This is a genomic window from Streptomyces sp. NPDC088762 (assembly GCF_044750905.1).
Taxonomy (GTDB): domain Bacteria; phylum Actinomycetota; class Actinomycetes; order Streptomycetales; family Streptomycetaceae; genus Streptomyces.
In genome coordinates this window covers 1-56,475 of sequence record NZ_JBIVKT010000020.1, presented here as the reverse complement: position 1 = coordinate 56,475, position 56,475 = coordinate 1, and the positions used below count along the sequence as shown (strand labels likewise).

Sequence of the window (56,475 nt, the reverse complement as noted above, 5' to 3'; positions counted from 1 at the left end):
TCGATCTCCTCGCGGTGGTCCTCTGCCGCCTTGCGACCGACGGCCGGGTTGGCTCCGGCGCCGAGGCCCCGGGTGAGTTCACGGCCGACGTCGAGCTTGACGTCGGCGTCGCTCATCAACAGCGCCTGGGCGTCCGTGTTGATGGCGATGAACTCGACGCCCTTGAGACCGACCTCGATCATTCGGTTGATGGCATTGACACCACCGCCGCCGACACCGATGACCTTGATGACTGCGAGGTAGTTCTGCGGTGCTGCCACGTCGAAGGCCTCTCGCCTCGATTACGTGTCGTCGCCTCGCGGCCTGCGTTGCGACGACTGATGCCGAAATGGGGACGGTCCGAACGCGCCGACCCGAACCCTCACCCTGAAGTTTAGGGTTAGGGGTGTGTCATGTTGCTGGGATCCCATGGACTTCCGAACAGGACACTAAGTCGACAAGTAGCGCGTGTTCAACGAACACGCCGAACCTCCCGTTTTTCTTTTCACCCTATGTGATCACCCGTATCGCTGGCCAACCAGGGTGCGCCGCTGTTCGACCCGACGTCAACTCCCGGACACCGCAGGGGCGGTGGGGACGCTCACGTCGAAGCGCCCGGCCCTGGGCGCGGCTTTCAGCAGAGCGGTCAACGCACGCCCCTTCGCGTCGCTCTGTTCGCCGCTCCCCCACACCACGGTCCGGTCCCGCGTGAGCTCCAGGACCACCGAATCGTACGAACCCACCTTGACCTGCACGGTCTCCTTGGCGATCGGCGCCGGGAGGGAGCTTGCGACGAGGACGGCCTCGTGCAGCAGCCGTTCCTCGTCGAAGCGGCGGGCGCTCGGCGAGCGTCCCGCGTCCAGTTCGAGGACCGGAACGCCGGCGGGTGCTTTCGCGACAGTGTCGAATCGCACACCCGATGCGTCCACTTCGACGAAGTTGGCGTCTTTCCTGATGAGCAGGACGGGTTTGCGTTCCGTCACTTTCAGCCCGATTCCGTGCGGCCAGGCGCGCACCACATCGACCGAATCGATGCGCGGCAGCCGGCCGCGGACCCGCTCCTCGATCTCGTCGGTGTCGACGCTCACCAGGGGTGCGCCGACGGGAACGGCCGCCGCGGCCAGCACCTGCTCCGGGGTGAGCACCTCGGTGCCGGTCGTGGCGACCTTCTCGACGCGGAACCAGGAGGAGCCGTAGAGCGCCCAGGTGCCTCCCCCGGCGAGGAGCACCGCGGCGGCCACGGAGGCCAGCACGGGGGCCCGGCGCAGCCGCGCGCCGGGCTCCTTCGGGCCTGATCTCCTCCACGGCTTCGACGACTTCGGAGGCTTGGGCGGCTTGGGCGAACCGGAGCCCTTGCGGGCAGACCGGTCGGAACCCGGGCTGCCACGCTGTGCGGTCGTCGCTCCGGCCACTCCTGCCTCCTGCGTCTGTGCTCTCCCGCGTCAGCGGGACCGGTGTGCCGCAATCGCCTCGTACACCATGCCGACCAGCAGGTCGTCGGCGTCGCGGCGGCCGAACTCACCGGCCGCGCGGGACATCTCGTACAGGCGGTGCGGGTCGGACAGCACCGGGAGGATCTGGTTCAGCACCCAGTCGGGCGTCAGTTCCGCGTCGTCCACGAGCAGGCCACCGCCGGCCTTGACCACCGGCTGGGCGTTGAGCCGCTGTTCGCCGTTGCCGATCGGCAGCGGGACGTAGGCGGCGGGGAGCCCGACGGCGGACAGTTCGGCGACGGTCATCGCGCCCGCGCGGCACAGCATCATGTCGGCGGCGGCGTACGCGAGATCCATCCGGTCCACGTACGGTACCGGCACATAGGGCGGCATCCCGGGCATGTTGTCGACACGCGGCAGTTCGTTCTTCGGCCCGACGGCGTGCAGGATCTGGATCCCGGAGCGCTGGAGGGTCGGAGCGACCGCCTGGATCGTCTCGTTGAGGCGGCGGGCACCCTGCGAGCCGCCGGAGACCAGCAGCGTCGGCAGGTTGGGGTCCAGGCCGAAGGCGGCGCGCGCCTCCGGGCGGACGGCGGCCCGGTCGAGCGTGGAGATGGAGCGGCGCAGCGGGATGCCGACGTACCGGGCGCCGCGCAGCTTGCTGTCGGGGGTGGAGACCGCGACGGCGTGCGCGTACCGGGAGCCGATCTTGTTGGCCAGTCCCGGCCGGGCGTTGGCCTCGTGGACGATGATCGGCACCCCGAGCCGCTTGGCCGCGAGGTATCCGGGCAGGGCCACGTAGCCGCCGAAGCCGACGACGCAGTCGGCCTTGGTGCGGGTGAGGATCTCCTCCGCGGCCTTGATGGTGCCGCGCAGCCGCCCGGGGACGGTGATCAGCTCCGGGGTGGGTTTGCGGGGCAGTGGAACGGCGGGGATCAGCCCCAGTTCATAGCCGCGTTCCGGCACGAGGCGGGTTTCGAGTCCGCGCTCGGTGCCGAGGGCGGTGATGCCCACTGAAGGGTCCTGCCTGCGCAGGGCGTCCGCGAGGGCGAGCGCCGGCTCGATGTGGCCGGCGGTCCCCCCACCGGCGAGTACGACATGCACCGAAATTCACCGCTCTCCGGACGGACGCTTCTTGACGCGCCGTCTCATCGACTTCCATCTCACCCCGGTCCGCCTCCAGCCGGTCTTCGGCTGTCGCATCGCGAGGGCCGCGCGCGCGGCCGGCTCCTCCCGCGCGAAGGCGATGAGCAGTCCGACCGCGAACATGGTCGGCAGCAGGGCCGACCCTCCGTAGGAGAACAGCGGGAGCGGGACTCCGGCGATCGGCAGCAGGCCGAGCACCGCACCGATGTTGATCACGGCCTGGGCCGTGATCCAGGTGGTCACGCCTCCCGCGGCAAACCGTACGAAGGAGTCCTCCGTGCGTCCGGCCACGCGGATACCCGCATAGCCTAGAGCCGCGAACAGGGCGAGTACCGACAGCGTCCCCGCCAGGCCCAGTTCCTCCCCGGTGATGGCGAAGATGAAGTCGGTGTGGGCTTCGGGCAGTTGTCCCCATTTTTCCACACTGGCGCCCAATCCGGAACCGAACCATCCGCCCGAGGCGAGGGCGTAGATTCCGTGGACCGCCTGCCAGCAGAGGTCGTTCTTGCCCGGATCCGTCGCGCCGATGCACTCCAGCCGGTCCATCCGGTGCGGACTGGTCTTGATCAGCAGTGCGACGATCACACCGGCGAACGCCATCACGCCGACGAACAGCCGCGTGGGGGCGCCCGCGAGCCAGAGCAGGCCGAACAGGACGGCACCGAGGATCATCGCGGTGCCCATGTCCCCGCCCAGCATGATCAGGCCGAGCAGCAGGAAGGCCACCGGGACCAGCGGCACCAGCAGGTGCTTCCACTGGCTCAGCAGCCCCTTGTCGCCCTTGCGCGCCAACAGGTCGGCGCCCCACAGGATCAGCGCCAGCTTGCCGAACTCACTGGGCTGCAGCATGAACGGACCGCCGAGGGAGATCCAGTTCTGGTTGCCGTTGATCGAGACCCCTATCCCGGGGACCTGGACCAGGACCATCAGGAACAGGGTGCCGGCGAGCACCGGATAGGACAGCGCCCGGTGCAGTTTCACCGGCATCCGGGAGGCGGCGAGCATCAGCAGGGTGCCGATCAGGGCGGCGAGGAACTGCTTCTTGAAGAAGTAGGCGTCGCCGAGGCCGAGCTGGAGGGCCTTGATCATGGAGGCCGAGTAGACCATCACCAGACCGAGCACGGTGATCAGCAGCGAGCTGCCGAAAATCAGGTAGTACGCCGTGAGCGGGCGGTCCCAGGCCCTGCGCAACTGCTGCTGCGTACGGCGCAGTCCGGCCAGCGGACCGCGCCCCGCGGGCCGCCCGGCACCCACCGCAGGGCGTTTGCGGCCCTGCGCCTTCACGGCGGACGGCCGCCGCCCCGGCAGCATCTGCTTGGCCGGCATCTGTGACCTTCCCCTCCACTCGTACGAGGCGAGCAGCCGGCCGGAGAGACCTGTTCCAGGAGCCCTGCCTAGGCGCTCTCGGCGGCCAGTTCGCGCACCGCGTCGGCGAACGCGTCCCCACGCTTGTTGTAGTTCGCGAACATGTCCATCGAGGCACAGGCAGGCGCCAGCAGGACGGTGTCGCCGGGCTCGGCCAGGCGGGCCGCTTCCCGGACCGCTGCGAGCATCGCCCCAGTGTCGGTCCGGTCGAGGTCGACGACCGGGACCTCGGGGGCGTGTCGCGCCAGCGCATCGGCGATCAGCGCCCGGTCGGCGCCGATCAGCACCACACCGCGCAGCCGCTTCGCGGACTTCTGTACGAGCTCGTCGAAGGTGGCGCCCTTGGCGAGGCCGCCGGCGATCCAGACGACCGGCTCGAAGGCGGCGAGGGAGGCCTCGGCCGCGTGCGTGTTGGTGGCCTTGGAGTCGTCGATGTACGTGACCCCGGCGACCTCGTCCACGTGCGCGACCCGGTGGGCGTCCGGGCGGAAGTCGCGCAGCCCGTCGCGGACCGCGCGCGGCTCGACGCCGAAGGCGCGGGCCAGGGCCGCCGCGGCGAGCGCGTTGGCGATGTTGTGCGGGGCGGGCGGGTTGACGTCCTCGACCTGCGCGAGCTCCTGGGCGTTCTTCTGCCGGTTCTCCACGAAGGCCCGGTCGACGAGGATGCCGTCGACGACGCCGAGCATGGAGGGGCCGGGGGCGCCGAGGGTGAAGCCGATCGCCCGGCAGCCCTCTTCGACGTCGGCGTTCTCGACCAGCTTCTCGGTGGCCGGGTCGGCGACGTTGTAGACGCACGCCACCCGGTTGCCCTCGTAGATCCGGCCCTTGTCGGCTGCGTACGCCTCCATGGAGCCGTGCCAGTCCAGGTGGTCGGGCGCCAGGTTGAGGACGGCCGCCGAGTGGGCGCGCAGCGAGGGCGCCCAGTGCAGCTGGTAGCTGGAGAGCTCGACGGCGAGTACGTCGTACTGCTGCTCGCCGAGGACCACGTCGATGATGGGCGTGCCGATGTTGCCGACGGCCGCGGTGCGCAGGCCGGCCGCCTTGAGGATCGACGCCAGCATCTGGGTGGTGGTGGTCTTGCCGTTCGTACCGGTGATGGCGAGCCATTCGGCCGCGCCGCTCACGGGTGCCTCCGCGGCCGCCCGGGCCGCGCGGAGCGCCACGCCCGCCTCGCGCAGCCGCCAGGCGACCTCGACGTCACCGACGACGTCGACGCCGGCCTCGGCGGCGGCCAGGAAGAGCGGGCTCTGCGGCTGCCAGCCCGGCGAGGTGACGACCAGTTCGGTGCCCTCGGGCAGGGTCTCCCCGGCCCGGGTGCCGTCGGGCAGGTGACCGAGCCGGACCTCGACGCCGAGCTCCGCGAGTTCGGCGGCCTTCGCCCGGTGCGCGTCGCCGTCGCCGTTGTCGACGACGGTCACCGTCGCGCCGAGTGCGGCCAGCGCACGGGCGGCACTGACGCCGCTGACGCCGAGACCGGCGACCGTGATCCGGCCGGGCAGGCCGAACCGGCCCAGGGCGTCTGGGCCGAGTACTCCGGCCAGGTCGGTGGTGCTCACTTGTCGGCTGCCCATCCCGCGTAGAAGAGACCGAGGCCCACGATCACGCACATGCCCTGGATGATCCAGAAACGGACCACGACCAGGACCTCGGACCAGCCCTTGAGTTCGAAGTGGTGCTGGAGCGGAGCCATCCGGAAGACTCGCTTGCCGGTCAGCTTGAAGGAGCCGACCTGGATGACCACCGACATGGTGATGAGGACGAACAGGCCGCCCAGCAGCGCCATCAGGAACTCCGTGCGGGAGCAGATGGCGAGGCCCGCGAGCGCGCCGCCGAGGGCGAGAGAGCCGGTGTCACCCATGAAGATCTTGGCGGGCGAGGTGTTCCACCACAGGAAGCCGAAGCAGGCGCCCATCAGGGCGGAGGCGACGACCGCGAGGTCGAGTGGGTCGCGCACCTCGAAGCAGGCGTTCGGATTCGTCAGGGTCTGCGCGTTGATGCAGGACTCCTGGAACTGCCACACGCCGATGAAGGTGTAGGCGCCGAAGACCATGACGGCGGCGCCGGTGGCCAGGCCGTCGAGGCCGTCGGTGAGGTTCACGCCGTTGGACATGGCCAGGATCATGAACAGCGCCCAGACCACGAACAGCACCGGGCCGATCGCCCAGCCGAAGTCGGTGACGAACGACAGCTTGGTGGAGGCCGGGGTGAGCCCGCGCGAGTCCTTGAACTGCAGCGCGAGCACCGCGAAGGCGATGCCGACGATCAGCTGGCCGGCCATCTTGGCCTTGGCCCGCAGACCGAGCGAGCGCCGCTTGACGATCTTGATGTAGTCGTCGAGGTAGCCGACCAGGCCCATGCCCGCCATCAGGAAGAGCACGAGCAGGCCCGAGAAGGTCGGCTCGCTGCCGGTGATGACCTTCGTCAGGGCGTACGCGATGAGCGTGGCCAGGATGAAGGAGATGCCGCCCATGGTGGGCGTGCCCTTCTTCCCGGCGTGGCCGCGCGGGCCGTCGTCGCGGATGAACTGGCCGTAGCCCTTGCGGGCCAGCAGCTTGATCAGCAGCGGGGTGCCGACGATGGTGAGGAACATGCCGATGACACCGGCGAACAGGATCTGCCTCATCGGTCGGCGACCTCGCCCTCGCGCTCCAGCAACGCCAGCGCGACCCGCTCCAGTCCGATCGACCTGGAAGCCTTCACCAGCACGACGTCACCCGGGCGCAGTTCACTGCGCAACAGGTCGACCGCCGCCTGCGCGTCGGACACGAGCACCGACTCCTCACCCCACGAACCCTCGTTATATGCGCCCAGTTGCAGCCAGGACGCTTCCCTGCCCCCGACTGCGACGAGCCTGCTCACGTTGAGCCGGACGGCGAGCCGTCCCACCGCGTCGTGCTCGGCCAGCGATGCGTCTCCGAGTTCGGCCATGGGACCGAGCACTGCCCACGTGCGTCCCCCGTTCGCCCTGGCGGCGTCGCCCATCGCGGCAAGCGCGCGCAGGGCGGCCCGCATGGACTCGGGGTTCGCGTTGTAGGCGTCGTTGACGATCGTGACGCCGTCCGCCCGTTCGGTGACCTCCATCCGCCACCGGGACAGGGTGCCCGCCCCGGAGAGCGCGGTGGCGATCTCCTCGACGGACATGCCCAGTACATGGGCGACGGCGGCCGCGGCGAGCGCGTTCGACACGTGGTGCTCACCGTACAGCCGCAAGGTCACATCACTGCACCCGGTCGGTGTGTGGAGTGTGAAGGCGGGCTGTCCCGCGGGCGTCATCCGCACCTCGGTGGCGCGGACGTCGGCGTCCTCGGCCTCGCCGAAGAGGACCGTACGGGCCTTCGTGCGGGCGGACATGGCCCGCACCAGCAGATCGTCGGCGTTGAGGACGGCGATGCCGCCCTCGGCCTCGGAGGGCAGGGCCTCGACCAGTTCCCCCTTGGCCTGGGCGATCTGCTCGCGGCCGCCGAACTCCCCGATGTGGGCGGTGCCGACGTTCAGGACGAGCCCGATGCGCGGCGGGGTCAGGCTGGTGAGGTAGGCGATGTGGCCGATCCCGCGGGCCCCCATCTCCAGTACCAGGTGCCGGGTTTCGGCGGTGGCCTTGAGCGCGGTGAGCGGCAGGCCGATCTCGTTGTTGAGGGAGCCCGGCGTCCACACGGTGGGCGCGTGGGCCTGGAGCACCTGCGCGATGAGGTCCTTGGTGGAGGTCTTGCCGGCCGAGCCGGTCAGGGCCACGACGTCGGTGCCGAGCCGTTCGACGACGGCCCGCGCGAGGGCGCCGAGCGCCTTCTCGACATCGGGGACCACGATGGCGGGTACGCCGACCGGCCGGGCCGCGAGGACGGCGGCGGCTCCGGCCTCGATCGCGCGCCCGGCGTAGTCGTGGCCGTCGACGTGTTCGCCGTCGAAGGCGGCGAACAGGCTGCCGGCCTCCACCTGGCGGGAGTCGATGACGACGGGCCCGCTGATCCGCAGGGACGGATCCGGTATGTCGTGGGGCCGCCCGCCGGTGATGTCGGCGATCTCGGCGAGGGAAAGGGCGATCACTGGTTCACCTCGGCCTGCTCGAGCGCGTCGTTCTTCGGTGCTTCGTTCGTGCGTGCGTCGTCCCGCAGCGCGTGCCGGATGGCGGCGCGCAGTACTTCGCGGTCGTCGAAGGGCCGTACGACACCCGCGGTGTCCTGGCCCTGCTCGTGGCCCTTGCCCGCCACCAGCACGGTGTCGCCGGGCTCGGCGCGCGCGACGGCTGCGGCGATGGCCGCGGCCCGGTCGGCGTCGACGAGGACGGTGCCCCGCTCGGCGGGCGGTACCGACACGGCGCCTTCGAACATCGCGGCGAGGATCGCGAGGGGGTCCTCGGAACGCGGGTTGTCGGAGGTCAGGACGGCCACGTCGGCGTAGCGGGCGGCGGCGGCGCCCATGGGGCCTCGCTTGGTGGTGTCGCGGTCGCCGCCGCAGCCGAGGACGATGTGCAGCCTGCCGGTGGTGACCTCGCGCAGGGCGCGCAGGACCGATTCGACGGCGTCCGTCTTGTGCGCGTAGTCGACGACGGCCAGGTACGGCTGTCCCGCGTCCACCCGCTCCAGCCGGCCGGGGACCCCCGGGACCGCGGCGACGCCGTCGGCGGCGGTCTGCGGGTCGAGGCCGGCGGCGGCGAGGGTGACGATCGCGGCGACGGTGTTGGCCACGTTGAACGGGCCGGGCAGCGGAGCGGTGGCCCGTACGCGCTGTCCGCCCGGACCCACCAGGGTCAGCGTGGAGCTCGCCGGTCCGAAGACCACGTCCTCGGCGCGCCAGTCGGCGGCCGGGTCGCCGGCGGCGGAGAAGGTGGTGACGGGGATCGTCGCCTCCTTGGCGAGCCGACGGCCGTACTCGTCGTCGAGGTTGACCACGCCCAGGCGGGCCCGGCGGGGGGTGAACAGTCCCGCCTTCGCCTGGAAGTAGTCCTCCATGCCGGAGTGGAACTCCATGTGTTCCGGGCTCAGGTTGTTGAAGACCGCGACGTCGAAGACGCAGCCGTCGACGCGGCCGAGCACCAGGGCATGGCTGGAGACCTCCATGGCGACGGCCTCGACCCCGCGTTCGCGCATGACCGCGAAGAGGGCCTGGAGGTCGGTGGCCTCGGGGGTGGTCCGCTCGGACTTGATGCGCTCGTCGCCGATGCGCATCTCCACGGTGCCGACCAGTCCGGTGCTGCGGCCCGCCGCGCGCAGGCCGCCCTCGACGAGGTACGCCGTGGTGGTCTTGCCGGAGGTGCCGGTGATGCCGATCTGGAGCAGGTCCTCGCCCGGGTGGCCGTAGATCTCGGCGGCGAGCTCGCCGATCCGGCCGCGCGGGTCGGCCACGGCCAGGACCGGCAGCCCGGTCGCGGCGGCGCGCTCGCGGCCCGCGGGGTCGGTCAGCACGGCGGCGGCGCCGAGGGCGGCCGCCTGAGCGGCGAAGTCCGCGCCGTGCAGCCTGGCTCCGGGCAGGGCCGCGTACAGGTCGCCGGGGCGGACCGCACGGGAGTCGTGCGTGATGCCGGTGATCTGCGCCGCGCCTGGCGCTTGGACGCCCAGCAGGGTGGCCAGCTCGCCCAGAGGGGTCGGGCGGGCGGACACGGGCCGGGGCGCTCCCGGCGGCACTGCCGGGGCGTCTTTCTGGGTGGTTCTGGGCTGATCAGCGTGGGGCACGGCGGTGAGCGTACCGGGCGCGGCGGGCCGGTCGCGAAGTGAGGGCCCGGCCTCGCCGCCGGCGGCCGACTGGTTCCCGGGTTTCGGGGTGATCGTTGTCACTGGTGGTGCCTCACGCTTTTCTGGCCGGGCGGTGGGTCACCGGCCGGGCTGCGGACTGGGCTGCGGGGCGGGCTGCGGACCGGGGTCGAAGGCGACCGGGAGCCCTGCGGGGGCCGTACCGGTGGGGGCGACCTGGAGGGTCTTCAGGGCGAACTCCATGACCTTCTTGTAGATCGGGCCGCAGATCTGACCGCCGAAGTAGCTGCCCTTCGTGGGGTTCTGGATCGCGCAGTACACGGTGATGCGCGGGTTGTCGGCGGGTGCGAACCCGGCGAAGGAGGCGGTGTAGCCCTTGTAGCGGCCGGTGGCCGGATCCACCCGGTTGGAGGTGCCGGTCTTGCCGCCGACCCGGTAGCCGGGGATCTTCGCCTTCGTGCCGGTGCCCTCCTGGTCGTCCACGACGGACTCGAGCATCTCGGCCAGGGTCTTGGCGGTTTCCGGGCTGATCACGGGGGTCCGCTCGGGCGCCGGGGCCGGGGTGAAGCGGCCGTCGGGGCCCTTGGTGCCGCGCACCAGGGTCGGGGTGATCCGCACTCCGCCGTTGGCGATGGTGGAGTACACGGAGGCCGCCTGCATGGCGTTGAGGGACAGGCCCTGGCCGAAAGGAATCGTGTACTGCTGGGAGGTGGACCACTCCTCCGGCTTGGCGAGGATGCCGCGGGACTCCCCCGGGTAGTTCAGACCGGTGGGCCGTCCGATGCCGAATTTGTCCAGGTACGAGTACAGGACCTTGTTGGCCTCGGACTGGGTGGCTCCGAGCTGGCCGGTGGCCAGGATGGTGCCGATGTTGGAGGACTTGGCGAGGACCCCGTTCAGGGTCAGGTACCAGGTCGGGTGGTCGACGTCGTCCTTGAAGAGCCGGTCGCCGCGGTGCAGCCGGTTCGGCACCTCGACGTGCGTCTCCGGGGTGGCCTTCTTCTCCTCCAGTACGGCGGCCATCGACATCACCTTGGCGGTGGAGCCGGGCTCGTACACGTCTTGGAGCGCGGCGTTGCCCATGGCGGTGGAACGGGCGCGGGTCAGGTCGTTGGGATCGAAGCCGGGGGCGTTGGCCATGGCCAGGACCTCGCCGGTGCGGGTGTCCTGGACGATGACGTAGCCGCGGTCGGCCTCGGACTTCTGGACCTGCTCGGTGATGGCGCTCTGCGCCGCCCACTGGATGTCGCGGTCGATGGTCAGCTCGATGTCCTCGCCGGGCACGGCGGGCTTCTCGCTGGAACCGGCGGTCGGGACGCGGCGGCCGCCCGACTGGGCGTAGGTGACCTCGCCGTCCTTGCCGGACAGCTTCTTGTCGAGGGAGGACTCCAGGCCGCCGGCGCCCTTGCCCTCGGCGTTGACGTAACCCAGTATCCCGGCGGCGAGGTCGCCGCCCGGGTACACGCGCATGCTGCTGTCCTCCTTGAACACCCCGGCCAGGACGTTGGCGCCGGGGCCGTTGTTCCGCTTGTCGGCCTCGGCCTTGTCCGCGAAGACCTTCTTGAGGTCCTTGATCTGGTTCCAGACCTGGGGGGTCTGGCGGTGGGCGAGGACCACGTACCGGGTGTTCTTCGTCTTCAGCCGGGCGGTGAGCTCCTTGGCGTCCTTGCCGAGGATGGGCGCGAGGAGGGCGGCCGCCTGCTCGGGGGCGTCGGGGGCCTTGCTGTCCTGCGGGGTGAACATCTTGGGGTCGGCGGTGATGTCGTACGCGTCGACGCTGGTGGCGAGGGCCACGCCCTTGCGGTCGGTGATCTCCCCGCGCTCGGCGGCCAGCTTGACGCTGGTGTAGCGGTTCTTGGAGGCCTCGGCGGAGAAGGCGGAGGCGTCGACGGCCTGCACCTGGAGGAGGCGGACCACGAAGGCGACCATGACCAGGGTCAGCCCGACGCTGACGAGGCGCAGCCGGGGCCTCGGGCTGCCGAGCCGGATGGTGTGCGGCTTGCGCTGCGCGGCGGGCCGCCGGGTCGCGGGCCGCGAGGCCGGCCGCGCCGTGGCCCGCGCCCGCGACGCCGGCCCGGGCACCCGCCGCCGCGGCGGCTCCTGCGGCCTCACCGTGCCACCGCCCCGACCGTGGCGGCCGGACACTGCCCTGCGGGCCGCTTCCCGGGGCTCCGCCCCAGACCCCGCGCCTCAAACGCCGGCGAGGCTGGATGTGGCCGATGCCGTCCGCCAGGGGCGGCTGGGTTGCCGCACAGCGGCAATTGCAGCCTCGCCGGCGTTTGAGGCGCGGGGGTCCGGGGGCAGAGCCCCCGGCAGCGGCGCTGCGCCCACCCGGCCTGTCGGGTCCGGGCGGAGCCCGGGGAACGGTGGAAGGGCGGGGTGGGGAAAGGCCCCGCAGGGATCCGCGTCACGACGTCACCTTCCAGGAGGCTGGTTGGGCTGCGGGGTCGGACCGGGCGCCGCGGTCGACTGCGACGGCACGGACGGGGACGGGGACGGCTGGGACGTAGCCGCAGAGGGCTGCGCGGACGGCTCCGCGGACGGCTGGGCGGACGGCGTCGCGGCCGCGGACGGCGGCGGGGACGGCGGAGCCGGCGGCTCGGCCGGAGCCGCGGCGCCGGTGATCTTGCCGTCCGGCCCGATGAAGACCGGGCTGCCGCCCGGGACCAGACCCAGCTCCTGGGCCCGCCGCTGGAGGGCGTCCGGCGCCGAGTAGCCGTCCACGTCCCGCTGGAGCGCCTGCTCCTCGTCGGTGAGCGCGGTGGTCTCCTTCTTCAGCTTCGACAGCCGGAAGGACCCCTCGTTCAGCGCCGAGTTCAGCAGCAGCAGGCTGATCAGTCCTCCGGCGAGCAGCGCCACGACCAGCAGGACGAACGGCATCCGCGCCGCCTGGGCGCGCCCCTGCCGCACCGGTCGCCCCGGCCCGCCGAGCGCCCGCCCGACGCGGGCCGCCCGCCCCCGCGTCAGCGTGGCGAACCTCCCGCCGCGGCCGCTCCCGCCCCCGGCGGCCGTCACAGCCGCGCCTCCCGGATGCGTTCGACTCCGCGGAACCTCGCCGGGGCGGCCCGCCGGTTCTCGGCGATCTCCTCCTCGGTCGGCAGTTCCGCGCCGCGCGTGAGCAGCTTCAGCTTCGGCTGGTACTTCTCCGGCACCACCGGCAGCCCGGGCGGAGCCGTGGAGGCCGCGCCCGCCGCGAAGACCTGCTTCACGAGCCGGTCCTCCAGCGAGTGGTACGAGAGCACCGCGATCCGGCCGCCGACCGCGATCCGGTCCACCGCCGCGGGGATGGCCTTCTCCAGCCCCGACAGCTCGCCGTTGACCTCGATCCGCAGCGCCTGGAAGGTCCGCTTGGCCGGGTTGCCACCGGTCCGCTTCGCGGCCTGCGGCAGTGCGTCGCGGATCAGGTCGACCAGCCGGGCGCTGTTGGTGAAGGGCTCCTTCTCCCGCTCCCGGACGATCGCCGACACGATCCGCTTGGCCTGCTTCTCCTCGCCGTACTGGCGCAGGATCCGTACGAGCTCGCCCGGCGCGTAGGTGTTGAGCACCTCGGCGGCGCTGATGCCCGTCGTCTGGTCCATCCGCATGTCCAGCGGCGCGTCCTGGGCGTACGCGAACCCGCGGTCGGCCTCGTCCAGCTGCATGGAGGAGACGCCCAGGTCGAAGAGGATGCCCTGGACGGTCGGGATGCGCAGGCCGTCCAGGACCTCCGCCAGGTCGGCGTAGATCGCGTGGACGAGGGTGGCCCGGTCGCCGAAGGGGGCGAGCCGCTCTCCGGAGAGCCGCAGGGCCTCCTTGTCGCGGTCGAGGCCGATCAGGTGAACCTCGGGGAACCGGGTCAGCAGGGCCTCGCTGTGGCCGCCGAGGCCGAGGGTGCAGTCGACGACGACGGCCCCGGGCCTCTCCAGCGCCGGGGCCAACAGGTCCAGGCACCGCTGGAGCATCACCGGGACATGTCGGGACTCGCTAGTCAAAGCGCCCTCTCAGATAACGGCGCGACAGGCGTACGTACGCGCCGCGCACGCGGAGTCTTCGGGGCCGGGCGGCCGGTCAGGGCCGGGCTCCGGCCGGTTCGCGTCACTTTAGTGCAACGGTCGCCGGGGTCAACGAACCGCCTCGCGCGCCGTGCGCGTCGCCCTGCGCGCCCCCGGCACCGAACCCGCAAATGCCGCGAATCACCCGGTCGGCCGCCTCCCCCTCACCCCTGTGGGTTAGCTCACAACAAGGCTTGTTGACCTTCTTTGTCCACACTCACTCCGTGCCCGCACGCGCTGTGACCATTACCGTCGTATCCATGACGACTTCCGCATCCCTGCCTGCCGAGTCCGCGCCCGAGGCATCGGGCGGCCGCTCCGTCACCGACCGGCTGGTCGCGGCGAACCGCGCCTACGCGGCGAAATTCACCGATCCGGGCATGGACGCCCGGCCCGTCCTGCACGTGGCCGTCGTGGCCTGTATGGACGCCCGCCTCGACCTGCACAAGGCCCTCGGCCTCGAACTCGGCGACTGCCACACGATCCGCAACGCGGGCGGCGTGGTCACCGACGACACCATCCGCTCCCTCACCATCAGCCAGCGGGCCCTCGGCACGCGCACGGTGATACTGATCCACCACACCGGCTGCGGTCTCGAAAGCCTGACCGAGGACTTCCGCCACGAGCTGGAGGACGAGGTCGGCCAGCGCCCCGCGTGGGCCGTCGAGGCCTTCCGCGACGTCGACCAGGACGTTCGCCAGTCCATGCAGCGGGTCCGCACCAACCCCTTCCTGCTGCACACGGACGATGTGCGAGGCTTCGTCTTCGACGTGCACACCGGGCTCCTCCGGGAGATCGATCCCAGCTCCTGAGTGACACAAGGCCGTAACGCCGTCAAGAATGCGGGGAGACACCCCCCGGGACCCTCCCGGGGCCGGTGTCCGTGTTTGGGGTGGGCCGGTTCATGCGCCGAGGGCGTCGGCCCTGGGAATGGGCCGAGGAGAACCAGGTGACCACGTATGACGACCGAGCGAGCCTCGCTGATCTGACGAGCACGGCGGAGCGGGTGCGCCAGTCGGTCGAGAGCGTGATCGAGGGCAAGCCCGAGGTCGTCCGCCTCGCGCTCACCGTGCTGCTCGCCGAGGGGCACCTGCTGATCGAGGACGTGCCGGGCGTCGGCAAGACCATGCTGGCCAAGACGCTCGCCAAGTCCATCGACTGCTCGGTGCAGCGCATCCAGTTCACCCCGGACCTGCTGCCCTCCGACATCACCGGCGTCAGCATCTACGACCAGCAGCGCCGCGAGTTCGAGTTCAAGCCGGGCGCGATCTTCGCGCAGATCGTCATCGGCGACGAGATCAACCGCGCCTCGCCGAAGACCCAGTCGGCGCTGCTGGAGTCGATGGAGGAGCGCCAGGTCACCATCGACGGCACCACCTACGCGCTGCCGAGCCCGTTCATGGTCGTCGCCACCCAGAACCCGGTGGAGATGGAGGGCACCTACCCGCTGCCCGAGGCCCAGCGCGACCGCTTCATGGCCCGCGTCTCCGTCGGCTACCCGAGCCCCGAGGCCGAGCTCCAGATGCTCGACGTGCACGGCGGGCTGTCCCCGCTCGACGACCTGACGGCCGTCGCGCACGCCCATGAGATCGTCAAGCTCATCGAGGCCGTCCGCGAGGTCTACGTGGCCGAGCCGGTCCGCCGCTACGTCGTCGACCTGGTCTCCGCCACCCGCCACCACCCGGACCTGCGCCTGGGCGCCTCGCCGCGCGCCACGCTGCACCTGCTGCGCGCCGTGAAGGCCTCCGCCGCGCTCGCCGGCCGGGACTACGTACTGCCCGACGACGTCCAGGCACTGGCCGCCCCCGTCCTCGCGCACCGGCTGCTGCCCACCGCCCAGGCCCAGCTGAACCGGCGCACCGCCGAGCAGGTCGTCGGCGAGATCCTCCAGCGCACCCCCGTCCCGGCGGCGCACGCCCGCGGCGAGATGCCGCCCGGCGCCGGCATCCGGGGCTTCTGATGAGCGCCGGTGCCCCGCGCGGCGCCGGCCGCCCGGAAGGCGGGCTGCGCACGTCGCTGTCCGGCCTGACCACCCGGGGCCGCTCCTTCCTGGCCGCCGGGGCCGCCGCCGCCGCGTGCGCGTACGTGCTCGGCCAGGGCGAACTGCTCCGGGTCGGCCTGCTGCTCGCCGCCCTGCCGCTGATCTGCGTCTACGCCCTGCACCGCACCCGCTACCGGGTCTCCGGCAGCCGCCGGCTGACCCCGGGGCGGGTGCCCGCGGGCGCCGAAGCCCGGGTGCAGCTGCGCCTGGACAACGTCTCCCGGCTGCCCACGGGCCTGCTGATGCTCCAGGACCGGGTGCCGTACGTGCTCGGGCCCCGGCCGCGGTTCGTCCTGGACCGGGTCGAGGCCGGCGGGCGCCGCGAGGTGTCCTACCGGGTCCGCTCCGACCTGCGCGGCCGCTACCCGCTCGGCCCGCTCCAGCTGCGGCTGACCGACCCCTTCGGGCTGGTCGAGCTCACCCGCTCCTTCAGCACCTACGACACCCTGACCGTCATCCCGCGCACCGAGCAGCTGCCGCCCGTGCGGCTGGCCGGCGAGGCCTCCGGCTACGGCGACGGGAGCCGCCGCTCGCTGGCCCTCGCGGGCGACGACGACGTGATCCCCCGCACCTACCGGCGCGGCGACGACCTGCGCCGGGTGCACTGGCGCTCCACCGCCCGCTACGGCGAGCTGATGGTGCGCCGCGAGGAGCAGCCCCAGCGCAGCCGGGCCACCGTCCTGCTGGACACCCGGCGCATCGCCTTCGACGGCGCGGGCCCCGACTCCGCCTTCGAGTGGGCCGTCTCCGGGGCCGCCTCGGCCCTCGTACACCTGCTGGAACAGGGCTTCTCGGTACGGCTGCTCACGGACACCGGCGACTCGGTGCCCGGCGAGAGCGGCGGTGGCTTCACCTCCGGCGGGCACGATTCCGCGGAGGCCGCCGGACTGATGATGGACACCCTCGCGGTGGTCGGGCACTCGGACGGCGCGGGCCTCTCCCGGGCCTACGACGCGGTGCGCGGCGGCGGTGGCGGTGGCGGTTTCGGCGCAGCGGGCGCCGAGGGGCTCCTCATCGCCTTCTTCGGAGACCTGGACGACGTACAGACCGAAATGGCGGCCAAGATGCGCCAGCGTGCCGGGGGTGCGGTGGCTTTCGTACTCGACTCCGCGACCTGGGCCGGGCAGCCCGCGCAGGACCACGCCCTGCCCCCGCTCGAGCAGCGGCTGGGCAGGCTGCGCGACGCGGGCTGGACGGCGCTGGCCGCCCCTCCCGGGGTGGCCTTCGGCGAACTGTGGCGCCACGCCGGTACCGGGCACCTGAACGCGGGAACCTCCGGAGGGCGGGCATGAGCGGGCGGGCGAGAGTGACGGTCTTCGCGGCGCTGGCGGCCCTGCTCACCTCGTGGTCGCTGGTCCCGCTGGTCGACTCGGCGGGGTGGCTGCTCCAGGCGGCCCTGCTGCTGGCCGTGCAGAGCGCGGTGGGGGCCGGGGCCCGGCGGGTGCCGCTGGCGCGGTCCCTGACGGTGGCCGCGCAGCTGCTGGTGTCGCTGGTGCTGCTCGCGTTCCTCTTCGGCGGCAAGGCCGGGACCGGCGGCACCGGGCCGGTGGCCTACCTGGTGACGGACTTCGGAGCGCTGTTCCGGCGCGGTGTGCAGGACGTGGGCGAGTTCGCGATCCCCGCCCCGTTGACGGACGGCATCCGGCTGCTGCTGGTGTGCGGGGTGCTGCTGATCGGGCTGCTGGTGGACCTGCTGGCGGTGACCCTGCGGACGGCCGCCGCGGCCGGGCTGCCGCTGCTCGCGCTGTACTCGGTGGCCGCGGGCCTGTCGGGCGGCGGGGAGGCCTCCTGGTTCGCCTTCCTGCTGGCGGGCTCCGGGTACCTGATGATGCTGCTGGCCGAGGGCCGGGACCGGCTCGCCCAGTGGGGCCGGGTCTTCGGCGGGGCACCGCGCGACCGGGTGTCGGCCGCCTCCGGCCTCGGCGGCGGCCCGGGCGGGCGGGCGACGGCCCCCGTGCGGACCGGCCGGCGGATCGGCGCGGTGGCCCTCGGGCTGGCGCTGGCGGTGCCGGCGGCGCTGCCCGCGCTCGGCGGTGGGCTGCTGGGCGGGCAGGGCGAGGCGGAGGGCGACGGCAGCGGGGCGGGCGGGACGATCTCGGCGGTCAACCCGCTGGTCTCCCTCCAGAGCAACCTGAACGCGCAGGACAACCGGGTGGTGCTCAAGTACCGGACGGACAACCCGCAGCAGGGTGAGCAGTACCTGCGGATCCTGGCCCTCGACGAGTTCAACGGGGTCAAGTGGGAGGCCTCCGGGCGGGCCCTGACCGATGTGCCGGAGCGGCTGCCGGATCCGCCCGGGGTGGCCGAGAAGGTCCGGGCGGGCGCCCTCGAGGTGCGCACCAGCATCTCGGCGGCGGACAGCTACACGCAGCGCTACCTGCCGATGCCGTACCCGGCGACGCAGGTGGATATCGGCGGGAAGTGGCGGTTCGAGCCGGTCGGCCGGACCCTGGTCGGCGACCAGCTGGGCAAGGACAGGTTCCAGAACGTCCAGGGCGCGATGTACACGGTGCGCAGCCTGCAGCTGCGGCCGACGGCGCAGCAGCTGCAGAAGGCCCCCGCGCCGGACAAGGCGGTCCGGGACGAGTACACGAAGCTGCCGGACAACCTGCCGCCGGTGGTCGCCGACACGGCCCGCCAGGTGACGCAGGGCGCGAAGGACGACTACACGCGGGCGGTGAAGCTGCAGGACTTCTTCGCCGTGAGCGGTGGCTTCCGCTACAACACGAAGACGGCCTCCGGCAACGGCCCCCAGGCGGTCGCCCGCTTCCTCGCCGACAAGGAGGGGTTCTGCGTCCACTTCGCCTTCTCCATGGCGGCGATGTCCCGCTCGCTGGGCATTCCGGCGCGGGTCGCGGTGGGCTTCACCCCGGGCGAGAAGCAGTCGGACGGCAGTGTGAACGTGTCCATGCGGGACGCGCACGCGTGGCCGGAGCTGTACTTCGAGGGGGTGGGGTGGACGCGGTTCGAGCCGACGCCCCGGTCGGGCATCAACGTGCCGGACTACTCCCGCCCAGTGGCCCCGGCCGCCCAGCCGTCGGCCCCGGCGGCGCTGCCCTCGCAGGTCGCGCCGGAGCCGTCGGCCGCGCCGTCGAAGGCGGACGACTGCCCGCCGGAGCTGAAGAAGCTCGGCGAGTGCGGGGCGGCCGCCCAGGCACAGGGTCCCACCGGTGACGACGGACCGTCGGCGACGGCGATCCTCGGCTGGGCGGCGCTCGTGGCGGCGGTCCTGTCCCTCCCCCTCCTCCCGGTGCTGTGGCGCGGCCGGCTGCGCGCGCGCCGGCTGGGCGGCGGGGAGGTGGCGGCTGCCTGGCGGGAGCTGGGCGACGCCGCGTGGGACGTGGGCGTACCGCCGGACGGGGCGCTGTCGCCCCGGCGGGCGGCGGGCCGGATCGTGGAGCTGGGCCGCCTGGAGCCGGAGGCCGCCGGGGCGGTCCACCGGGTCGCGGGCGCCGTGGAACGGGCCCTGTACGCACCGCCGGGCGCGGCCGCGGGCTACCCGGACCTGGCGGAGGACGTCCTGCGCGCCCGCACGGGCCTGCTGGCCTCGGCGAGCCGCACCTCCCGCCTCCGCGCGCTCCTCTTCCCCCGCTCGGCGGCCCGGGTCGGCTGGGCGCTCTCCGCCCGCTGGACGGCCCTGGCCACGACGCTGTCCGCCCGCCTGACGGCGCTGCGCCTGCGCCTCCCGCTGCGGGGGCGGGGCTGATTTCAGCCCGCCCGGCGTTTGAGGGCACGGGCGCGGAGCGCACGTACGGGGTCCGGGGCGGAGCCCCGGCAACGGCGCCGCACCGGCGGGCCCGGGGCACCGTCACGGCCACCCGCACACCCGCGGACGCGCAAACGCGGCGAGGCTCGATCCCCCCGAGCCCCGCCGCGCCGGCGGTACCGCACCGCGGACCCGGAGGAGGCACCCGGTCCGCTCCGCGGCCCCGTGTCCGCGGTGCGGACCGGGTCTCCTGTCCGCTGCCCCCAGTCTGGCGTTCGCGCAGGTGGGAGCCCATCCGCGCGCGTACTCATCTCCGTGCCTAGGTACGGATACTCAGTCGCCGCGCCGGGCCCCACCAGTTGTACGGCCTGCCGCCCCCCGCACGGCACCGCCGACTGGGGGGCGCCCACACGTCAGCGGTTCCCGCTGACGCGCCCCCGCAGCAGCAGCGACAGCGCCGAGTGCACGTCGTCCAGGGACCGCTCGCTCTGGAAGGACTGCCAGTCCAGCGCCGCCACCAGCACCATCCCCACCATGGCCGCGGCGGTCAGCGGCACGTCGATCTCCGCGCTCAGCTCCCCCCGCTCGACGCCCTCCCGCAGCACCGTCTCCACGACGGCCACCGCCTCCTGCCGTACGACCATGAGCGTCGACTGCCAGGCCCGGTTGGTCCGCCACAGCTCGGCCACGTAGAGCTGGGTGAAGGCCGGGTACCGGTCGATGAAGACGAGCCCGGCCCGGATCATGGCGTCGAGCGCCTCGACCCGGCTGCCGCCGCGCGCCTCCGTCTCCTCCGCCGCCGTCTGCAGCGAGGCGGTCAGCAGGCCGACCCCGTGGCGCAGCAGCTCCTCGAAGAGGTCGTTCTTGCTCGCGAAGTTGTAGTAGACGGTGCCCTTCGCGACGCCCGCCCGCTCGGCGATCTCCTCGACCGTGGTCGCGGAGAACCCCTGCTCGGCGATGAGCGTGACCGCCGCCTCGTAGAGCTTCTGGCGGGTGGCCTGGCGTCGACCGCCCCCGCCGGTGCCCGTGCCCGTACCGGTGCTGCTGCTTTCCATGGCGCTGATTCTCACAGGTCAAGCGCTCCCTACAGGCTCAGTTCCGGATGCAGCCGGTCCATGGTCCACACCTGCTTGCCGCGGGCGGCGAGCGCGGACAGGGCGAGGGCGCCGACGGTGAAGGCCGTCAGGACCGCGCAGCCCTGCCAGACGGGGGCGAGGTCGCCGCCCGTGATGAGGCGCCGCAGTCCTTCGACGACGTACGACATCGGCAGGTAGGGGTGGATCCAGTTGAAGAAGCCGGGGCTGGTCTGGACGGGGTACGTGCCGCCCGCCGAGGTCAGCTGGAGCATCAGCACGGCGAGGACGAGGATCCGCCCGGCCGCTCCGAACTTGGCGTTCAACCACTGGACGATGGCCGCGAAGCAGCCGGTGACCAGCATGAGGAAGCCGATGGTGAGGGCGGGCCGGGCCATCTCCAGGCCCAGGCCCCAGTGGAGTACGGACATCAGGGCACCCACCTGCGCGATGCCGATGCCCGCCACGGGCAGCCAGCCGGCGAAGGCGATCCGCCAGGGCGAGGCGCCCGCGGCCAGGGCCCGCCGGTTCAGCGGGGCGATGAGCATGTAGGCGACCATCGCGCCGACCCAGAGGGAGAGCGGGATGAAGTAGGGGGCGAAGCCGGTGCCGTAGTTGGGCGCCTTGTGGAGGGACTGGTTGGCGAGCCGGACCGGGTCGGCCATGACCTGCGTGCGGGTGTCGCGCTGCTGCTGGTCGTAGTCCGGGATCTTGCCGGCGCCCTCGTGCAGGCCGCCGGCGAGCTCGCCGGTGCCGTCGACGAGCTTGTACATGCCGCCGTCGAGGGTGTGCGCGCCGTCGCCGAGCTTGCCGACGCCCGCGTTGATGGCGCCGGAGCCGCCGGTGGCGGTGCCGATGCCCGCGTGCAGCCGGACCATGCCGTCGGCCACCTTGTGGGCGCCGTTGTTGAGGGCGTTGACCTTGGCCACGGCCGCGTCGAGGTCACCGGCGAGGCCGGGGGCCTTGTCGACGAGCTCGCGGGCCTTGTTCTCCAGGTCGGTCAGCTGGGTGCGCATCTTGCCGATGTCGCCGTTGGTGTTGGCGACGAGGGTGTTGACGTCGCCGGAGAGGAGGGCGGCCTCCGCGGCGTCGTCCCGGACCTTCTTCAGCTCGGGGCAGGAGGCCAGGTGCGGCTCCGCGCCCGGGGTGACGCAGTGCTTCGTGTAGTAGGCGTCAGCCCCGCTGGAGGCCTTCCTGGCGGCGGATGCGGCGGCCGGGGCCTTCTCGGCGAACTTGTCGAGGTGCTTGTTGACCACCTGGGCGGTGTCGGCGACCAGCTTGGCGGTGTCCGCCAGGTTCTTGGGGTCCTTGACGAAGGGGCGGGCCTTGGCGGCGGCGCCGTTGACCTTGTCCGCGAGCTCCTGGGTGCCGTCCGCGACCTGCCTGGAGCCGGTTTCGAGCTGTCCGGCGGCGGTGCCCAGCTTCTTCAGTCCGCCGGTGAGCTCGCCCGTCTTCTCCTTGGCCGTGTCGAGGCCGTCGGCGAGGTCCTTCGCGCCCTGTTGGGCCTTGCCCGCGCCGTCCTTGAGCTGGTCGGCGCCGTCGGCGGCCTCGGCGGTCTTGTCGTGCAGGTCGGAGAAGCTGACGAAGATCTTGTCGAGGAAGCCGCGGGAGGCGTTGGTGGACGCGGCCGCGCGGACCTCGGAGAAGACGGTGCGCGAGATCGAGCCGACGATGTAGTTGTTCGCGTCGTTCGTACGGACCTGCAGGGCCCCGGTGGCGGGGTCCTCGCCGGAGCTGGAGGCGATCTTCGCGCTGAAGTCGGCGGGCATGGTGAGGGACAGGTAGTACGTCCCCTTCTCCAGCCCCTTCGCCGCCTCCTCGGCGCTCACCTCGCGCCAGTCGAAGGTCTTGCTGTCGTGGAGCTTCTTGGTGATCTCGCCGCCGGCGTCGATGCGCTTGCCGTCGACGGTCGTGCCCTTGTCGGCGTTGACGAGGGCGACGGGCACCCTGTCGAGGTTCTTGTACGGGTCCCAGAAGGAGCACAGGTACAGGGCCCCGTAGAGCAGCGGGATCAGGAGCAGCGCGACGAGAGCGGCCGCGGGCAGCTTCCCCCGCCCGAACCGCTTCAGCTCAAGCGCGGCCAGCTTCGGCGAGCGCATCGTCCGTCCCCTTCGTGTCGTCGTTCACGTCTTCGGTGTCCGCGGGTCCGGCGGCCGCGTCTTCGGTGTCCGCGGGTTCCGTGTCCGCGGCCCCGGTGTCCGCGGCCTTGGTCCCGGTGTCCGCGGCCTTGGTCCCGGTGTCCGCGCCGTCCGCCGGGTCCGACGGGTCCGCGGGGGCGGTCCTCAGCACCACGGCGTCGGCCGGCGCCTCGCTGCACACGGCGAGCACGGTGGTGCCGGCGGCGGCGAGGGAGCGCAGCAGGTCCCAGGCCTCGGCGCGTTCGGCTTCCGAGAGCTTGAGGTCGAGGTCGTCGAGGGCGAGCAGCCGCGGGGACCCCAGCAGGGCGATGGCCACGGACAGCCGTACGGTCTCCAGGCGTTCCAGATCGCGTACGGAGGTGCGCGGGCCCTTGGGCAGGGTCTCGAGGTCGAGTCCCGCGGCGGCGAGGGCGGCGCCGATCCGGGCCTCCGTGTCGGTGCGGCGCTCGGCGCGGGGGCGCAGCAGGGCGCGGACGGGACCCTCGTAGCGGCGCTGGAGCAGGGCGCCCTCGCGCAGCTGTTCGGCGACGGTGAGGGCCTGGTCGAGGTCATTGACCCCGGGGACCGGGCCGAGGGCGGCGATCCGGCGGACCGCGGCCATCTTCTTCGGCAGGCGGTGGTGGCCGACTTCGGCATGGCCCTCGGTGGGTTTCATCCGGCCGGTGAGGGCCAGGAGAAGACAGGTGCGGCCGCTGCCGGAGGGGCCTTCGACCGCGATGAGCGATCCGGGCGCCGCGTCGATACCGACCCCCCGGAAGGTCCAGCCGCGCGGGCCCTTGAGTCCGAAGCCCTCGGCTTTGACGGCCGCGCCGTGCGGGCTGTCCACACCGTCCCCCTTCTTTTGAACTGACCGGTCAGTTCAAAAACTACCACCTTTTGGCGCACCGAACGGACAGAAAGGGGCAGTTGTCCTGCCTCGCACCGCAAAAGCGCAGGTCAGCGCGATTGTCAGTGGGGGCCGTCACGATGGGGGAAGCGCGCACCGAAACGCGCCGCACGCACGAACGCATCGACAGGAGGTTCGTCATGGCCACACCGTCCCCGTCCCCTGTCCACCCCGTCCTGCGGAGGTCGGCTGCTCCGCCGGCCGCACTCGACCTGCTCGACAAGGCCCGCAGCGGCCTGGCCGAAGCCGCGCGGCTGACCCGGCCCAACGAGCGGTACGCCACCGCCCACCTCGCCGCACTGCGCACCGCCGCGGCCGTGCTCGCCGCGCGCGGGCGGCCCGAACCGGTGCACCCGCGGCGGCGGCCGCGCATCCGCAGCGCGTGGGAGGTGCTGCCGGAGATAGCGCCGGAACTGGCGGAGTGGAGTGCGCTCTTCGCCTCCGGCGCCGCCCGGCGGGCCCGCTGCGAGGCGGGGATACCGGACGCGGCCACCGGCCGGGACGCGGACGACCTGGTGCGCGCGGTCTCGATGTTCCTGCGCCTGGTGGAGCGGATACTCGCCATCCGTCCGGCCCAGCCGCCCCTCGCCGCGAACGGGGTCCAGACGGCGGGGCCGGCCGTGCCCCAGCCCCGGCCGGAGCGTCCCGAGGCGGGATGAGCTGACCGGCGGCGGAAGGCAATAGGGTAGGGCGGAGTGGGGCCAGCAAGGCTCACCCCTTCCCTACCGCGCCGAGGAGCCATCAGCCGTGTCGGACACTTCCCGCCCCCGTGCCTCCCTCCGCACCGCCGTGGTGTGGGAGGTCCTCAAGGAGGCGCTCGACCGCCGGGTGAAGGCGACCGGGCGGGACGTGCTGGACGTGCTCGACACCGGTGGCGGCACCGGCAAGTTCGCCGTTCCGGTGGCCCGCCTGGGCCACCGGGTCACGGTGGTCGACCCCAGCCCGAACGCACTGTTCGGCCTGGAGCGCCGGGTGGCCGAGGCCGGCGTCGCCGACCTGGTCCGCGGGGTCCAGGGCGACGCCCAGGGCCTCCTGGAGGTCGTCGAGCGCGACGCGTACGACGTGGTGCTGTGCCACGGGGTGCTGGAGTACGTGGACGACCCGGCCGAGGGCGTGGCCAACGCCGTCGCCGCCCTGCGCCCCGGCGGCACGCTCAGTCTGCTCGCCGCCGGCCTGGGCGGGGCCGTGCTCGCCCGCGCGCTGGCCGGGCACTTCACCGAGGCCCGTACGGCCCTGACCGACCCGGCCGGCCGCTGGGGCTCGGGCGACCCGGTGCCGCGCCGCTTCACCGCCGAGCAGCTCTCCGAGCTGGTCGGCTCGGCCGGTCTGGCGGTCGGCGCGGTCCACGGCGTGCGGATCTTCGCCGACCTCGTTCCGGGGGTCCTGGTGGACACCGAGCCGGGCGCGGTGGAGGCGTTGCTGCGCCTGGAGGAGGCCGCCGCGGAGCTGCCCGCCTTCCACGCGGTCGCCACGCAATTGCACGTGCTCGGCGAGAAGCAGGCCTGATCTGCGATCTTCCTGGCACGGAGTCGGCCACACACCCTCCGATACGCCGCTTCGGCCCGTATGATCGGGGCAGTGACCGGCATGGTGGACGGGCCAGTGGGGAATAAGCGCCTCAGTGACCGCCCCCGCGGCGGTACGGATTTCGGCGGGTGCTTGATTCGGGCTGATGCTGTGTTCAGCCTGTGTTTCATTCACAAGCCGGCGTAGAGGGCGGGTATCACGGGGGCGATTCCCCGCCTATCCTGAAGGGGACCCCTGGTCGCCACCCCCGCGACCGACGGATGAGGAGGACTCCCGTGCCGCTCTCGGAGCACGAGCAGCGCATGCTCGAGCAGATGGAGCGAGCGCTGTACGCCGAAGATCCCAAGTTCGCGACAGCGCTTGAGGGAAGCGGACTGCGCACGTACACCCGTCGACGGGTCTACCAGGCAGTCGCAGGCATTGTGGTCGGTATCGCGCTCCTCATGACCGGTGTGATCGTGCCGAACGTACTCTGGGTCAGCGTGGTGGGGTTCCTCGTCATGCTCGGCTGTACGGTCCTCGTGGTCACCGGTTGGCGCAAGGCACCCAAGCCTGGTGAGCAGCCCGCCTCCGGAAGTGCAGGTGGTGCGGCCCGCGGCCGCAGCCGGCAGCGTCGGTCGATGATGACCCGCATCGAGGAACGGTGGCAGCGCCGCCGGGACGAACAGGGGCAGTAGCCCCCGCAGCAACGCACCACCACGTGAAGACGCGCGAGGGGACGGCAGCCGTGAGGCGGCCGTCCCCTCGCTGTTGTCCCCGGTGTCCCGGTTGTACCGGTTACCCCCTCGCTGTTGGGCGTTTGGTCCGTCGCCGCGCTCCTTCTGCGGCATGATGATCAGGTGAGTGTGCTCCCCCTGGTCTTCACCAGCGGCTGGGCCAGTGGGATCAACGCGTACGCCGTGGTCCTCCTGCTCGGCATCTTCGGCGCGACCGGCCTGACCGACGAGGTCCCCGCGTCGCTGCAACGCACCGACGTGCTGATCGTCGCCGCGGTGCTGTTCCTCTGCGAGGCCGTCGCCGACAAGGTCCCGTACGTCGACTCGATATGGGACACCGCCCACACGGTGATCCGCCCGGTGTCGGGCGCGGTGATCGGTGCGCTGCTGGCCGGGCAGAGCGGTTCGCTCTCCGACATCACCGCCGGTGCGGTCGGCGGCTCCACGGCGCTGGCCAGCCATTTCGTCAAGGCCGGCACCCGGATGGCGGTCAACACCTCGCCCGAACCCTTCACCAACGTGGCGATGAGCATCGCCGAGGACCTGGGCGTCGCCGGCATCATCACCTTCGCGATGTTCAACCCTGAGGCAGCCGCGATCATCGCGGCCGTGCTGCTGGCCATCGGACTCGCCCTGCTGATCTTCCTCTGGACCCGGATCCGCCGCTTCCTGCGCCGCCGGGCCCAGCGCCGCGAGGAGAAGCGGCTCGCCTCCGAGGCCCGCGCGCACACCGCCGCGCCACCCCCCTGACCTCCCTCGATAGGCTCAGCGGCATGGCACGAATTGCGGTGATCGGCGCCGGCATGGGCGCGATGGCTACGGCGGCCCGGCTGGCCGTCGCCGGACATCAGGTGACGGTGTACGAGCGCGGGGCGACCTACGGCGGCGCCGTCGGCCGGTACGAGCGCGAGGGCTTCGGCTTCGACACCGGGCCGGGGCTGCTGCACCTGCCCGCCGTCTACCGCGACCTGTTCGTGAAGACCGGCAAGCGGTCCCTGGAGGACTGCGTCGACATGGTCCAGGCCGACCCCGCGGTCCGGCACGTCCTGCCCGAGCACCGCATCGACGTCACCCTGCAGGGCGCCTCGCGCGGCGGTGTCGCCGCAGCCCTCGACGAAGCCTTCGGCCAGGGGGCGGGCGAGCGCTGGAACGCCGTGCTGGGCCGGGCCCGGGACGCCTGGGACGCCACCCGCCGCCCGCTGCTGGAAGAGCCGCTGCGCCCCGACTGGCAGGTGCTCGGCAACGACCCGTACCCGGCACTGCGCAAGAGCGGCCTGCTGCGCCGCCGTACCCCCACCCTCCAGGAGATCGCCGACCGGGAGCTCGGCGGGGCCCTCGGGGACCTGCTGACCGGCCTGGTCGCGGAGTACGGGATCGACCCCCGGTCCGCTCCCGGGGCCGCCACGATCCTCCCGTACATGGAGCAGACCTTCGGCAGCTGGTACGTGCGCGGCGGCATGCGGGCGCTGGCCACCGCCGTGTACGAGCGCTGCCTGGAGCGGAAGGTCTCCTTCGTCTTCGGCGCCGAGGTCCGGGAGGTCCTGGTGCGCGGCGGCCGGGCGGCCGGGCTGCTGCTGGCCGACGGCAGCGAGGCCGCCGCCGACTCCGTGGTGTGCGGGATCGACCCGGCAGGGCTGCCGGCCGGCTCCCTGCCGTGGCCGCCGGACGCGGTCCCCGCCCGCGGCGGCCTGCAGGGCACCAGCCGGTTCACGCTGTTCCTCGCGCTGCGCGGAGCGCGCCCCGAGGGCACGGCGCACCGCACCCGGCTCTCCTCCGGCGGGACCAGCACCCCCGACCTCACGGTGCTGCGCCCCGACGACCCCGCCACCCGGCCCGACGACGGCCACGAGGCGATCACCGTCCAGGCCCGGTGCGCCCCGCAGGGCGTCGTGGACTGGACGGCGCCCTCCATGGCCGAGCCGTACGCCGAGCGGCTGCTGGAGGCGGCCGCCCAGGTCGTTCCGCAGCTGCGGGAGCGGCTGCTGTGGCACGAGGTGCGCACCCCCGTCGACGTCGAGGCGGCGACGGGCGCGGTGGGCGGCTCGGTGCCCCTGCCCGCGCTCGCCGGGGCGGGAGGCCGGCTGCTGTACCCCGCCAACACCACGGCCGTGCCGGGGCTGTACCTGGCGGGCGGCTGGGCGCATCCCGGCGGCGGGCTGCCGCACGCCGGGATGACCGGGGCCCTGGTGGCCGGACTGATCGTGGAGGGCGCGGAGTTCCGCGGCTCGCAGTGACCTGACGGCCCGGCGCCGAAGACGCCTAGTAGAAGACGCCTAGTAGCGGTACTGCTCGTACTCGCCCTGCTGGGGGTACGGGTACTGCGGCGGCGTGTCCGGCTGCTCCTGCACCGGGTAGGGCCGCCCGTACTCGTCGGTGGTCCGCTGCTGCGGGACCCACACCCCGCCGGGCGGGGTGTCCGTGGAGTACGGCTCCTGCGCCGCCTGCCCGGTCCCGTAGCCGGTGTACGCGCCGTAGTCGTACGGCTGGGGCGGGATCGAGCCGCCGCCGATGTACGGGTCGGAGTAGGCGGCGTAGACCTGCTGCTGCCCGCCCGTCGGATAGCCGGCGGAGTAGTCGTACCCGCCCGTGCCCGCCTGGGAGGCCGGGTCGTAGTAGGCGGCGTACTGGTGGGCGTCCTGCTCCGCCGTGGTGAACGGCGAGGCGAAGGCCGCCGTCTGGCCGGCGTCGGGGACCTGCGGGGGCGCGAAGCTCTGGATCCCGTAGGAGCCGGTCTCCTCGGGCACCGGCTGCGGGCTGTAGACCTCCTCGGCCGCCCCCTGGTACGAGGACTCGTACCCGCCGTCGGCGTCGGACTCCGAGTCGTACGCGAGCGCGGTGACCTCCAGCGCCGGTTCCGGGCGCGGACCGCCCGACCGGCGGCGCCGGGACTGGCGTACGGGCTCGCCGCCGCGACGCAGCGCCCAGCCGGCCACGAAGCCCTTGCGGAAGGAGAGCGTCACCAGGGTCTGGCCCAGGGCGAACGCGGCCGCGCCGGCGCCGATGACCGGCACCGACGGCAGGACCACTCCGGCGACGACGCCGAGGAAGCCGGTGAAGGCGAGCAGGCGCCAGCGGAGCCGGGCCTTGTACTGCATCAGGACCTCGGCAAGCAACCACAGCGCGACGAAGCCGAACGCGATGTAGAGGACCGTCATACCCATGCATGGCCCCTCTCGGTACGGCCGGCCGCCCAGGGAACGGGGGCCCGCCGGTCAGGCCCGCTGGTGCAGGCCCAGATTCTCGTAGATCTCGAGAGTCGCCGTGGAATTGTTCAGCGTGATGAAGTGCAGCCCCGGGACACCCTCGGACAGCAGCCGCGCGCAGAACTCCGTGGCGAACTCGATGCCAATGGAGCGTACAGCGGCCGGGTCGTCCTTGACCGCGAGCATGCGCTCTTTCACGTCCGCGGGGAAGACCGCGTTGCTGAGCTGGGGAAGCCGGTCGAGCTGCTTGATGCCCACAACAGGCATGACCTCGGGGATGATCGGGGTCTCGCAGCCCGCCTTTTCGACGCTGTCGCGCAGCCGCAGATAATTCTCGGGATCGAAGAACATCTGCGTGATCGCGTAGTCGGCGCCCGCGCGGCACTTGTCCACGAAGTGCCGGATGTCCGTGTCCCAGTCCGTCGACCGCGGGTGCATCTCGGGGAAGGCCGCGACGCCGACGCAGAAGTCGCCCGACTCCTTGACGAGGCGGACCAGGTCGGCGGCGTAGTGCACGCCCTCGGGGTGCGCCACCCACTCGCCCATGGGGTCGCCCGGCGGGTCTCCGCGTACGACGAGCATGTTCCGGATGCCCGCGTCGGCGAACTGGCCGATGACGTTGCGCAGCTCGGCGACCGAGTGGTCCACGGCGGTGAGGTGCGCGACGGGGGTCAGCGTGGTGTCCGCGGCGATCTGCTGGGTGGCGCGCACGGTGCCGCCCCGGGTGGAGCCGCCCGCTCCGTACGTGACGGAGACGAAGCTCGGGGACACCGCCTCGATCCGGCGGAGCGCGTTCCAGAGGTTGCGCTCGCCCTTCTCCGTCTTCGGGGCCCAGAACTCGAAGGAGTACGAGCGCCCGGACGCGAGGAGGTCGCGGACCGTGTGTGCGCGGTCCGTCCAGGTGGAAGAGGTGCCATGGGCCATACGGGCAGGTTAGACGGGGCTCGGCGGGGGTCGAAGCTGTGTCCATGTTTTGGACACGGTTTTGGACACCCGGCGGGCCGCCCGGGGTTCCTCGCGACGGTCCTACCGGGCGAGGCGGTCGCGGACGCGCTTGGCCAGGTCGGCGGCGGCCGCTCCCGGGTCGGAGGCCTCGGTGAGGGCGCGGACGACGACCACCCGGGTGGCTCCGGCGTCCAGCACCTCGTCCAGGTTCGTCGCGTCGATGCCGCCGATGGCGAACCAGGGCCGGTCCTGCTCCAGCGAGGCCGCGTACCGGACGAGCCCGAGTCCGGGGGCGTAGCGGCCGGGCTTGGTGGGGGTGGGCCAGCAGGGGCCGGTGCAGAAGTAGTCCACGCCCGGCTCGGCGACGGCCGCGTCGACCTCGGCCTCGGCGTGGCAGGAACGGCCGATCAGCACCTGCTCGCCCAGGATGGCGCGGGCGGCGGGGACGGGTATGTCGCCCTGCCCGAGGTGCAGCACGTCGGAGCCGATGGCGTGGGCGACGTCGGCGCGGTCGTTCACGGCGAGGAGCTTGCCGTGGCGGCGCGCGGCCTCGGCGAAGACCTGGAGGTGTTCGAGCTCTTCGCCCGCCTCCATGCCCTTGTCGCGGAGCTGGATGATGTCCACTCCGCCGGCCAGGACGGCGTCCAGGAATTCGGGGAGGTCATCCTGCTTCTTGCGGGCGTCCGTGCACAGGTAGAGCCGGGCGTCGGACAGCTGCTGCATGGGTGTTCCCCCCGTGGTGGAGGCGGTGTACGGGCCCGCGGGCCCGTACACCGCGGTGGAGCGGATGCGGATCAGGTCACAGGGCGAGCGCCTGGGCGCGGCGCTTGACCTCCGTGCCGCGATTCTCGCTCAGGGCCTGCGCGGGCGTGCCGGGCAGGGTCGGGTCGGCCGTGAAGAGCCACTCCAGGATCTCCTCGTCGGAGAAGCCGTCGTCGCGCAGCACGGTCAGCAGACCGACGAGGCCCTTGACGACCTTGTCGCCGTCGATGAAGGGAGCGGGCACCTGGAGGGAACGGTTCTCGCCCCGGCGTACGGCGATCAGCTGCCCTTCCTTGACCATCTGGCGGACCCGGGTCACCTCGACGCCGAGCATCTCCGCGATGTCGGGGAGGTACAGCCAGGAGGGGACGAGGGCATCGATCTTTGCGTCAATCTCGGTCACGGACACAAGCCTGCCATCTCGGACCGGCCCCCGGTACCGGAGCGGCCCCGTACGGGTCGCTCCGGCCGCTCCGGCGCGCCTAGGCGGTGGCCGACTTCAGGGCCACCGCCGGGTCGGCGACCTTGGCGGGGTCCACCGGTTCGCCCGTCTCGATGAGCCTGCGGCCCTGCGCCACGTCGCGGGGGCGGCCCACGGCCAGGACGGCGACCAGGGCGCCGTCGCGCAGCCAGCACACCGACCAGGTGCGCTCGGCGGCCGGGTTGCCGCGCCAGATCGTGGTGTCGGCCCCGCCGTGGTGGCCGGCGTACTGCACGAAGCGGCCGAACTGCTCCGACCAGAAGTACGGCACCGGGTCGTAGGCCTTGGCCGGCTCGCCGGACAGGATGTTCGCGGCGACCGTGCGCGGACCCTGGAGCGCGTTGTCCCAGTGGTGCACGAGCAGCCGCTTCCCGTACCGGCCGGAGGGGAAGGAGGCGCAGTCGCCGACCGCGTACACCCCCGGCAGCGAGGTGCGCAGGTACTCGTCGGCGACGACCGCGCCGTCGGGGCCCAGCTCCACCCCGGTGCCGGCCAGCCAGCCGGTGGCGGGGCGGGCGCCGATGCCGACGACCACGGCGCCGGCCGGCAGGGTGCGCCCGTCGGCCAGCAGGACCCGGCCCTCCTCGATTCCGGCGACCTTGGCGCCGGTGATCAGCTCGGCGCCGGTCTCGGCGTACCAGCTCGCCATGGGCTCGGCGACCTCCGCGGGCAGCGCGCCGGCGAGGACCCGGTCCGCGGCCTCGACGACGGTCACCTCGCAGCCCGCCTCGCGGGCCGCGGTGGCGAACTCCGCGCCGATCCAGCCCGCCCCGACGACCACCGTCGAGGGGGCCTGTTCCAGCACCGGGCGCAGCCGCGCCGCGTCGTCGAGGGTGCGCAGGAGGTGGACGCCCGGGACGCCGCCGGTGCCGGGCAGGGTCAGCGGTTCGGCGCCGGTGGCCAGCACGAGGATCCCGTACGGGACCGGGCCCGCCTCGGTGTCCAGCTCCTGGTCGGCGGCGCGCAGTCCGGTGACCTCCGTACCGAGTCTGAGCTCGATGCCGAGGCCTTCGAAGTCCACGTCGAACGCCGAGTCCTCGGCCTTTCCGAGCAGCACCGCCTTGGACAGCGGGGGCCGGTCGTAGGGCTGGTGGGGCTCGGCTCCCAGCAGGGTCACCGGACCGGTGAAGCCCTGCTCGCGCAGGGCGACCGCGGTCTGCACGCCGGCCATTCCGGCGCCGACGATCACCACGCCGCTGTCTGTCTTTTCCGTCTGCATGATCATCCGCACACCCTAATCATCTGACGCTCCGTCAGGAAGAGGTGCCCCTTACCCACCGTCCGCGGCAGGGTTAGTCTGGCCACCGTACCTATCGCGGGAGTCCGGGCGCACCGGGCTGAGAGGGAGGCTGGCCGGCCTCCGACCGTACGAACCTGATCCGGGTCATGCCGGCGAAGGGAGGGGCTGGACGCCCATGCACTCATCTCGGAAGGGATCCGGAACGGGATCCGACGTCCTCGTCATCGGGGGCGGCATCATCGGCCTGGTCACGGCCTGGCGGGCGGCCCGGCGCGGCCTGCGCACCATCCTCGCCGACCCGGCGCCCGGCGGCGGGGCCGCCCAGGTCGCGGCGGGCATGCTGGCCGCCGTCACCGAACTCCACTACGGCGAGGAGACCCTGCTGGGCCTCAACCTCGCCTCCGCCGCCCGCTACCCCGAGTTCGCCGCCGAGCTCGCCGACGCGAGCGGCGGCATGGACATCGGCTACCGCGCCTGCGGCACCCTCGCCGTCGCCCTCGACGCCGACGACCGGCTCCACCTGCGCGAGCTGCACGCCCTCCAGCGCCGCTGCGGCCTGGAGTCCGAGTGGCTCACCGGCCGCGAGTGCCGCCGCCTGGAGCCGATGCTGGCCCCGGGCGTACGCGGCGGGCTGCGCGTGGACGGCGACCACCAGGTCGACCCCCGCCGGCTCGCCGCCGCCCTGCTGGCCGCCTGCGAGGGCGCCGGGGTGAGCATCCACCGGGCCGCCGCGCAGAAGCTGCTGGTCACCGCGGACCGGGCGGCCGGGGCGGTCCTCGGCGACGGTACGGAGCTGCGCGCGGACCAGGTGGTCCTGGCCGCGGGCTCCCTCAGCGGCCGGCTGACGGGCGTACCGCCGGAGGTCGTGGCCCCCGTACGGCCGGTGAAGGGCCAGGTCCTGCGCCTGTCCGTACCGGCGGCGTACGCGCCGTTCCTGTCGCGGACGGTACGGGCGGTCGTGCGCGGCAGCCACGTCTACCTGGTGCCGCGCGAGAACGGCGAACTCGTCATCGGCGCCACCAGCGAGGAACTGGGCTGGGACACCACCGTCACGGCGGGCGGGGTCTACGAACTCCTGCGCGACGCCCACGAGCTGGTGCCCGGCATCACCGAACTCCCCCTCACCGAAACCCGGGCGGGACTGCGGCCAGGCTCCCCCGACAACGCCCCGCTGCTGGGCCCCACCGACCTGCCGGGCCTGCACCTGGCCACCGGGCACTACCGCAACGGGGTCCTGCTGACCCCGCTCACCGGCGATGTGATGGCCGAGCTGCTGACCACCGGCGAACTGCCGGACGTCGCCCGCCCCTTCACGCCGCGCCGCTTCTCCGCCGCACGACAGGAGTCGTACGCATGACCCTCCCCGTCTCCTTCTCCGTCTCCGTCAACGGCGAGCCGCGCGAGGTCGCGCCCGGCACCACGCTCGACGCGGTGGTCGCCACCCTGACCACGGCGCCCTCCGGCGTGGCCGCGGCGCTCAACGAGACCGTCGTCCCGCGCGGGCAGTGGCCGGCCACCCCGGTGGGCGAGGGCGACCGGGTCGAGGTCCTCACCGCGGTCCAGGGAGGCTGAGCGACATGGCCGACGACCTCTTCACCCTCGGCGACCGGACCTTCTCCTCCCGCCTGATCATGGGTACCGGCGGGGCCCCGAGCCTGGACGTCCTGGAACGGGCCCTCGTCACCTCCGGCACCGAACTCACCACCGTGGCGATGCGCCGGCTGGACCCCACGGTCCAGGGCTCGGTCCTGTCCGTACTGTCGAAGCTGGACATCGCGGTGCTGCCGAACACGGCGGGCTGCTTCACCGCGGGCGAGGCCGTGCTCACGGCCCGGCTGGCCCGCGAGGCGCTGGGCACCGACTGGATCAAGCTGGAGGTGGTCGCGGACGAGCGGACCCTCCTGCCCGACGGCGTCGAGCTGCTGGACGCCGCCGAAATCCTGGTCGACGAGGGCTTCACCGTGCTCCCGTACACGAACGACGACCCGGTGCTCGCGCGCAAGCTGGAAGACGTCGGGTGCGCGGCGATCATGCCGCTGGGCTCCCCGATCGGCTCCGGCATGGGCATCCGCAACCCGCACAACTTCGAGCTGATCGTGGAACGGGCCGGGGTCCCGGTGATCCTGGACGCCGGGGCCGGCACGGCCTCGGACGCCGCCCTGGCCATGGAGCTGGGCTGCGCGGCGGTGATGCTGGCCTCGGCGGTGACCCGCGCACAGGAACCGGTCCTGATGGCGGCGGCGATGCGGGACGCCGTGTCGGCGGGCCGCCTGGCCCACCGGGCGGGCCGCATCCCCCAGCGCCGCTTCGCCGAGGCGTCGTCCCCGACGGAGGGGCGCGCTGCTTTGGATCCGGAGCGGCCGGCGTTCTGAGTACGGGTTCACGCGCGGGCGGGACTTCCACCCCCTCGCGCCCCGCGCCGACGCGGCGGCTGCCCACCCGCCCCTCTCGGCGGCGGAGCCGGGCCCGGTGGGTGGGTGGGCGGGGCCGGGGGCCGTCGGCATCCCGCGGGGGTGGGCCGGCCCTGCGGGTCGGGGGCTTCGGGGTTCGGTAGCCGATGAATCGGAAGCCGTGAGGGTTTGGGAGTTTCCCGTCAGTCCCATCGTCCTTCCGCGTCGGGCCGGCCTGTCAAGGGCGCTCCCTGCGGTCGCGTCGCTTCGCGATCGCCTACGGCGACCCTTGACAGACCGTCCCGCCACGGAAAAACGAAGACTGCCGGGAAACCCCCAAAAGAACGGGCCGGGCGAGAGCGAAGGGACGGCCACCGCCAGAGACCACACGAGGGACCGGGCGTCGGCCCACCGGGCACCCGGGCCCGTTTCCGGGCGGTCGGAGCCGATCCGCGCATCAGATCGCTACGCGCTTCTCACCTCTCGGCGTCCGGCGACCGCCTACGGCTGATACCTGCACCACATGACGAGCCGAGAGTCATTCGGGGTCGGCGGGCGCGTCAGATCGCTACGCGCTCCTCATATCTCGGCGTCCGCAGCCCATCTGGGGCCGATACCCCAACCAAACGGCGACCGACAGCCCATCAGCACCCCACAAGCGCGCCAGATCGCTACGCGCTCCTCACTTCTCAGCGTCCAACGGCCGTCTTGGGGTGTCACAAGCCGCCCACCATCCCTGTCGGATTACTCAGAGGGCCCGTCCGCGGCAGACCGTGCGCTTTGGGTGAGAGTCGGGAGGGCTCTCCGTCAGCGGCCTCGATGTTGGTGACCGAGGTGCTGAATTCACGGCCGGACGCGCACCCCGAAGCCCCCGACCCGCAGGGCCGGCCCACCCCCGCGGGATGCCGACGGCCCCCGGCCCCGGCCGACCACCCCCCGGCCCCCGCTCCGCCGCCGAGAGGGGCGGAGGCCCCGACCACGGGGGCCCCACGTCACAGGTGGGCTGCAAGAAGGGCCGGCCCCGCCGGGGGCGCGTCGTCGCGCCAATAGAATCGCCGGGTGGATACGACCCTGGACGACCCCATCGTCGGACGCGTGCTCGACGGCCGCTACCGCGTCGACGCCCGCATCGCGGCCGGTGGCATGGCCACGGTCTACCGGGCCGTCGACACCCGCCTCGACCGCGTCCTGGCGCTCAAGGTGATGCACCCGGCCCTCGCCGCCGACGCCGCCTTCGTCGACCGGTTCATCCGCGAGGCGAAGTCCGTGGCCCGCCTCGCCCACCCCAACGTCGTCGCCGTCTTCGACCAGGGCACCGACGGCCCCTACACGTACCTCGCCATGGAGTACGTCTCCGGCTGCACCCTGCGCGACGTGCTCCGCGAGCGCGGCGCGCTCCAGCCCCGGGCCGCCCTCGACATCCTGGAGCCCGTCCTCGCCGCCCTCGGCGCCGCGCACCGTGCCGGGTTCGTCCACCGCGACATGAAGCCCGAGAACGTCCTGATCGGCGACGACGGCCGGGTCAAGGTGGCGGACTTCGGGCTGGTCCGCTCCGTCGACTCGGTCACCCACACCACAGGCTCGGTCCTCGGCACGGTCTCCTACCTGGCCCCCGAGCAGATCGAGAACGGCGTCGCCGACACCCGCGTGGACGTCTACGCCTGCGGTGTCGTGCTGTACGAGATGCTCACCGGCGCCAAGCCGCACACCGGCGGCACCCCCGCCCAGGTGCTCTACCAGCACCTGCACGAGGACGTCCCGCCCCCGTCGGCGGCCGTCCCCGGCCTTCCCGCCGGCCTCGACGAGCTCGTCGCGCACGCGGCCGCCCGCAACCCGGAGCTGCGCCCCTACGACGCCGCCGCCCTGCTCGGCCTCGCCCGCGAGGCCCGTCTCCGGCTCAGCGACGCCGAGCTGGACGCCGTCCCCCCGCAGGCGCGCGCCGAGGAGCGGTCCGCCACCGAGGACCGCACCAGCGTGATCCCGCGCCCGGTGGACGCCCCGGAGGTCCACCACACCTCCCGGCTGACCACACCGCCGCCTCCCCCGGTCCCCGCGGCCCGGCGCCGGTCCCGGCCGCGGCGCGGCACCCTGCTGGTCATCGCCGGCGTCCTGCTGGCCCTCGGCCTCGGCACGGGCGTCTGGTACATCAACTCCGGCCAGTTCACCAAGGTCCCCAACCTCCTCGGCAAGACCGAGGCGCAGGCCCGCGCCCAGCTGTCCGCGGCCGGTCTCGGCGTGAAGGGCGTCGAACGGAAGTTCAGCGACTCCTTCGACCGCGGGACGGTCATGAACACCGACCCACCGGGCGGCAAGCGCATCCGCGGCAACGGCGCGGTGACGATCACCCTCTCCCGCGGCCCCCAGGTCGTGGCCGTGCCCAACCTCAAGGGCCGCCCGCTGGAGGAGGCCCGGACCGAGCTGACCAACGCCGGCCTGGCCCCCGGCATGGTCACCCTCGCCTTCAGCCAGGACGTCGCCCAGGGCTCCGTGATCGCCACGGACCCGGCGGGCGGCGAGAAGCGGGCGCCCGACACGGCCGTCGCGCTCGTGGTCAGCAAGGGCCGCCCGGTGCAGGTCCCGAGCGTGGCGGGGCTCCCCTTCGAGCAGGCCCGGGCCACCCTGGAGGGCCTCGGCCTGAAGGTGGCCACGGCGCCCGAGCAGGTCAACTCCCCTTCCCCGGCCGGTACGGTCGCCAACCAGTCGGTCGGCGCCGGCACCCAGGCCGCGACCGGGGACACGATCACGCTGACCCTCTCCAAGGGCCCCCGCCAGCTGCCGGTCCCGAACGTGACCGGCCAGGACGTGGAAGCGGCCCGCAAGGCCCTGGAGGCCGCGGGCTTCAAGGTGAAGGTGGACCGGCCCTTCCTCTCCTTCAGCAACACCGTGGAAGCCCAGTCGGTGCCCGCCGGCCAGAACGCCCCCGAGGGCAGCACGATCACCATCCGGACCAAGGGGCTGTAAGCAGCAGTGATACGCAATCCAGTGGGCGGGCACGTCCCCGTGGCGGGCGGCCTCGCCTCGGTCGGGCTGACCTACGCCCGCGAGATCGGCGCCGAGGCCGTCCAGGTCTTCGTCGCCAATCCCCGCGGCTGGGCCACCCCCTCCGGCAACCCGAAGCAGGACGAGCTGTTCCGGGAGCAGTGCGCGGCCGGGGCCGTCCCCGCCTACGTGCACGCGCCGTACCTGATCAACTTCGGCTCGCACACCGAGGCGACCGTGGAGAAGTCCGTGGAGTCCCTGCGCCACTCGCTGCGCCGGGGCCGCGAGATCGGCGCGCTCGGGGTGGTCGTGCACACCGGCTCGGCCACCGGAGGCCGCCCGCGCGAGATCGCGTACGCGCAGGTCAGGGAGCACCTGCTGCCCCTGCTGGACGAGCTGACGCATGACGACGACCCCTTCCTGCTGCTGGAGTCCACGGCCGGCCAGGGCTCTTCGCTGTGCTCGCGGACCTGGGACTTCGGGCCGTACTTCGAGGCGCTCGACCACCACCCCAAGCTGGGGATCTGCCTCGACACCTGCCACGTCTTCGCTGCCGGTCACGACCTGGCGGAACCGGGCGGCACCAAGCAGACCCTCGACCTGCTGGTGGACACGGTCGGCGAGGGCCGGCTGAAGCTCGTCCACGCGAACGACTCGAAGGAAGGCGTCGGCGCCCACAAGGACCGGCACGCCAACATCGGCCAGGGCCACATCGGCCGGGACGCCTTCGCCGAGCTGTTCTCGCATCCGGCGATGGAGGGCGTACCGCTGATCATCGAGACGCCCGGCGGCACGGACGGACACGCCGCGGACGTGGCCCTGCTGAAGGAGCTGCGCGGCTCGGAGTGATCCACTCGATCCCTTGAGGAATACCCCATGGGGGTATACGGTTCTGCTCATCGGCAGGACCGCATTCCGTGTTCCCAGGGGGTTCCGATGGACAACGCACACGCGCACCACGAACAGCAGCACGCACCCGAGGGCCAGCAGCACGAGCAGCACGGTGCCCACCACGAGCACCACGAGCACCACGGTGATCATCAGCAACACGCGCAGCACGGGCACGAGGACCACGGCCACCCCGCCGCGCACGCCCACGCCCACGCCCACGCCCACGGCCACGGCCACGGCCACGGCCACGGCAAGGTCAGCTGGGCCATGGCCGCCAAGGCCACCCTCCACTGCCTCACCGGATGCGCCATCGGCGAGGTGCTCGGCATGATCATCGGCACCGCGCTGGGCTGGGGGAACGTCGGCACGATGGTCCTGGCGATCGTGCTCGCGTTCTTCTTCGGCTACGCGCTCACCCTGCGGGGGATCCTCTCGGCGGGCGTTGACCTCGCCACCGCCATCCGGGTGGCGCTCGCCGCGGACACCCTGTCGATCGCCGTCATGGAACTGATCGACAACGGGGTCATCGCCCTGTGGCCCGGCGCGATGGACGCGCACCTGTCGGAGCCGCTGTTCTGGATCGTCCTGGCGATCGCCCTCGCGGCCGCCTTCGTCATCACGACCCCGGTCAACAAGTGGATGATCGGCCGCGGCAAGGGCCACGCGGTGGTCCACCAGTACCACCATTGAGCACGGCGGCGGAGCGCTACAGCTCGGGGCCGTCCCCCGGCTCCTCCTGGTACGAGTAGCGCTGCTCGCGCCAGGGGTCGCCGATGTTGTGGTAGCCCCTCTCCTCCCAGAAGCCCCGCCGGTCGGCGGTCATGTACTCGACCCCGCGGACCCACTTGGGGCCCTTCCAGGCGTACAGGTGCGGGACCACGAGCCGCAGCGGGAAACCGTGCTCGGCGGTGAGCAGTTCACCGCCCTGATGGGTGGCGAAGACGGTCCGCTCGGAGGAGAAGTCGGCCAGCCGCAGGTTGGAGCTGAAGCCGTACTCGGCCCACACCATCACGTGCGTGACCTGCGGCGCCGGCGGCGCCAGGGCGAGGATCGTACGGGCGAGCACACCACCCCATTCGGCGCCCTGCATGCTGAACTTCGTGACGCAGTGCAGGTCCGCCACCACGGACTCGAACGGCAGGGCCGCGAACTCCTCGTGGTTCCAGCAGTGCTTGTCGCCGTCGGCGGTCGCGCCGAAGACGCGGAACTCCCAGCGGTCCGGCTTGAACTTGGGCACGGGACCGTAGTGGGTGACCGGCCAGCCCCTCTGCAACCGCTGCCCCGGTGGAAGCTCCAGCTGCTCTGCTCCCGGAGATTCCCGGCTTTCCGGCTGACCCATGACTCCATGGTGACAGACGTCGCGGGGTGGTCATGACCAGCGTCCGGGCCGATTCGGGCAAGTCGCGGTAACTCGCACTAAGGAGGCACTTACTGGACGGTCCCGGGCGGCGGTGCAAGGATGCGGCCACCTAACCCGTCACGTGGCTGACCATGCCTGGAAGGAGCCTCTGCGATGCAGGGCGACCCCGAGGTCCTTGAGTTTCTGAACGAGCAGCTGACCGGCGAGCTGACGGCCATCAACCAGTACTGGCTGCACTACCGCATCCAGGACAACAAGGGCTGGACCAAGCTCGCCAAGTACACGCGTGAAGAATCCATCGACGAGATGAAGCACGCGGACAAGATCACCGAGCGCATCCTGATGCTCGACGGTCTGCCGAACTACCAGCGCCTCTTCCACGTGCGCGTCGGGCAGACGATCACGGAGATGTTCCAGGCGGACCGGCAGGTGGAGGTCGAGGCCATCGACCGCCTCAAGCGCGGGATCGAGGTCATGCGCGGCAAGGGCGACATCACGTCGGCCCGGCTTTTCGAGGAGATCCTGGAGGACGAGGAGCACCACATCGACTACCTCGACACGCAGCTGGAGCTCATCGAGTCCCTGGGTGAGGCGCTGTACATCGCGCAGCTGATCGAGCAGCCCAGCTAGCGGGCACGCTACGGCCGGCCTGCCGGATCCGCCGGTCTCCCAGCCTAGGCGGCTTCCGCGAGCGCGGGTTCGTAAGCGGGCTCGAGCGGGGGAACGAGCGACGGCACGGACGGCACGTCGGCGGCGAGGACGGCGGCCCCGTCACCCTTCTCCAGCAGCTCCCGGCGCGGGCAGGCCCCGCGGCCGAGGATGCCCTGGATGGTGCGCACGCAGGAACCGCAGTCGGTGCCGGCCTTCGTCGCCGAGGCGATCTGGCGCGGGGTGCAGGCACCGGCGGCCGCGTGTTCCTTGACCTGCTGATCGGTGATGCCGAAGCAAGAGCAGACGTACACGCGGTTCACCTCCGTGGGCGGACTGGGCAGGCGAGCCATCCCTATTCGGTGAGGCTTACCTAACCGTACCTAAACCAAGGGTTCCCCAAAAGACCCGGATACGACAGTGGGGCGCGGATCACATGGATCCGCGCCCCACCGTCATGCGTTTCCGCTCACTGATCGCGGTACATCTCGGCGACCAGGAACGCCAGGTCCAGGGACTGGCTGCGGTTGAGCCGCGGGTCGCAGGCCGTCTCGTAGCGCTGGTGCAGGTCGTCGACGAAGATCTCGTCGCCGCCGCCCACGCACTCGGTGACGTCGTCACCGGTGAGCTCGACGTGGATGCCGCCCGGGTGGGTGCCCAGGCCCTTGTGAACCTCGAAGAAGCCCTTGACCTCGTCGAGCACGTCGTCGAAACGGCGCGTCTTGTGGCCGGAGGCCGCCTCGAAGGTGTTGCCGTGCATCGGGTCGGTGACCCAGGCGACGGTCGCACCGGACGCGGTGACCTTCTCGACCAGCTCGGGGAGCTTGTCGCGGACCTTGTCGGCGCCCATGCGGACGACGAAGGTCAGCCGGCCCGGCTCACGCTCGGGGTCAAGGCGGTCGATGTAGGTCAGCGCCTCGTCCACCGTGGTGGTCGGGCCGAGCTTGATGCCGATCGGGTTGGCGATCTGCGAGCAGAACTCGATGTGCGCGTGGTCCAGCTGGCGGGTGCGCTCGCCGATCCAGACCATGTGGCCCGAGGTGTCGTAGAGCTTGCCGGTCCGCGAGTCGGTGCGGGTCAGCGCGCCCTCGTAGTCGAGCAGCAGCGCCTCGTGCGAGGCGTAGAACTCGACGGCCTTGAACTCGGCCGGGTCGGTGCCACAGGCCTTCATGAAGTTCAGCGCGTTGTCGATCTCCCGCGCGAGCTGCTCGTAGCGCTGCCCGGACGGGGAGGACTTCACGAAGTCCTGGTTCCAGGCGTGCACCTGGCGCAGGTCGGCGTAACCACCGGTGGTGAAGGCGCGCACCAGGTTCAGCGTGGAGGCCGAGGCGTGGTACATGCGCTTCAGCCGCTCGGGGTCCGGGATCCGGGCCTCTTCGGTGAAGGCGAAGCCGTTGACGGAGTCGCCGCGGTAGGTCGGCAGGGTGACGCCGTCGCGGGTCTCGGTGTCCTTGGAGCGCGGCTTGGAGTACTGGCCCGCGATGCGGCCGACCTTGACGACGGGCACGGAGGCCGCGTACGTCAGGACGGCGCTCATCTGGAGCAGCGTCTTCAGCTTGGCGCGGATGTGGTCGGCGGACACGGCGTCGAAGGCCTCGGCACAGTCGCCGCCCTGCAGCAGGAACGCCTCGCCCTTGGCGACGGCTCCCAGACGGGCGCGCAGCTGGTCGCACTCACCCGCGAAAACGAGGGGAGGATACGACTCGAGGTCCGCGACGACAGCGCGCAGGGCCTCGGCATCGGGGTACGAAGGCTGCTGCGCCGCGGGAAGGTCTCGCCAGGTCGCCTTGGCGGCGGGGGCTTGGGTTTCAGCGTTCACGGTCACCTCGTACACATTACGGCGTCATTCGCCCCGTCCAGCCTAGCGACCACCTGATGAGACAGAGGGGGCTCGAAGGCCGACGGGGCCGAAAAATACGGAATCGATGGTTCATCCCGCGCCGTGAGACGCATCCGGCGGCGGGAGGCGGATCTGGGCTAAGGTGCGCGGCATGTACGCGTTCTCGAACCAGAACTGGTGGTGGCCCGCTCCCGGCGGCCCACTCCTCGCGCGTACCCACTGACACGACCGACGCGAAGGCCGCCCCGAGGGGCGGCCTTCCGCGTTTCCACCGGAAGCCCGGGCCGCTCCTCCCACCGGAAGGACGACCCGCCATGTCCATGGCACTCAGCCGACTGCTCGACGATTCCTGCCCGCCGTTCGCCCTGCTGCGGCGCCGGACCCCCGGCCGCGACCACGACACCGTCGAGGTGCTCCTCGGCGCGGTCCACGAGGCCGAACGCCTCGCCGACCTGCCCGTCGGGCAGCTGCCCACCCTCGCCCTCGTGCCCTTCCGGCAGATCCGGGAGCGCGGGTTCGACGTACGCGACGACGGCACTCCGCTGAGCGTGCTGGTCGCCGAGGAGGCGTACGAGATCCCGCTCGCGCAGGCCCTGGCCGGGCTGCCCGCGCACGAGGTCCGGGTGGACGGCGGTCGCTTCGACGTGACGGACGAGGACTACGCGGCCACCGTGGCGCGGGTCATCGAGGAGGAGATCGGCCGGGGCGAGGGCGCGAACTTCGTCATCCGGCGCACCTACGAGGGCCGGATCGAGGGCTTCGGCCGGGCCGACGCGCTCGCGCTGTTCCGGCGCCTGCTGGAGGGCGAGCGCGGCGCGTACTGGACGTACGTGGTCCACACCGGCGAGCGGACGCTGGTCGGAGCCAGCCCCGAAGTGCACGTGCGGATGTCCGGCGGCACGGTCGTGATGAACCCGATCAGCGGCACCTACCGCTATCCGGCCACCGGCCCGACGGCCGACTCCCTCCTCGCCTTCCTCGGCGACCGCAAGGAGACGGAGGAGCTGTCGATGGTCGTCGACGAGGAACTGAAGATGATGTGCACGGTCGGGGACCGCGGCGGGGTCGTCGTCGGGCCGCGGCTGAAGGAGATGGCGCACCTCGCCCACACCGAGTACGAGCTGCGCGGACGCTCCTCCCTGGACGTACGGGAGGTGCTGCGGGAGACGATGTTCGCGGCGACGGTCACCGGATCGCCGGTGCAGAACGCCTGCCGGGTGATCGAACGGTACGAGGCCGGGGGCCGAGGCTACTACGCGGGCGCACTGGCGCTCCTCGGCCTGGACCCGGCCGGGGCCCAGACCCTCGACTCCCCCATCCTGATCCGCACCGCCGACATCGCGGCGGACGGCGTGCTGCGCGTGCCGGTCGGGGCGACGCTGGTGCGGCACTCCGACCCGGCGGGCGAGGTGGCGGAGACCCACGCCAAGGCGGCGGGGGTCCTGGCGGCGCTCGGGGTCCGCCCGGCCGCGCCGCGGCGGCCCGCCTTCGCCGCATCCGGACTGGCGGACGACTCCCGCGTGCAGGCGGCGCTGGCGGCCCGCCGGCAGGACCTGGCGCCCTTCTGGCTGCGGATGCAGGAGCAGCCCTCGTCGCCGACCGGTCACGCGCTGGTGGTGGACGGGGAGGACACCTTCACGGCGATGCTGGCGCACGTGCTGCGGGTGGCCGGGCTGGAGGTGACCGTACGCCGCTACGACGATCCGGGGCTGCGGGCGGCGGCCCTGTCGTGGGAGGGCCCGGTGGTGCTGGGACCGGGGCCGGGGAACCCGGCGGATGCGGGGGACCCCAAGATGCGTGTGCTGCGCGGGCTGGCCGCCGATCTGCTGGCCGGGCACCGGCACGGGCTGCTCGGGGTGTGCCTGGGGCACGAGCTGCTGGCGGCGGAGCTGGGGCTGCCGTTGGTGCGGAAGGCGGAGCCGGCGCAGGGGGCGCAGACGCGGATCTCCCTTTTCGGGGCGGAGGAGGTCGTCGGCTTCTACAACACGTACACGGCGCGCTGCGACGCGGCGACGGCCGCCCGGCTGGCCGGGGCCGGCGTGGAGATCTCCCGGGACCCGGCCACGGGCGAAGTCCACGCCCTCCGCTCCGCGCCCACCGCCCTGGCGCCGACCGCCCTCGCGGCGCCCCGCTTCGCGGGGGTCCAGTTCCACCCGGAGTCCGTCCTCACCCTCCGCGGCGCGGACCTCCTGCGCGACCTCCTGACCGGCGTCACGACCCCCACCCCGGCGTAGCCCGTCCCGCTACGCGGAGCCGGAAGCCTGTGGCCGGCTTGGCCAGCGGGGGCCGGTCCCGCTGCGCGGAGCCGGTCCCCTACCCGCCCTTCCACCGTTCCCTGGGCTCTGCCCAGACCCGCGCCTCAAACGCCGGCGAGGCTGGGAGGTGGCCCACCTCCGCCGGGGCGATCTCAGCCCCGCCGGCGTTCTGAGGCGCGGGGTCCGGGGCGGAGCCCCAGGAACGGTGCGCACCGGAACGGGGTCCGGACCGGAGCCCCCGGGAGCGGTGCCGCACCCGGAACAGGGTCCGGTCCGGAGCCCCCGCGAACAGTGCCGCACCCGGAACAGGGTCCAGGGCGGAGGCCCCCATGAGCGGTGCCACACAGGAACGGGGTTCCGGGCGCAGCCCGCGGGAACGCTGCCGCGCCCGGAACGGGGTCCGGGGCGGAGCCCCGGGGAACGGGGTCCGGGGCGGAGCCCCGGGGAACGGGGTCCGGGGCGGAGCCCCCGGGAACGGGGTCCGGGGCGGAGCCCCCGGGAACGGGGTCCGGGGCGGAGCCCCGGGGAACGGTGGAAGGGCGGGTAGGGGACCGGCTCCGCGCAGCGGCATCACCCGTGACCGGTGGCCCGCAGCCCCAGCCCGCAACCCCGCAACCCCGCAACCCGCAACCCGCAACCCGCAACCCGCAGCCAGGGAGCAGGTGTCAGGGCGGAGGGGGTGGGACCAGGGTGTTTTCGGAGCGGCGGGACGCCAAGTAGTCCGCCACGTTGGCGGCGGTGGTGTCGATGATCTGACCCACCGCGTCACTCGTGTAATACGCCTGGTGCGAGGTCACCACCACATGCGGAAACGTCACCAGCCGCGCCAACGTGTCGTCCTCCACCGCCACCAGCGACTTGTCCAGGAAGAAGACCCCCGCCTCGGCCTCGTACACGTCCAGCCCCACCCCCGCGAAACGGCCCGCCCTCAGCTCGGTGACCAGGGCGTCCGTGTCGACCAGCCCGCCCCGGCTGGAGTTCACCAGGATCGCGTCGTCCCGCATCAGCCTCAGCGCCGCCGCGTCGACGACGTGGTGCGTGGAGTCCATCAACGGCACGTGCAGGCTGATGAGGTCCGAGGACGCGAACAGCTCCTCCTTGTCCACGTACTGCATGCCCAGCTCCACGCACGCCGGGTTCCGCGCCACGTCCCACCCCAGCAGGTTCATCCCGAAGCCGTGCGCGATCCGCGTGAACGCCTCGCCGATCCTTCCGGTGCCGAGGACGCCCACCGTGCGGCCCCGCATGTCCCGGCCCATCAGCCCGTTCAGGCGGAAGTCGAAGTCCCGGGTGCGGTTCGAGGCGCGGACGATCCGCCGGTTGACCGCCATCGCCAGGCCCCACGCGAACTCCGCGACCGAGTAGGGCGAGTAGGAGGAGACCCGGCTGACCGTCATGCCCAGCTCCCGGGCCACGTCCAGGTCGATGTTGTTGAAGCCCGTGGACCGCTGGGCGATCATCTTCGTCCCGCCCGCCGCCAGGATCCGCAGCACCCGCCCGTTCAGGTCCGCGTTCACGCTGCAGGAGACGATCTCGTGGCCGGCCGCGATGGGCGCGGTGTCCTCCGTCATGAAGACTTCGAGGCAGCGGACCTCGTGCTCTCCCGCGAAGGCCTGTTCCAGGAGCGGCTTCTCGTCGGCGGTCACACCGAATGCCAGGATCTCCACGCTTGCTCCCGCTCCGTCGAACCGGCGATCCAGGGGTCGTTTGTCACCATACGACCCCTGGATCGCCACGGCCTGACGGCTCAGCCGAAGAAGACGCCGACCTCCTCGTACAGCGCCGGGTCCACCGTCTTCAGCTTCGCCGTCGCCTCCGCGATCGGCACCCTGACGATGTCCGTTCCCTTGAGCGCGACCATCTTGCCGAAGTCCCCGTCCCGCACCGCGTCGATCGCGTGCAGCCCGAACCGCGTCGCCAGCCACCGGTCGAAGGCGCTCGGCGTGCCGCCCCGCTGGATGTGACCGAGCACCGTCGTACGGGCTTCCTTCCCGGTCCGCGCCTCGATCTCCTTGGCCAGCCACTCGCCCACGCCCGACAGCCGGACGTGTCCGAACGAATCCTTGGTGGCGTCCTTCAGGACCAGGTCCCCGTCCTTGGGCATCGCACCCTCCGCGACCACCACGATCGGCGCGTAGCTCGCCTTGAAGCGCGAGGTCACCCACGCGCACACCTGGTCCACGTCGAAGCGCTGCTCCGGGATGAGGATGACGTTGGCGCCGCCGGCGAGGCCCGAGTGCAGGGCGATCCAGCCCGCGTGACGACCCATGACCTCGACGACCAGGACCCGCATGTGCGATTCGGCCGTGGTGTGCAGCCGGTCGATGGCCTCGGTCGCGATGCCGACCGCGGTGTCGAAGCCGAAGGTGTAGTCCGTCGCCGACAGGTCGTTGTCGATGGTCTTCGGCACACCGACGCACGGAATGCCGTACTCCTCGTACAGCCTGGCGGCGACCCCGAGGGTGTCCTCGCCGCCGATCGCGATGAGCGCGTCCACCTCGTACTTGGCGAGGTTCTCCTTGATGCCGCGCACGCCGTTCTCCGTCTTGAACGGGTTGGTGCGCGAGGAGCCGAGGATGGTGCCGCCGCGGGGCAGGATCCCGCGGACGGCGGGGATGTCCAGCGGGACCGTGGCGCCTTCGACCGCGCCCCGCCAGCCGTCCTTGAACCCGACGAAACCGTAGCCGTACTCCTGCTCGCCCTTGCGGACGACGCCCCTGATGACCGCGTTGAGCCCGGGGCAGTCGCCACCGCCGGTCAGCACTCCGACCTTCATTGCATCTCCCTTCGCCATGACGGTCACGCTAGTGGTGACGCAGGTCACAGCAAGGGCCTTGGAGGGGTCAATTCCGGTGGAATCGCGAGGCGTTGCGTACGCCCGTTCACTCGTACGAGGAAGGCGAGGACGTAAGTACGACGTACGGCCGCGCCTAAGCGTCGTCGAGGCCCCGCTCTATCGCGTACCGGACGAGCTCCACCCGGTTGTGCAGCTGGAGTTTGCCCAGGGTGTTCTGGACGTGGTTCTGCACCGTGCGGTGGGAGATGACCAGCCGCTCCGCAATCTGCTTGTACGAGAGCCCCTTGGCCACCAGCCGCAGCACCTCGGTCTCCCGGTCGGTCAGCTGCGGCGCCTTCGGCTCGTCGGAGGCGGTCGGCGCCGGATCGGTGGCCAGGCGCCGGTACTCGCCGAGCACCAGGCCGGCCAGGCCCGGGGTGAAGACGGGGTCGCCGGCCGCCGTGCGGCGGACCGCGTCGATCAGCTCCTGCGCGCCGGCGGACTTCAGCAGGTAGCCGGTCGCGCCGGACTTCACCGCCTCCAGGACGTCGGCGTGCTCGCCGCTCGCGGACAGGACCAGGACGCGCAGCGCGGGATGGGCGCCGACGAGCTCCTTGCAGACCTGCACGCCGGGCATCCCCGGCAGGTTGAGGTCGAGGACCAGCACGTCCGGGGTGACGGCGCGGGCCCGGCGGACCGCCTCGGGGCCGTCGCCTGCGGTGGCGACCACGTCGAAGCCGGCGGCGGCCAGGTCGCGGGCGACGGCGTCGCGCCACATCGGGTGGTCGTCGACGACCATCACCCGGATCTCGTGCGGTTCGTGTGTGCTCACTGGGTCCTCCCCCTGGGTACTTTCAGTTCCACTTCGGTGCCCTGCCCGGGGACGGACACCAGCTCGGCGGTACCGCCGAGATCACGCAGCCGGCCCCGGATGGACAGGGCCACCCCCATCCGGCCCTCGCCCTCCGCCTGGTCGAGCCGGCCCGCCGGGATGCCGGGGCCGTCGTCCCGGACGGTCACGATCACCTCGTCGCCCCAGTCCTCCACCAGGATCCAGGCGCTGGCCCCCTCCCCCGCGTGCTTGCGCACGTTGTCGAGGGCGGCGCCGACCGCCGCGGCCAGCTCCTTCGCGGCGGGCACCGGCAGCGGCACCGGGGTGCCGGGCTCGGCGAAGCTCACCCGGGAGCCGGCGTGCGGCGCGAGGAGCGTCCGCAGGTCCAGCTCGCCGCCGTCCGCACCGTCCTCGCCCTCGTCCTCCACCTCGTACGAGTCCACCAGCGCGCCCCGCGATTCGTCGCGGGAGACCCGGGAGGGGTTCACCAGCCCGGTGGAGACCAGCGTGCGCAGCGCCACCTCCTGCTCCCCCGCCATCCGGCCGAGCTCGGCGGCCTCGCCGCCCAGGTCGGTGCCGCGCCGCTGGACCATGGCGAGGACCTGGAGGACCCCGTCGTGGATGTCGCGGGCGAGGCGCTCGCGCTCGCGGGTGGCGGCCTCGATCTCCAGGGCGCGGGCGAGGGTGGCCTCGCTGGCCCGGGCGACCTCGACGACGTAGCCGATCGCTATCGAGGCGACCCAGACCAGCAGGACGTTGTGCAGCGTGTCCCGGGTGGGTTCCCCGCCGTGGATGAGGATGTTGGCCGCGGCCACGAAGGTGGAGGCGAAACCGGCCCAGCGCCAGCCGCCCTTGATGGCGAAGGCGAGCACCGAGCCCGCGGTCCAGATGCTGGGGAGGGTGGGGCCGCCGCCGGCGATGCGCGCGGTGGTGTCGGCGACCGGCGTGAGCAGGATCCCGACGAGGGCGACCGTGAGGTCGGCGCCGAGGAAACGCTTGGTGCAGCTGGTCGCGTTCGCCACCTTGCGATGGGTGGCGAGGGTCCACAGCGCCAGGGCGGCGAGGTAGCCGGCCGCGACGCCCGGGCGGTCGAACTCCTTGTACGCGGAGGCGAACAGCCCCACCGCGTAGAGCATGGTCAGCAGCCGGTAGCCCGTCAGGGCACGCCACAGCGGCTGCTCGACCGACATGCGTACGACGCGCTCGCGTTTCGCCATTTCCCCCACCCCCCGCGGGCGGTGCCGCTCCGCTACTCGCCCTTGTCCGCCTTGTCGGCCTTGTCGGCCTTGGCTGCCTTCTCCGCCTTTTCCGCCTTCTCGGCGTCGGCGATCTGGCGCTTGGCCGCCGTCGCGTAGATGTCGACGTACTCCTGGCCGGACAGCTTCATGATCTCGTACATGACCTCGTCGGTCACCGAGCGGAGGATGAAGCGGTCGCCGTCCATGCCGTGGTAGCGGCTGAAGTCCAGCGGCTTGCCGATCCGGATGCCCGGGCGCATCAGCTTGGGCACCACCTTGCCGGGCGGCTGGATCTTCTCGGTGTCGATCATCGCGACGGGGATGACGGGGGCGCCGGTGGCCAGCGCCACGCGGGCCAGGCCGCCGGGCTTGCCCCGGTAGAGGCGTCCGTCGGGTGAACGCGTCCCCTCGGGGTAGATACCGAACAGCTCTCCGCGCTCGATGACCTCGATGCCGCTCTTGATGGCGGCCTCGCCCGCACCCCGCGCGCCGGAGCGGTCCACCGGGAGCTGGCCGACGCCCTTGAAGAAGGCGGCCGTCAGCTTGCCCTTCACGCCGGGCGAGGTGAAGTACTCGGCCTTCGCGATGAAGGTGACCTTCCGGTCCAGCACGGCGGGCAGGAAGAAGGAGTCGGAGAAGGACAGGTGGTTGCTCGCGAGGATCGCCGGCCCCTCGGCGGGAATGTTCTCGAGGCCCTCCACCCACGGCCTGAAGGCGAGCTTCAAGGACCCGCCGATGGAGAACTTCATAGCGCCGTAGATCAACTCGAAAGCCTTCCTGTGTCTGTCGAACAGACCATATCTCCTGGCTCCCCGGGCAGCGGCCCTACGGCCCTGGTCGGTGTCATCCCGGTCGCGTACGGTGAAGTCACACAGAGCAACGCCCCCATTCGACGTACATCATGATCAAGGAGACCCTGGTGCCCGTCCTCCCTGGAGCCGAGCCGTTCCGCCACGAGGGCGGAGAGGTCGGCGTCCTTCTCTGCCACGGCTTCACCGGTTCCCCGCAGTCGCTGCGCCCCTGGGCCGACTACCTGGCCGAGCGGGGGCTCACGGTGTCGCTGCCGCTGCTGCCGGGACACGGCACGCGGTGGCAGGACATGCAGCTCACGGGCTGGCAGGACTGGTACGCCGAGGTGGACCGCGCGCTGCGGGAACTGCTGGACCGGTGCGAGCAGGTGTTCGTCTTCGGGCTGTCGATGGGTGGCGCGCTCAGCCTGCGGCTGGCGGCCAAGCACGGGGACGCCATCAGCGGCCTCGTCCTGGTCAACCCGGCCAACAAGGTCCACGACCCGCTGGCCTTCGCCCTGCCGGTGGCCCAGCACTTCATCCGGTCCACGCCGGGCATCGCCAGCGACATCGCCAAGCCGGGCTCGGAGGAGGTCGGCTACGACCGGGTCCCGACCCGGGCCGCGCACTCGCTGCGGAAGTTCTTCCGGCTGGTGGACGCCGAGCTGCCGCAGGTGACGCAGCCGGTGCTGCTGCTGCACAGCCCGCAGGACCATGTCGTCCCGCCCGTCGACTCGGCGCGGATCCTGGCCCGGATCTCGTCGACGGACGTCACGGAGACGCTGCTGGAACAGAGCTACCACGTCGCGACGTTGGACCATGACGCGGAGCGGATCTTCGCGGACAGCTATGCGTTCGTCGGCCGACTGGCGCAGAGCCTGGGCAGGGAAGGGGCGGAGGCTGGTGGCTGAGCACGAGGAGCAGTCGGGCGGGGTGCCGCCGCTGGACGAGGAAGCGGCGTGGGCGGCGATCGTCGCCGGGTACGGGCAGGAGCCGCCGGACCCGCCGGGGGCGAGACCGTTCAGACCGATCGAGAACCTGATGCTGCCGGAGGAGGACGTGAAGCCGGTGCCGCCGGGGCCCACGCCCGGGCCGGAGCCGGAGCCGGGGGCGGCCGAGCCGCCCGCCCCGCCGCTGGGCAGCTCGGTGGTCTTCGCCCCGGGCGTGGGCGTGGGCCCGGGCCCACGGGACCACTCCCTCGCGGAGCCGAAGGACGACGACCTGACCCCGGCCGACCGGGCGGACGAGGGCCACTTCGTCCCCCCGGAGCCGGAGCTGCCGGAAGCCGACACGACGGCGAAGTTCGCGTGGCTGGCGGTGGTCGGGGGGCCGGTGCTGCTGCTCGTGGCGGTGCTGCTGCAGTGGGACATGACGTGGTGGCTGACGACGCTGGGCATCGGCGGCTTCCTCGGCGGCTTCGCGACGCTGATCGCCCGCATGCAGCACGGCGACGACGAGGACGACGACCCGGGCCGCGGCGCCGTCGTCTAGGACCGGGTCCCGCGCCCCACACCCCGACGGGGCCGGCCGGTGCCCCGCGCTCCGCCCGGCCCCGCGCCGCCGCCGCGCCCCGGCGCTGCCCGGAACAGGGCGCGGCCCGACCCGCCCGCCCGGCGACGCCGGAACAAGGCGCGGCCCAGCCTCCAAGCGCGGCTCAAAGATCCGGGGCCCCGACCCACCGGCGCGGCTCAAAGATCCGGGGCCCCGACCCACCGGCGCGGCTCAAAGATCCGGGGCCCCGACCCGCCGGCGCGGCTCAAAGATCCGGGGCCCCGACCCGCCGACGCGCCCGGCGGTGCCGGAAAAGGCGCGGCCCGACCCGCCGCGCGGCTCGAAGACCCGGGGCTCCGCCCCGCACCTGCGCCTCAAACATCGGCGAGGCCGGCTGTGCCTCCGGCGGCGACTCTGAACGCCGGCGAGGCCGGGATTGCCCTGCGGGCCATCCAGCCCGCCCGGGCTCAAGACTTCGCCACGTGCCCAAGACTGCGCCACGCGCACACGCAGGCCGACACGGGCCACATTCAGCCTCGCCGGCGTTTGAGGCGCGGGGTCTGGGGCGGAGCCCCAGGAAGCCGGGCCGCAGGCCGGCTCACGGCCTCGGCAACCACCCGGCACCGGCCCGGCCCTGCCACCCACACCACACGGGCTACGGCGCAGCCGGAAGGTGGAGGGCCGCCAGGACGGGAAGGTGGTCCGAGGCGGCCAGGAGGTCCGCCGGAGCCACCCCCGCCAGCCCCGCCGGGACACCGCACGCGAGCACCCCCACACCCCCCGTCGCGAAGACCGCGTCGATCCGCTGAGCCGGCGCCCCCGGCGGGAACGTCGGGCCGCCGCCCCAAGGGGCCACCTCCCGACAGTCCTGCAGGGCCGCCGCCAGCATCCCGAAGGCGGGCCCCTCCGGGCCCTCGTTCAGATCCCCGGCGACGATCACGTGCGGGGCGTCCAGCGATCCGGCCCGGTCCAGGAGCAGACCTGCCTGGGCCCGCCGTTCCGCCGCGTCCAGCGACAGGTGGGCGCTGATGACCCCCACCCGGGCCGCCCCGAAGCGGACCACGGCCGTAGCGAAGCCCCGCCGGTGCAGCCCCGGGGTGCGCGGCAGCAGGACGTCCTCGGTCCGCTCCACGAAGGCCCGTAGCGAGCAGAGCAGCAGCGGCCCGGCCGCCGTCGCACCCCCGCCCAGCACCACGAGGTCGGTCTTCGCGGCCAGCCGCGCCGCGTGCTTGCGCCAGCGGAAGAACCGCGGCGCCTCCTGCACGAAGACCAGATCGGGCGCGCACGCCCGGATGACCCGGGCCAGTGCCTCCTCGTCGTCACGCAGCGAGCGGATGTTGTAGCTGAGCACCCGGATCACGGCAGAACCGTCCGGCTCCGTACGAGACTTCGGCGGCGAAGGCAGCAGCTGTTGGTCCATGCCCGCAAGATACGCAAACGTCCGCCGCTCCCCCAGGGGGCGCGGCGGACGGTCACGTGAAGGGGGAGGCGTCAGCCCTGGCGCGCCAGGTCCGCCGCGCCGACGAGCCCGGCCTTTCCGCCGAGCTGGGCGGCGAGGACCTGCGCGTGCGGGCGCCAGGCGCCGCCGATCAGCCAGCGCTTGAAGGACTTGCGGATCGGGTCGAGGACGAGGTCGCCCTCGTCGGAGACCCCGCCGCCGACGATGAAGGCCGACGGGTCGAAGAGGGAGGCCAGGTCGGCCAGGCCCGCGCCGGCCCAGCGGGCCAGCTCGCGGAAGGAGTCGATGGCCACCAGGTCGCCCTGGCGGGCGGCCGTGCTGATGTGCTTGCCCTCGATGCCGTCGGGGGTGCCGTCGCCGAGGGACAGCAGGACCGTCGCGTTCTCGGGGGTCGCCTTGGCGCGCTGCTTCGCGTACCGGACGAGCGCGCGCCCGGAAGCGTACTGCTCCCAGCAGCCCTGGCTGCCGCATCCGCACAGCAGGCCGTCCGGGACGACCCGGATGTGGCCGAACTCGGCGGCGACGCCGAAGCGCCCGCGCCGCAGCTTGTTGCCGATGATGATGCCGCCGCCGAGACCGGTGCCGAGCGTGATGCAGATGACGTCGTCGTGGCCCTGGCCGGCGCCGAAGCGGTACTCGCCCCAGGCCGCGCAGTTCGCGTCGTTCTCGACGACGACGGGGAGGCCGATGCGCTGCTCGACCTTGTCCTTCAGCGGCTCGTGGCGCCAGTTGATGTTCGGTGCGAAGAGCACCGTGGCGCGCTTGTCGTCCACGTAGCCGGCGGCGCCGATGCCGACGGCCTCGATGGTGTGGTTGCTGCTGACTTCGGAGACGGCGGCGCAGATGGCCTCCGTGACTCCGTCCGCGGTCGGCGGGGTGGGCACCTTGTACGTCTCAAGGATGGTGCCCTCTTCGTCGACCACGCCGGCCGCGATCTTCGTGCCGCCGATGTCGACGCCGATGGTGAGTCCCATTAGTCCCTCGGTTTCCGGTCAAACCCCGCCACGGCCAACGGTACCCGAGGGCGGCAGGGGTTCAGTCGAGATCGATCCGCTCCGTCGGGCCCGCACCAGGGCCTTCGTCGCGGGGGTCGTGCTCCTTGCGGGGGGCCGGGGGGTCGTTCCGGGTCCAGCGGCGCTCGTGGCCCTCGACGGCCGAACGGTACGCGGCGAGCAGCTCGGAGCCGGCCGCCGCGAGGTGGTCGAAGACCTCGGGGTTGCGCTCGATGACGGGCTTGGCGGCGGTCTTCGCCTGGTTGACGAACTGGCGCACGGCTCCCTGGGCGGCGGCGCCGAAGAGCGGGTTGTTCAGCCCGGAGACCTTGTCGGCGACGGCCTCGAAGAGCTTGAACAGCTCCTCGGCGGCCGTCCCGGTGTCTCCGGCCCGCGTCCCTCCGCCCTGCCCGCGCAGGCGCTCCTTCTCGGCGGCGAGGTCCTCGGCGCAGGCCTTGGCCCAGGCGTCGTCGTCGGTGGGGCGGTCGGTGGCCTCGCTCATGGCGGACTCCTGCGGCAGCTGCTGTGCGTGCGGTACGGGCTACCTTCGACGGTACCCGAACGGCGGTACGGGGATCACCGCGCGCGCGGCCACAGGCCCGGGTCCGGGGTGAAGCGGATGCGGAGCGCGTCTTCCGCCAGGGCGGCGCCGGAGACCGTGCAGCGGCGCAGTGCGGCGGGGAGCGGAACGATCCTGCGGTACGGGCCCGCCGTGAGCAGCAGCTCGTCACCGCGGCGGATGAGGTCGAGCTCGCGCTTGTGGGCGCCGGGCAGCGGTACCACCCAGACGAGTACCCCGTCCTCGGCGAGCCGGTCCTCCACGGTCCATGCGCGGCGGGGTGCGGGGTCCGCCGGCGGGACGAGACCGCCGGCGGCGGCGAGCAGCTCCAGGTCCTGCGGGCCGCGCGGGGAGCGGCCGAGGTGGGGCACACGGACGAGCGGGCCCTCCCCGGCCCACTGGGCGGCGTACTTCTCCTGCTCGGCGGCGAGCCCGGCGAGCCAGGGCTCGGCGGAGCCCTGGGGCAGGGTGCGGTTGGCGACGACGGCGGCGACGGGCAGCTGCTGGAGGGCGAGCCCGAGCCGCCCCAGCCGGAGCGCGTCGGCGGCGGCCGGCCCCGGCTCGGCGACCAGTCGCACCTCGGTGGTGTCGGCCTCGACGACGGCCTGTACGGCGGCGAGCTCCTCGTCCCAGCGGGCGGCGGCCTCGTAGAGCCACTGCGCGGGCATCGGCACCCCGGCCAGCTGGGCCAGGACGGGCCGCAGGGCGCGGGCGGCCTGCCGTTCGGCGGGGAGCAGCCGGGCGAGGTAGCGGCGCAGCTGGGCGGGGAGGGCGAGGGTGGCGAGGGCCTGGTGGAGCGGCGGCATGTCGACGACGACGAGGTCGGTGCGGGGGGCGGCGGCGGCCCGGCGCAGGGCGCGCAGCAGCGCGAACTGCTCGGCGCCGGGCAGCTCCGTGAGCTCCTCGGCCCCGAGCGGGCGGGCACCGACCATGCCGAGGAGCGTGGATCCGCGTTCTTGGAGGGCGACGAGCTCTTCGCGGAACTCCTCGCCGGAGTCCACGCGGGCGACGCGCAGCCCGTGCGCGGCGGTGGCGGCCCGCAGTCCGGGCACGACCTCGGCCGCCGGGCCGGCCGGCTCGCCCGGCTCGCCCGTGAGGGCGGCGACCGGGTCCCCGACGTCTCCGGACAGCAGCAGCACCCGCCGCCCCTGCCGGGCCGCCGCGAGGGCGGTGGCGGCGGCGACGGTGGTCCGGCCGGAGCCGCCGGGGCCGGTGATCAGCAGGGTGTGCGGCATGGTGGTTCTACTCCGGGTGGCTGATGACGGCGCGCCGTCCGCGCCTCGCCTGAACGGTACGCCGCCTGTGGCTCGCCGCCGGCCGGCCCGGCCCCGGTTCGCCTCAATCGCCGGCGGGGCTGCGGTGGCGCCCCCGGGGCGGGGCCCCGATCCCCGGGCCGGGTGGGGTTCGCCTCAAACGCCGGCGGGGCTGGGATGGCGCCCCCGGGGGCGGGGCCCCGATCCCCCGGGCCGACCCCGGTTCGCCTCAAACGCCGGCGGGGCTGGGGTGGTGTCCTCCGGGTGGGTCCGGAGCGGGGCTTGGGGCGGTGCCCCGCCGGAGTGTCTCCTCGGCTCGCGCACGAAGCCCCCGCTTCGACATGTTCAGGGTGGTTGCGCGCTCG

General features: G+C 72.7%; 50 protein-coding genes and 1 riboswitch (1 of these 51 only partly in view). Of the genes, 19 read left to right on the top strand and 31 right to left on the bottom strand.

The window, feature by feature from the left end:
* The 11 genes from ftsZ to rsmH all read right to left on the bottom strand — a co-directional run.
* Positions 1 to 260 carry the 5' end (the start) of a cell division protein FtsZ gene (gene ftsZ / locus ACIP5M_RS31835; RefSeq protein WP_401203242.1) on the bottom strand. 946 nt of this gene lie to the left of the window's left edge, so 260 of the gene's 1,206 nt are visible here — the first part of the coding sequence; the start codon lies at positions 258 to 260; its stop codon lies beyond the left edge, outside the window.
* Positions 261 to 545: 285 nt separating this feature from the next.
* Complete coding sequence (locus tag ACIP5M_RS31830; protein WP_401203241.1) at positions 546 to 1,391, bottom strand: cell division protein FtsQ/DivIB; 846 nt, start codon at positions 1,389 to 1,391, stop codon at positions 546 to 548.
* A gap of 30 nt (positions 1,392 to 1,421) precedes the next feature.
* Complete coding sequence (gene murG / locus ACIP5M_RS31825) at positions 1,422 to 2,516, bottom strand: undecaprenyldiphospho-muramoylpentapeptide beta-N-acetylglucosaminyltransferase (RefSeq protein WP_401203238.1); 1,095 nt, start codon at positions 2,514 to 2,516, stop codon at positions 1,422 to 1,424.
* Positions 2,517 to 2,522: 6 nt separating this feature from the next.
* Positions 2,523 to 3,884, bottom strand: a complete 1,362-nt coding sequence (ftsW, locus tag ACIP5M_RS31820) for a putative lipid II flippase FtsW (RefSeq protein WP_401203237.1) — start codon at positions 3,882 to 3,884, stop codon at positions 2,523 to 2,525.
* 68 nt (positions 3,885 to 3,952) lie between these two features.
* Positions 3,953 to 5,494, bottom strand: coding sequence for a UDP-N-acetylmuramoyl-L-alanine--D-glutamate ligase (murD, locus tag ACIP5M_RS31815; RefSeq protein WP_401203235.1), 1,542 nt, complete (start codon positions 5,492 to 5,494; stop codon positions 3,953 to 3,955).
* Complete coding sequence (gene mraY / locus ACIP5M_RS31810; protein ID WP_401203232.1) at positions 5,476 to 6,546, bottom strand: phospho-N-acetylmuramoyl-pentapeptide-transferase; 1,071 nt, start codon at positions 6,544 to 6,546, stop codon at positions 5,476 to 5,478. The genes murD and mraY overlap by 19 nt, the downstream gene beginning before the upstream one ends.
* Positions 6,543 to 7,967 carry a UDP-N-acetylmuramoyl-tripeptide--D-alanyl-D-alanine ligase gene (murF, locus tag ACIP5M_RS31805; protein ID WP_401203230.1) on the bottom strand — a complete coding sequence of 475 codons (1,425 nt, stop codon included), beginning with the start codon at positions 7,965 to 7,967 and terminating at the stop codon, positions 6,543 to 6,545. The genes mraY and murF overlap by 4 nt, the downstream gene beginning before the upstream one ends.
* The gene (locus tag ACIP5M_RS31800; protein ID WP_401203227.1) at positions 7,964 to 9,694 is read right to left on the bottom strand and encodes a UDP-N-acetylmuramoyl-L-alanyl-D-glutamate--2,6-diaminopimelate ligase; all 1,731 of its coding nucleotides are present in this window, start codon (positions 9,692 to 9,694) and stop codon (positions 7,964 to 7,966) included. The genes murF and ACIP5M_RS31800 overlap by 4 nt, the downstream gene beginning before the upstream one ends.
* Before the next feature lie 36 nt (positions 9,695 to 9,730).
* Entirely contained in the window at positions 9,731 to 11,722 is a 1,992-nt protein-coding gene (locus ACIP5M_RS31795; RefSeq protein WP_401203224.1) for a peptidoglycan D,D-transpeptidase FtsI family protein, read from the bottom strand.
* 303 nt (positions 11,723 to 12,025) lie between these two features.
* Positions 12,026 to 12,625 carry a hypothetical protein gene (locus tag ACIP5M_RS31790; RefSeq protein WP_401203222.1) on the bottom strand — a complete coding sequence of 200 codons (600 nt, stop codon included), beginning with the start codon at positions 12,623 to 12,625 and terminating at the stop codon, positions 12,026 to 12,028.
* Complete coding sequence (rsmH, locus tag ACIP5M_RS31785; RefSeq protein WP_401203219.1) at positions 12,622 to 13,581, bottom strand: 16S rRNA (cytosine(1402)-N(4))-methyltransferase RsmH; 960 nt, start codon at positions 13,579 to 13,581, stop codon at positions 12,622 to 12,624. The genes ACIP5M_RS31790 and rsmH overlap by 4 nt, the downstream gene beginning before the upstream one ends.
* A 320-nt stretch (positions 13,582 to 13,901) precedes the next feature.
* On the opposite strand from rsmH, the gene ACIP5M_RS31780 reads away from it, so the two are divergent.
* From ACIP5M_RS31780 to ACIP5M_RS31765, 4 genes are all read left to right on the top strand, one after another.
* Complete coding sequence (locus tag ACIP5M_RS31780) at positions 13,902 to 14,453, top strand: beta-class carbonic anhydrase (protein ID WP_401203217.1); 552 nt, start codon at positions 13,902 to 13,904, stop codon at positions 14,451 to 14,453.
* 137 nt (positions 14,454 to 14,590) lie between these two features.
* Positions 14,591 to 15,601, top strand: coding sequence for an AAA family ATPase (locus ACIP5M_RS31775; protein WP_401203214.1), 1,011 nt, complete (start codon positions 14,591 to 14,593; stop codon positions 15,599 to 15,601).
* On the top strand, positions 15,601 to 16,974 hold the full coding sequence (locus ACIP5M_RS31770; protein WP_401203213.1) for a DUF58 domain-containing protein: 1,374 nt from the start codon (positions 15,601 to 15,603) through the stop codon (positions 16,972 to 16,974). Before ACIP5M_RS31775 ends, ACIP5M_RS31770 begins: the two co-directional genes overlap by 1 nt.
* A complete protein-coding gene (locus ACIP5M_RS31765) occupies positions 16,971 to 19,388 on the top strand; it encodes a transglutaminaseTgpA domain-containing protein (RefSeq protein WP_401203210.1) in 2,418 nt (805 codons plus the stop codon). Before ACIP5M_RS31770 ends, ACIP5M_RS31765 begins: the two co-directional genes overlap by 4 nt.
* A gap of 413 nt (positions 19,389 to 19,801) precedes the next feature.
* Here ACIP5M_RS31765 and ACIP5M_RS31760 read toward each other — a convergent pair whose 3' ends face one another.
* From ACIP5M_RS31760 to ACIP5M_RS31750, 3 genes are read right to left on the bottom strand one after another with little or no spacing between them, the layout of a single operon-like run.
* On the bottom strand, positions 19,802 to 20,443 hold the full coding sequence (locus tag ACIP5M_RS31760) for a TetR/AcrR family transcriptional regulator (protein ID WP_401203208.1): 642 nt from the start codon (positions 20,441 to 20,443) through the stop codon (positions 19,802 to 19,804).
* Between the two features lie 29 nt (positions 20,444 to 20,472).
* Entirely contained in the window at positions 20,473 to 22,560 is a 2,088-nt protein-coding gene (locus ACIP5M_RS31755; RefSeq protein ID WP_401203206.1) for a YhgE/Pip family protein, read from the bottom strand.
* Positions 22,532 to 23,425 carry an ATP-binding cassette domain-containing protein gene (locus ACIP5M_RS31750; RefSeq protein WP_401203205.1) on the bottom strand — a complete coding sequence of 298 codons (894 nt, stop codon included), beginning with the start codon at positions 23,423 to 23,425 and terminating at the stop codon, positions 22,532 to 22,534. Before ACIP5M_RS31750 ends, ACIP5M_RS31755 begins: the two co-directional genes overlap by 29 nt.
* Before the next feature lie 200 nt (positions 23,426 to 23,625).
* Here ACIP5M_RS31750 and ACIP5M_RS31745 point away from each other — a divergent pair, with 200 nt between their 5' ends.
* The 5 genes from ACIP5M_RS31745 (at position 23,626) to ACIP5M_RS31725 (ending at position 27,962) form a co-directional block, all read left to right on the top strand.
* Entirely contained in the window at positions 23,626 to 24,144 is a 519-nt protein-coding gene (locus tag ACIP5M_RS31745; RefSeq protein WP_401203202.1) for an SAV_6107 family HEPN domain-containing protein, read from the top strand.
* A gap of 88 nt (positions 24,145 to 24,232) precedes the next feature.
* Positions 24,233 to 24,991, top strand: coding sequence for a methyltransferase (locus tag ACIP5M_RS31740; RefSeq protein WP_401203200.1), 759 nt, complete (start codon positions 24,233 to 24,235; stop codon positions 24,989 to 24,991).
* Positions 24,992 to 25,287: 296 nt separating this feature from the next.
* Positions 25,288 to 25,689: a DUF3040 domain-containing protein gene (locus ACIP5M_RS31735; protein ID WP_401203197.1), complete on the top strand. Its 402-nt coding sequence runs from the start codon at positions 25,288 to 25,290 to the stop codon at positions 25,687 to 25,689.
* Between the two features lie 162 nt (positions 25,690 to 25,851).
* Positions 25,852 to 26,478, top strand: a complete 627-nt coding sequence (locus tag ACIP5M_RS31730) for a DUF4126 domain-containing protein (protein ID WP_401203195.1) — start codon at positions 25,852 to 25,854, stop codon at positions 26,476 to 26,478.
* 23 nt (positions 26,479 to 26,501) lie between these two features.
* Positions 26,502 to 27,962 (top strand): phytoene desaturase family protein, encoded by a 1,461-nt coding sequence (locus tag ACIP5M_RS31725; protein WP_401203192.1) that lies wholly within the window; start codon positions 26,502 to 26,504, stop codon positions 27,960 to 27,962.
* A 39-nt stretch (positions 27,963 to 28,001) separates the two neighbouring features.
* On the opposite strand, the gene ACIP5M_RS31720 is transcribed toward ACIP5M_RS31725, so the two are convergent.
* The 5 genes from ACIP5M_RS31720 to ACIP5M_RS31700 all read right to left on the bottom strand — a co-directional run bounded on the left by ACIP5M_RS31720 (position 28,002) and on the right by ACIP5M_RS31700 (position 32,344).
* On the bottom strand, positions 28,002 to 28,889 hold the full coding sequence (locus tag ACIP5M_RS31720) for a hypothetical protein (RefSeq protein WP_401203190.1): 888 nt from the start codon (positions 28,887 to 28,889) through the stop codon (positions 28,002 to 28,004).
* 51 nt (positions 28,890 to 28,940) lie between these two features.
* Complete coding sequence (metF, locus tag ACIP5M_RS31715; protein ID WP_401203187.1) at positions 28,941 to 29,855, bottom strand: methylenetetrahydrofolate reductase [NAD(P)H]; 915 nt, start codon at positions 29,853 to 29,855, stop codon at positions 28,941 to 28,943.
* 102 nt (positions 29,856 to 29,957) lie between these two features.
* A complete protein-coding gene (gene thiE, locus ACIP5M_RS31710; RefSeq protein ID WP_401203185.1) occupies positions 29,958 to 30,599 on the bottom strand; it encodes a thiamine phosphate synthase in 642 nt (213 codons plus the stop codon).
* 76 nt (positions 30,600 to 30,675) lie between these two features.
* The gene (locus ACIP5M_RS31705) at positions 30,676 to 31,041 is read right to left on the bottom strand and encodes an Rv2175c family DNA-binding protein (RefSeq protein ID WP_401203182.1); all 366 of its coding nucleotides are present in this window, start codon (positions 31,039 to 31,041) and stop codon (positions 30,676 to 30,678) included.
* Between the two features lie 79 nt (positions 31,042 to 31,120).
* Positions 31,121 to 32,344 (bottom strand): NAD(P)/FAD-dependent oxidoreductase, encoded by a 1,224-nt coding sequence (locus ACIP5M_RS31700; RefSeq protein WP_401203179.1) that lies wholly within the window; start codon positions 32,342 to 32,344, stop codon positions 31,121 to 31,123.
* Positions 32,345 to 32,424: 80 nt separating this feature from the next.
* A riboswitch (TPP riboswitch) is annotated at positions 32,425 to 32,537 on the top strand.
* Between ACIP5M_RS31700 and thiO the strand changes: the two genes are divergently transcribed.
* The 6 genes from thiO to ACIP5M_RS31670 all read left to right on the top strand — a co-directional run bounded on the left by thiO (position 32,535) and on the right by ACIP5M_RS31670 (position 39,309).
* Complete coding sequence (gene thiO, locus ACIP5M_RS31695) at positions 32,535 to 33,716, top strand: glycine oxidase ThiO (RefSeq protein ID WP_401203177.1); 1,182 nt, start codon at positions 32,535 to 32,537, stop codon at positions 33,714 to 33,716. It overlaps the preceding riboswitch by 3 nt.
* On the top strand, positions 33,713 to 33,931 hold the full coding sequence (thiS, locus tag ACIP5M_RS31690) for a sulfur carrier protein ThiS (protein ID WP_401203174.1): 219 nt from the start codon (positions 33,713 to 33,715) through the stop codon (positions 33,929 to 33,931). The genes thiO and thiS overlap by 4 nt, the downstream gene beginning before the upstream one ends.
* Positions 33,932 to 33,936: 5 nt before the next feature.
* Positions 33,937 to 34,731, top strand: a complete 795-nt coding sequence (locus ACIP5M_RS31685; protein ID WP_401203171.1) for a thiazole synthase — start codon at positions 33,937 to 33,939, stop codon at positions 34,729 to 34,731.
* A 1,077-nt stretch (positions 34,732 to 35,808) separates the two neighbouring features.
* Positions 35,809 to 37,710 carry a Stk1 family PASTA domain-containing Ser/Thr kinase gene (pknB, locus tag ACIP5M_RS31680; protein WP_401203169.1) on the top strand — a complete coding sequence of 634 codons (1,902 nt, stop codon included), beginning with the start codon at positions 35,809 to 35,811 and terminating at the stop codon, positions 37,708 to 37,710.
* A gap of 9 nt (positions 37,711 to 37,719) precedes the next feature.
* Complete coding sequence (locus tag ACIP5M_RS31675; RefSeq protein ID WP_401203522.1) at positions 37,720 to 38,577, top strand: deoxyribonuclease IV; 858 nt, start codon at positions 37,720 to 37,722, stop codon at positions 38,575 to 38,577.
* Between the two features lie 87 nt (positions 38,578 to 38,664).
* Positions 38,665 to 39,309 carry a DUF4396 domain-containing protein gene (locus ACIP5M_RS31670; protein WP_401203166.1) on the top strand — a complete coding sequence of 215 codons (645 nt, stop codon included), beginning with the start codon at positions 38,665 to 38,667 and terminating at the stop codon, positions 39,307 to 39,309.
* Positions 39,310 to 39,325: 16 nt separating this feature from the next.
* Here ACIP5M_RS31670 and ACIP5M_RS31665 read toward each other — a convergent pair whose 3' ends face one another.
* Positions 39,326 to 39,958, bottom strand: coding sequence for a sulfite oxidase-like oxidoreductase (locus ACIP5M_RS31665; protein ID WP_401203163.1), 633 nt, complete (start codon positions 39,956 to 39,958; stop codon positions 39,326 to 39,328).
* A 174-nt stretch (positions 39,959 to 40,132) separates the two neighbouring features.
* Between ACIP5M_RS31665 and bfr the strand changes: the two genes are divergently transcribed.
* Positions 40,133 to 40,609, top strand: coding sequence for a bacterioferritin (bfr, locus tag ACIP5M_RS31660; protein ID WP_030037303.1), 477 nt, complete (start codon positions 40,133 to 40,135; stop codon positions 40,607 to 40,609).
* A gap of 44 nt (positions 40,610 to 40,653) precedes the next feature.
* Here the strand turns inward: bfr and ACIP5M_RS31655 are convergent, their stop codons facing one another.
* Both ACIP5M_RS31655 and ACIP5M_RS31650 read right to left on the bottom strand, forming a co-directional pair.
* On the bottom strand, positions 40,654 to 40,941 hold the full coding sequence (locus tag ACIP5M_RS31655) for a bacterioferritin-associated ferredoxin (RefSeq protein WP_401203160.1): 288 nt from the start codon (positions 40,939 to 40,941) through the stop codon (positions 40,654 to 40,656).
* A 155-nt stretch (positions 40,942 to 41,096) separates the two neighbouring features.
* Complete coding sequence (locus ACIP5M_RS31650; protein ID WP_401203157.1) at positions 41,097 to 42,461, bottom strand: class II 3-deoxy-7-phosphoheptulonate synthase; 1,365 nt, start codon at positions 42,459 to 42,461, stop codon at positions 41,097 to 41,099.
* A gap of 326 nt (positions 42,462 to 42,787) precedes the next feature.
* Here ACIP5M_RS31650 and ACIP5M_RS31645 point away from each other — a divergent pair, with 326 nt between their 5' ends.
* The gene (locus ACIP5M_RS31645) at positions 42,788 to 44,701 is read left to right on the top strand and encodes an anthranilate synthase family protein (RefSeq protein ID WP_401203519.1); all 1,914 of its coding nucleotides are present in this window, start codon (positions 42,788 to 42,790) and stop codon (positions 44,699 to 44,701) included.
* 686 nt (positions 44,702 to 45,387) lie between these two features.
* Here the strand turns inward: ACIP5M_RS31645 and ACIP5M_RS31640 are convergent.
* The 5 genes from ACIP5M_RS31640 to ACIP5M_RS31620 all read right to left on the bottom strand — a co-directional run bounded on the left by ACIP5M_RS31640 (position 45,388) and on the right by ACIP5M_RS31620 (position 50,317).
* Entirely contained in the window at positions 45,388 to 46,389 is a 1,002-nt protein-coding gene (locus tag ACIP5M_RS31640; RefSeq protein ID WP_401203155.1) for a 2-hydroxyacid dehydrogenase, read from the bottom strand.
* A gap of 80 nt (positions 46,390 to 46,469) precedes the next feature.
* A complete protein-coding gene (locus ACIP5M_RS31635) occupies positions 46,470 to 47,498 on the bottom strand; it encodes a 6-phosphofructokinase (protein ID WP_401203517.1) in 1,029 nt (342 codons plus the stop codon).
* A 154-nt stretch (positions 47,499 to 47,652) separates the two neighbouring features.
* Positions 47,653 to 48,297: a response regulator gene (locus ACIP5M_RS31630; protein WP_401203514.1), complete on the bottom strand. Its 645-nt coding sequence runs from the start codon at positions 48,295 to 48,297 to the stop codon at positions 47,653 to 47,655.
* Between the two features lie 29 nt (positions 48,298 to 48,326).
* Complete coding sequence (macS, locus tag ACIP5M_RS31625; protein ID WP_401203152.1) at positions 48,327 to 49,547, bottom strand: MacS family sensor histidine kinase; 1,221 nt, start codon at positions 49,545 to 49,547, stop codon at positions 48,327 to 48,329.
* A 32-nt stretch (positions 49,548 to 49,579) separates the two neighbouring features.
* Positions 49,580 to 50,317: a lysophospholipid acyltransferase family protein gene (locus ACIP5M_RS31620; protein ID WP_401203511.1), complete on the bottom strand. Its 738-nt coding sequence runs from the start codon at positions 50,315 to 50,317 to the stop codon at positions 49,580 to 49,582.
* A gap of 170 nt (positions 50,318 to 50,487) precedes the next feature.
* Between ACIP5M_RS31620 and ACIP5M_RS31615 the strand changes: the two genes are divergently transcribed.
* Both ACIP5M_RS31615 and ACIP5M_RS31610 read left to right on the top strand, forming a co-directional pair.
* On the top strand, positions 50,488 to 51,267 hold the full coding sequence (locus ACIP5M_RS31615; protein ID WP_401203508.1) for an alpha/beta hydrolase: 780 nt from the start codon (positions 50,488 to 50,490) through the stop codon (positions 51,265 to 51,267).
* The gene (locus ACIP5M_RS31610) at positions 51,260 to 51,847 is read left to right on the top strand and encodes a hypothetical protein (RefSeq protein WP_401203150.1); all 588 of its coding nucleotides are present in this window, start codon (positions 51,260 to 51,262) and stop codon (positions 51,845 to 51,847) included. The genes ACIP5M_RS31615 and ACIP5M_RS31610 overlap by 8 nt, the downstream gene beginning before the upstream one ends.
* Positions 51,848 to 52,502: 655 nt before the next feature.
* On the opposite strand, the gene ACIP5M_RS31605 is transcribed toward ACIP5M_RS31610, so the two are convergent.
* From ACIP5M_RS31605 to ACIP5M_RS31590, 4 genes are all read right to left on the bottom strand, one after another.
* A complete protein-coding gene (locus ACIP5M_RS31605; protein ID WP_401203147.1) occupies positions 52,503 to 53,267 on the bottom strand; it encodes an endonuclease/exonuclease/phosphatase family protein in 765 nt (254 codons plus the stop codon).
* Between the two features lie 71 nt (positions 53,268 to 53,338).
* Complete coding sequence (locus ACIP5M_RS31600) at positions 53,339 to 54,280, bottom strand: ROK family glucokinase (RefSeq protein ID WP_401203145.1); 942 nt, start codon at positions 54,278 to 54,280, stop codon at positions 53,339 to 53,341.
* Positions 54,281 to 54,341: 61 nt separating this feature from the next.
* Positions 54,342 to 54,800, bottom strand: coding sequence for a DUF5304 domain-containing protein (locus ACIP5M_RS31595; protein WP_401203142.1), 459 nt, complete (start codon positions 54,798 to 54,800; stop codon positions 54,342 to 54,344).
* A 74-nt stretch (positions 54,801 to 54,874) separates the two neighbouring features.
* A complete protein-coding gene (locus ACIP5M_RS31590) occupies positions 54,875 to 56,092 on the bottom strand; it encodes an ArsA family ATPase (RefSeq protein ID WP_401203140.1) in 1,218 nt (405 codons plus the stop codon).
* Positions 56,093 to 56,475 lie beyond the last annotated feature (383 nt).

Excerpts from the sequence above, each read along its gene's own strand:
- ftsW (WP_401203237.1), bottom strand. The coding sequence starts at position 3,884 with ATGCCGGCCAAGCAGATGCTGCCGGGGCGGCGGCCGTCCGCCGTGAAG.
- murD (WP_401203235.1), bottom strand. The coding sequence starts at position 5,494 with ATGGGCAGCCGACAAGTGAGCACCACCGACCTGGCCGGAGTACTCGGC.
- mraY (WP_401203232.1), bottom strand. The coding sequence starts at position 6,546 with ATGAGGCAGATCCTGTTCGCCGGTGTCATCGGCATGTTCCTCACCATC.
- ACIP5M_RS31780 (WP_401203217.1), top strand. The coding sequence starts at position 13,902 with ATGACGACTTCCGCATCCCTGCCTGCCGAGTCCGCGCCCGAGGCATCG.
- ACIP5M_RS31770 (WP_401203213.1), top strand. The coding sequence starts at position 15,601 with ATGAGCGCCGGTGCCCCGCGCGGCGCCGGCCGCCCGGAAGGCGGGCTG.
- ACIP5M_RS31765 (WP_401203210.1), top strand. The coding sequence starts at position 16,971 with ATGAGCGGGCGGGCGAGAGTGACGGTCTTCGCGGCGCTGGCGGCCCTG.
- ACIP5M_RS31760 (WP_401203208.1), bottom strand. The coding sequence starts at position 20,443 with ATGGAAAGCAGCAGCACCGGTACGGGCACGGGCACCGGCGGGGGCGGT.
- ACIP5M_RS31755 (WP_401203206.1), bottom strand. The coding sequence starts at position 22,560 with ATGCGCTCGCCGAAGCTGGCCGCGCTTGAGCTGAAGCGGTTCGGGCGG.
- ACIP5M_RS31745 (WP_401203202.1), top strand. The coding sequence starts at position 23,626 with ATGGCCACACCGTCCCCGTCCCCTGTCCACCCCGTCCTGCGGAGGTCG.
- ACIP5M_RS31725 (WP_401203192.1), top strand. The coding sequence starts at position 26,502 with ATGGCACGAATTGCGGTGATCGGCGCCGGCATGGGCGCGATGGCTACG.
- ACIP5M_RS31720 (WP_401203190.1), bottom strand. The coding sequence starts at position 28,889 with ATGGGTATGACGGTCCTCTACATCGCGTTCGGCTTCGTCGCGCTGTGG.
- metF (WP_401203187.1), bottom strand. The coding sequence starts at position 29,855 with ATGGCCCATGGCACCTCTTCCACCTGGACGGACCGCGCACACACGGTC.
- thiE (WP_401203185.1), bottom strand. The coding sequence starts at position 30,599 with ATGCAGCAGCTGTCCGACGCCCGGCTCTACCTGTGCACGGACGCCCGC.
- ACIP5M_RS31700 (WP_401203179.1), bottom strand. The coding sequence starts at position 32,344 with ATGATCATGCAGACGGAAAAGACAGACAGCGGCGTGGTGATCGTCGGC.
- thiO (WP_401203177.1), top strand. The coding sequence starts at position 32,535 with ATGCACTCATCTCGGAAGGGATCCGGAACGGGATCCGACGTCCTCGTC.
- thiS (WP_401203174.1), top strand. The coding sequence starts at position 33,713 with ATGACCCTCCCCGTCTCCTTCTCCGTCTCCGTCAACGGCGAGCCGCGC.
- ACIP5M_RS31685 (WP_401203171.1), top strand. The coding sequence starts at position 33,937 with ATGGCCGACGACCTCTTCACCCTCGGCGACCGGACCTTCTCCTCCCGC.
- ACIP5M_RS31670 (WP_401203166.1), top strand. The coding sequence starts at position 38,665 with ATGGACAACGCACACGCGCACCACGAACAGCAGCACGCACCCGAGGGC.
- ACIP5M_RS31665 (WP_401203163.1), bottom strand. The coding sequence starts at position 39,958 with ATGGGTCAGCCGGAAAGCCGGGAATCTCCGGGAGCAGAGCAGCTGGAG.
- bfr (WP_030037303.1), top strand. The coding sequence starts at position 40,133 with ATGCAGGGCGACCCCGAGGTCCTTGAGTTTCTGAACGAGCAGCTGACC.
- ACIP5M_RS31645 (WP_401203519.1), top strand. The coding sequence starts at position 42,788 with ATGGCACTCAGCCGACTGCTCGACGATTCCTGCCCGCCGTTCGCCCTG.
- ACIP5M_RS31635 (WP_401203517.1), bottom strand. The coding sequence starts at position 47,498 with ATGAAGGTCGGAGTGCTGACCGGCGGTGGCGACTGCCCCGGGCTCAAC.
- ACIP5M_RS31630 (WP_401203514.1), bottom strand. The coding sequence starts at position 48,297 with ATGGTCGTCGACGACCACCCGATGTGGCGCGACGCCGTCGCCCGCGAC.
- macS (WP_401203152.1), bottom strand. The coding sequence starts at position 49,547 with ATGGCGAAACGCGAGCGCGTCGTACGCATGTCGGTCGAGCAGCCGCTG.
- ACIP5M_RS31620 (WP_401203511.1), bottom strand. The coding sequence starts at position 50,317 with ATGAAGTTCTCCATCGGCGGGTCCTTGAAGCTCGCCTTCAGGCCGTGG.
- ACIP5M_RS31605 (WP_401203147.1), bottom strand. The coding sequence starts at position 53,267 with ATGGACCAACAGCTGCTGCCTTCGCCGCCGAAGTCTCGTACGGAGCCG.
- ACIP5M_RS31600 (WP_401203145.1), bottom strand. The coding sequence starts at position 54,280 with ATGGGACTCACCATCGGCGTCGACATCGGCGGCACGAAGATCGCGGCC.
- ACIP5M_RS31595 (WP_401203142.1), bottom strand. The coding sequence starts at position 54,800 with ATGAGCGAGGCCACCGACCGCCCCACCGACGACGACGCCTGGGCCAAG.
- ACIP5M_RS31590 (WP_401203140.1), bottom strand. The coding sequence starts at position 56,092 with ATGCCGCACACCCTGCTGATCACCGGCCCCGGCGGCTCCGGCCGGACC.